This is a genomic window from Micromonospora sp. WMMD735, from assembly GCF_049178995.1.
In the GTDB taxonomy this organism is placed as follows: Bacteria; Actinomycetota; Actinomycetes; order Mycobacteriales; family Micromonosporaceae; genus Micromonospora; species Micromonospora wenchangensis.
In genome coordinates this window covers 4,800,291-4,857,961 of record NZ_JBMHMJ010000002.1, presented here as the reverse complement: position 1 = coordinate 4,857,961, position 57,671 = coordinate 4,800,291, and the positions used below count along the sequence as shown (strand labels likewise).

General features: G+C 72.1%; 38 protein-coding genes (2 of these 38 cut by a window edge). 23 read left to right on the top strand and 15 right to left on the bottom strand.

Annotation, left to right across the window (positions count from 1 at the left end):
* The 14 genes from ACN268_RS20865 to ACN268_RS20800 all read left to right on the top strand — a co-directional run.
* A protein-coding gene (locus ACN268_RS20865; RefSeq protein WP_421484644.1) for a beta-ketoacyl synthase N-terminal-like domain-containing protein crosses the window boundary here: on the top strand, nucleotides 1-3,654 show its 3' portion. 2,067 nt of this gene lie to the left of the window's left edge; the window shows 3,654 of its 5,721 coding nt (coding positions 2,068-5,721); its start codon lies beyond the left edge, outside the window; it ends in the stop codon at nucleotides 3,652-3,654.
* A gap of 88 nt (nucleotides 3,655-3,742) precedes the next feature.
* Nucleotides 3,743-8,947 carry a beta-ketoacyl synthase N-terminal-like domain-containing protein gene (locus ACN268_RS20860; protein WP_421484643.1) on the top strand — a complete coding sequence of 1,735 codons (5,205 nt, stop codon included), beginning with the start codon at nucleotides 3,743-3,745 and terminating at the stop codon, nucleotides 8,945-8,947.
* A 58-nt stretch (nucleotides 8,948-9,005) separates the two neighbouring features.
* Entirely contained in the window at nucleotides 9,006-10,622 is a 1,617-nt protein-coding gene (locus tag ACN268_RS20855; protein WP_421484642.1) for an NAD(P)/FAD-dependent oxidoreductase, read from the top strand.
* A 52-nt stretch (nucleotides 10,623-10,674) separates the two neighbouring features.
* On the top strand, nucleotides 10,675-12,342 hold the full coding sequence (locus ACN268_RS20850) for an NAD(P)/FAD-dependent oxidoreductase (protein WP_421484641.1): 1,668 nt from the start codon (nucleotides 10,675-10,677) through the stop codon (nucleotides 12,340-12,342).
* A gap of 58 nt (nucleotides 12,343-12,400) precedes the next feature.
* Nucleotides 12,401-14,029, top strand: coding sequence for an NAD(P)/FAD-dependent oxidoreductase (locus ACN268_RS20845; protein WP_421484640.1), 1,629 nt, complete (start codon nucleotides 12,401-12,403; stop codon nucleotides 14,027-14,029).
* 223 nt (nucleotides 14,030-14,252) lie between these two features.
* Entirely contained in the window at nucleotides 14,253-15,095 is an 843-nt protein-coding gene (locus ACN268_RS20840) for an SAM-dependent methyltransferase (RefSeq protein ID WP_421484639.1), read from the top strand.
* Entirely contained in the window at nucleotides 15,088-16,401 is a 1,314-nt protein-coding gene (locus ACN268_RS20835) for a cation:proton antiporter (protein WP_421484638.1), read from the top strand. The genes ACN268_RS20840 and ACN268_RS20835 overlap by 8 nt, the downstream gene beginning before the upstream one ends.
* A 13-nt stretch (nucleotides 16,402-16,414) precedes the next feature.
* Nucleotides 16,415-17,554: an acyl-CoA dehydrogenase family protein gene (locus ACN268_RS20830; RefSeq protein WP_421484637.1), complete on the top strand. Its 1,140-nt coding sequence runs from the start codon at nucleotides 16,415-16,417 to the stop codon at nucleotides 17,552-17,554.
* Complete coding sequence (locus tag ACN268_RS20825) at nucleotides 17,551-19,020, top strand: amino acid adenylation domain-containing protein (RefSeq protein ID WP_421484636.1); 1,470 nt, start codon at nucleotides 17,551-17,553, stop codon at nucleotides 19,018-19,020. Before ACN268_RS20830 ends, ACN268_RS20825 begins: the two co-directional genes overlap by 4 nt.
* Nucleotides 19,017-19,550 (top strand): flavin reductase family protein, encoded by a 534-nt coding sequence (locus ACN268_RS20820; RefSeq protein WP_421484635.1) that lies wholly within the window; start codon nucleotides 19,017-19,019, stop codon nucleotides 19,548-19,550. The genes ACN268_RS20825 and ACN268_RS20820 overlap by 4 nt, the downstream gene beginning before the upstream one ends.
* A 297-nt stretch (nucleotides 19,551-19,847) precedes the next feature.
* Complete coding sequence (locus ACN268_RS20815) at nucleotides 19,848-21,056, top strand: serine hydrolase domain-containing protein (protein WP_421484634.1); 1,209 nt, start codon at nucleotides 19,848-19,850, stop codon at nucleotides 21,054-21,056.
* On the top strand, nucleotides 21,057-21,776 hold the full coding sequence (locus tag ACN268_RS20810; RefSeq protein WP_421484633.1) for a VanZ family protein: 720 nt from the start codon (nucleotides 21,057-21,059) through the stop codon (nucleotides 21,774-21,776).
* Nucleotides 21,777-21,785: 9 nt separating this feature from the next.
* A complete protein-coding gene (locus tag ACN268_RS20805; RefSeq protein WP_204925374.1) occupies nucleotides 21,786-22,469 on the top strand; it encodes a response regulator transcription factor in 684 nt (227 codons plus the stop codon).
* Nucleotides 22,462-23,598, top strand: coding sequence for a sensor histidine kinase (locus ACN268_RS20800; RefSeq protein ID WP_421484632.1), 1,137 nt, complete (start codon nucleotides 22,462-22,464; stop codon nucleotides 23,596-23,598). Before ACN268_RS20805 ends, ACN268_RS20800 begins: the two co-directional genes overlap by 8 nt.
* Before the next feature lie 18 nt (nucleotides 23,599-23,616).
* On the opposite strand, the gene ACN268_RS20795 is transcribed toward ACN268_RS20800, so the two are convergent.
* Nucleotides 23,617-26,487 (bottom strand): CHAT domain-containing protein, encoded by a 2,871-nt coding sequence (locus ACN268_RS20795; RefSeq protein WP_421484631.1) that lies wholly within the window; start codon nucleotides 26,485-26,487, stop codon nucleotides 23,617-23,619.
* Between the two features lie 53 nt (nucleotides 26,488-26,540).
* Here ACN268_RS20795 and ACN268_RS20790 point away from each other — a divergent pair, with 53 nt between their 5' ends.
* Nucleotides 26,541-26,909 (top strand): hypothetical protein, encoded by a 369-nt coding sequence (locus ACN268_RS20790; RefSeq protein WP_421484630.1) that lies wholly within the window; start codon nucleotides 26,541-26,543, stop codon nucleotides 26,907-26,909.
* An 832-nt stretch (nucleotides 26,910-27,741) separates the two neighbouring features.
* Here ACN268_RS20790 and ACN268_RS20785 read toward each other — a convergent pair.
* The 9 genes from ACN268_RS20785 to ACN268_RS20745 all read right to left on the bottom strand — a co-directional run bounded on the left by ACN268_RS20785 (nucleotide 27,742) and on the right by ACN268_RS20745 (nucleotide 37,526).
* Entirely contained in the window at nucleotides 27,742-29,361 is a 1,620-nt protein-coding gene (locus ACN268_RS20785; RefSeq protein ID WP_421484629.1) for a hypothetical protein, read from the bottom strand.
* Complete coding sequence (locus ACN268_RS20780; protein ID WP_421484628.1) at nucleotides 29,358-30,212, bottom strand: protein phosphatase 2C domain-containing protein; 855 nt, start codon at nucleotides 30,210-30,212, stop codon at nucleotides 29,358-29,360. The genes ACN268_RS20785 and ACN268_RS20780 overlap by 4 nt, the downstream gene beginning before the upstream one ends.
* Nucleotides 30,209-30,886 (bottom strand): vWA domain-containing protein, encoded by a 678-nt coding sequence (locus tag ACN268_RS20775; protein ID WP_088642295.1) that lies wholly within the window; start codon nucleotides 30,884-30,886, stop codon nucleotides 30,209-30,211. Before ACN268_RS20775 ends, ACN268_RS20780 begins: the two co-directional genes overlap by 4 nt.
* A gap of 127 nt (nucleotides 30,887-31,013) precedes the next feature.
* Nucleotides 31,014-32,135 (bottom strand): polyprenyl synthetase family protein, encoded by a 1,122-nt coding sequence (locus tag ACN268_RS20770; RefSeq protein WP_421484627.1) that lies wholly within the window; start codon nucleotides 32,133-32,135, stop codon nucleotides 31,014-31,016.
* Nucleotides 32,132-33,274, bottom strand: coding sequence for a DegT/DnrJ/EryC1/StrS family aminotransferase (locus tag ACN268_RS20765; protein ID WP_421484626.1), 1,143 nt, complete (start codon nucleotides 33,272-33,274; stop codon nucleotides 32,132-32,134). The genes ACN268_RS20770 and ACN268_RS20765 overlap by 4 nt, the downstream gene beginning before the upstream one ends.
* A gap of 13 nt (nucleotides 33,275-33,287) precedes the next feature.
* Nucleotides 33,288-33,836: a cupin domain-containing protein gene (locus tag ACN268_RS20760; protein ID WP_421484625.1), complete on the bottom strand. Its 549-nt coding sequence runs from the start codon at nucleotides 33,834-33,836 to the stop codon at nucleotides 33,288-33,290.
* A 17-nt stretch (nucleotides 33,837-33,853) separates the two neighbouring features.
* Nucleotides 33,854-34,966, bottom strand: coding sequence for a type III polyketide synthase (locus ACN268_RS20755; RefSeq protein ID WP_421484624.1), 1,113 nt, complete (start codon nucleotides 34,964-34,966; stop codon nucleotides 33,854-33,856).
* 112 nt (nucleotides 34,967-35,078) lie between these two features.
* Nucleotides 35,079-35,837, bottom strand: coding sequence for a DUF3050 domain-containing protein (locus tag ACN268_RS20750; protein WP_421484623.1), 759 nt, complete (start codon nucleotides 35,835-35,837; stop codon nucleotides 35,079-35,081).
* A gap of 105 nt (nucleotides 35,838-35,942) precedes the next feature.
* On the bottom strand, nucleotides 35,943-37,526 hold the full coding sequence (locus ACN268_RS20745; RefSeq protein ID WP_421484622.1) for an AMP-binding protein: 1,584 nt from the start codon (nucleotides 37,524-37,526) through the stop codon (nucleotides 35,943-35,945).
* 1,543 nt (nucleotides 37,527-39,069) lie between these two features.
* On the opposite strand from ACN268_RS20745, the gene ACN268_RS20740 reads away from it, so the two are divergent.
* From ACN268_RS20740 to ACN268_RS20720, 5 genes are all read left to right on the top strand, one after another.
* Nucleotides 39,070-41,805, top strand: coding sequence for a BTAD domain-containing putative transcriptional regulator (locus ACN268_RS20740; protein ID WP_421484621.1), 2,736 nt, complete (start codon nucleotides 39,070-39,072; stop codon nucleotides 41,803-41,805).
* Nucleotides 41,806-41,891: 86 nt separating this feature from the next.
* Nucleotides 41,892-42,962 carry a methyltransferase gene (locus tag ACN268_RS20735; RefSeq protein ID WP_421484620.1) on the top strand — a complete coding sequence of 357 codons (1,071 nt, stop codon included), beginning with the start codon at nucleotides 41,892-41,894 and terminating at the stop codon, nucleotides 42,960-42,962.
* Between the two features lie 82 nt (nucleotides 42,963-43,044).
* Nucleotides 43,045-44,043 (top strand): methyltransferase, encoded by a 999-nt coding sequence (locus ACN268_RS20730; RefSeq protein ID WP_421484619.1) that lies wholly within the window; start codon nucleotides 43,045-43,047, stop codon nucleotides 44,041-44,043.
* Nucleotides 44,044-44,121: 78 nt separating this feature from the next.
* The gene (locus ACN268_RS20725; protein WP_421484618.1) at nucleotides 44,122-45,036 is read left to right on the top strand and encodes an aromatic prenyltransferase; all 915 of its coding nucleotides are present in this window, start codon (nucleotides 44,122-44,124) and stop codon (nucleotides 45,034-45,036) included.
* 57 nt (nucleotides 45,037-45,093) lie between these two features.
* Nucleotides 45,094-46,284, top strand: coding sequence for a cytochrome P450 family protein (locus tag ACN268_RS20720; protein ID WP_421484617.1), 1,191 nt, complete (start codon nucleotides 45,094-45,096; stop codon nucleotides 46,282-46,284).
* Nucleotides 46,285-46,456: 172 nt separating this feature from the next.
* Here the strand turns inward: ACN268_RS20720 and wrbA are convergent, their stop codons facing one another.
* Nucleotides 46,457-47,065: an NAD(P)H:quinone oxidoreductase gene (gene wrbA, locus ACN268_RS20715; RefSeq protein ID WP_204925357.1), complete on the bottom strand. Its 609-nt coding sequence runs from the start codon at nucleotides 47,063-47,065 to the stop codon at nucleotides 46,457-46,459.
* Between the two features lie 307 nt (nucleotides 47,066-47,372).
* Between wrbA and sigJ the strand changes: the two genes are divergently transcribed.
* Nucleotides 47,373-48,296 (top strand): RNA polymerase sigma factor SigJ, encoded by a 924-nt coding sequence (gene sigJ / locus ACN268_RS20710; RefSeq protein WP_421484616.1) that lies wholly within the window; start codon nucleotides 47,373-47,375, stop codon nucleotides 48,294-48,296.
* A gap of 110 nt (nucleotides 48,297-48,406) precedes the next feature.
* A complete protein-coding gene (locus ACN268_RS20705; protein WP_421484615.1) occupies nucleotides 48,407-49,660 on the top strand; it encodes a cellulose binding domain-containing protein in 1,254 nt (417 codons plus the stop codon).
* A 26-nt stretch (nucleotides 49,661-49,686) separates the two neighbouring features.
* On the opposite strand, the gene ACN268_RS20700 is transcribed toward ACN268_RS20705, so the two are convergent.
* From ACN268_RS20700 to ACN268_RS20690, 3 genes are all read right to left on the bottom strand, one after another.
* On the bottom strand, nucleotides 49,687-52,074 hold the full coding sequence (locus tag ACN268_RS20700; protein ID WP_421484614.1) for a low temperature requirement protein A: 2,388 nt from the start codon (nucleotides 52,072-52,074) through the stop codon (nucleotides 49,687-49,689).
* Between the two features lie 233 nt (nucleotides 52,075-52,307).
* Complete coding sequence (locus ACN268_RS20695; protein ID WP_421484613.1) at nucleotides 52,308-53,792, bottom strand: ricin-type beta-trefoil lectin domain protein; 1,485 nt, start codon at nucleotides 53,790-53,792, stop codon at nucleotides 52,308-52,310.
* A gap of 190 nt (nucleotides 53,793-53,982) precedes the next feature.
* The gene (locus tag ACN268_RS20690) at nucleotides 53,983-55,041 is read right to left on the bottom strand and encodes a polysaccharide deacetylase family protein (protein WP_421484612.1); all 1,059 of its coding nucleotides are present in this window, start codon (nucleotides 55,039-55,041) and stop codon (nucleotides 53,983-53,985) included.
* A gap of 242 nt (nucleotides 55,042-55,283) precedes the next feature.
* Here ACN268_RS20690 and ACN268_RS20685 point away from each other — a divergent pair, with 242 nt between their 5' ends.
* Entirely contained in the window at nucleotides 55,284-55,976 is a 693-nt protein-coding gene (locus tag ACN268_RS20685) for a histidine phosphatase family protein (RefSeq protein WP_421484611.1), read from the top strand.
* 5 nt (nucleotides 55,977-55,981) lie between these two features.
* Here the strand turns inward: ACN268_RS20685 and ACN268_RS20680 are convergent, their stop codons facing one another.
* Nucleotides 55,982-57,671: the 3' portion of a peptidase domain-containing ABC transporter gene (locus ACN268_RS20680; protein ID WP_421484610.1), read on the bottom strand. The gene runs 464 nt beyond the window's last position; only the last 1,690 of its 2,154 coding nucleotides appear in the window; the start codon falls outside the window, past its right edge; the stop codon is at nucleotides 55,982-55,984.

Here is a 57,671-nt window from a genome sequence, read left to right as displayed (position 1 = left end):
CCCGACCTGGTGGTCGCCGCAGTCAACGGCCCCGACGCCGTCGTGGTCAGCGGACCGGCGGAACCGCTGCGCGCCATGGTCGCCGAACTCGTCGAGCGGGACGTCTCGGCGGTGGAACTGTCGGTGGAGTACCCGTCGCACGGACCGCTGATGCAGCCCTACAGCGAACGGCTGCGCGCCCTCCTGGACGACCTGACGGTGACCACACCGGCCGTACCTCTGCTGTCCAGCACCGATGCCGAGGACACCGGCGGCCGGCCGGACGCCGACTACTGGGCGCGCAACCTGCGGCAGCCCGTCCTGTTCTGGCCCGCCGTCGACCGGCTCCTCAAGGAGCGGGAACCCGCCTTCGTGGAGATCGGCGCGCACCCCGTGCTCGGTCGTGCGGTGCGGTCGGCGCTGGCCCACCGCGACCGGGTCGGACCGGTCGTACCGTCCCTCGTACGGGGTGAGGACGCCGCCACCGTCCTGGCGACGTCCCGGGCCGAACTGCACGTCGCCGGAGTCCCGGTCGACTGGGCGGCGCGGTGGCCGGCGCCGGTCGCCGCAGTGGCGCTGCCCCCCGAGCGGTGGGCCGGCTCGACCTACTGGTTGCCGGGCGTGGCCCGGGGCGAACAGGGTGCCCGTACCGCCGAACCGACCGTCGCCGCGGCCCCGGTGCCGCCCGCAGGCCCACCGTCGTCCGTCCGGGTCGGCACCACCGGTCGACCGGAGCTGGTGGCTACCCTCCAGGCGGCGCTCGCCGAGATCCTCGGGCACCCGGCCGGCACCTCCGTCGGCATCCACCGGGGATTCTTCGAACTCGGCCTCGACTCCGTCTCCGCCCTGGAGTTCGCCAACCGGGTGCAGAGCGCCGTCGGTGCCGTCGTGGACGGTGCCGACGTGCTCCGGTGCGGCACCATCGACGAACTGGCCGGGCACCTGCTGTCGTCGCCGGTACCGGTCACCCCGGTCACTCCGGCACCCCCGTCGACCGTCGTGGACCCGCAGCGGGGCACCGAGCCGATCGCGATCATCGGCCTCGCCTGCCGGGTGCCCGGAGGAGCCGACGCGGACGGCTTCTGGGCGCTTCTCGACCAGCACCTGGACCCCAGCGGCGAGGTCCCCGCCGACCGGTGGGACGCCGGCCGGCTGCTCGCCGACGGTACGACGACGACCGCACGGGGGTCGTTCCTCCCCGCCGTGGACGGGTTCGACCACCGGTTCTTCCGCGTCTCTGCCCGTGAGGCGCGCAGCATGGACCCCCAACAACGACTCTTCCTCGAAGTGGCCTGGGAAGCGCTGGAGGACGCCGGGCTGCCCGCCGACGACCTGCGCGACAGCGCGACCGGGGTCTTCGTCGGGCTCAACACCACCGACTACCAGCAACTCGTGCTCGGCGCGGACACCGAACTCGACCTCTACTACGGCACCGGCACATGCTTCTCCGGTGCGGCGGGCCGGCTGTCGTACCTGCTGGGGCTGCGTGGACCGAGCATCGCCGTGGACACCGCCTGCTCGTCGTCGCTGACGGCCGTACACCTGGCCTGCCAGTCGCTGCGCACCGGGGAGTGCCGGGTCGCCGTCGCCGGCGGCGCGAACGTGATGGCGACGTCCACCGTGTTCCGGGCGATGTCCGCGGCCGGTGCCCTGTCCCGGGACGGGCGGTGCAAGTCGTTCGCCGAGGCCGCCGACGGTTACGGCCGTGGGGAGGGTGCGGGCGCCGTGATCCTCAAGCCCCTGTCGCTGGCGTTGGCGGACGGTGACCGGGTGCACGCCGTCATCCGCGCGAGCGCGGTCAACCAGGACGGGGCCAGCGGCGGGCTGACCGTGCCCAGCGGTGTGGCCCAGCAGGCGGTCATCACCGACGCCCTGCGCCGGGCCGACCTCGGAGCCGCCCAACTGTCCTACCTGGAGGCACACGGCACGGGAACCCCGCTGGGCGACGCCGTGGAGCTGCGCGCGATCGCCGACGTGCGACGGGCCGGCGGCGCGACCGACCAGCCGCTGCTGGTGGGCTCGGTGAAGAGCAACATCGGTCACCTGGAGGCGGCGGCCGGCGTGGTCGGCCTGATCAAGGTCGTGTTGTCGCTGCGGCACCAACGTATCCCGGCGCAGCTGCACCTGGACGAGCTCACCAGGGAGATCGACTGGGACGCCTCCGGTCTGGCCCCCGTCCGCCGTACGACGGCGTGGCGACGCGGCAACCGGCCGAGGATCGCCGGGGTGAGCGCCTTCGGGTTCACCGGCACCAACGCCCACCTGATCGTGCAGGAGGCACCGGAGCGCGCGTCGGCGACGGCGGCGACCTCCGGCCCGTACCTGCTGGCGGTCTCGGCGGCCAGCGCGGCGGCGCTCGACGACGCCAGGGCCCGCCACGCGGAGCACCTCGCCGACAGCGAGGAGATGGACACGGCCGACCTCGCGTGGACGTCACTGGCCCGGCGTAGCCACCACGAACACCGGGTCGCGGTGGTGGCCGGATCGGTGCGGGAGCTGGCCCGGGCGCTACGGTCACCACGGCACGCCGGGATCGTCCCCGCGGGCGGGTCCCGTCGGGTGCTCTTCGCCTTCGGTGACGACGCGCCGCCGTGGTCGGAGCTGCTGGACGCGGCGGCGCGGCTGCCCGGGTGGGGAGACCGGCAGATCGCCGCGCTACGGGCGCAGGTCACCGACCTCCGTACGGCGATCCGGCCGGTGGCGTCGCCCGGGGGAGCGGTCGACGGCGAACCGGCGGCCGCCGTCGCCGCGTTCGTCGACCAGCTCTCGGCGGCGCTGGTCTGGCAGTCGGTGGGGCTCGTGCCCCAGGCGGTGGCCGGCACCGGTGCCGGCGCGTACGTCGCCGCGTGTGTGGCCGGTGAGCTGTCACCGGAGGAGGCCCTGCACCGCCTCACCACCGACCGCGCACCGGCCGACGCGGCGCAACCGGGACAGCTGCGCCGACTGGCGGCACCGGCGGATGCGGACGACGACGACCTCGTCCTGGACCTCGGGGCCCGGACGCCCCGGGTCCGGCTCGCCGGCACGGTGGTCCATCGTCCACCGACCGACGCCGTCACCGTCGAGTCCCTGCTAGGTGTCGTCGCCGCCCTGCACGTGCAGGGGGCCCCGATCCGCTGGGACCGGCTGCTACCCGGCGGCGGACGGGTGACGTCGCTGCCCGCCTACCCGTGGCAGCGCACCCGGCACTGGGTGCACGGCGTCACGGACGGCAGCGCCCCGGCCGGACGGTCCGGGCCGGCTCACGTGGACGCCCCGACCGACGGGCCGTCGACCGCGATGTCCACCGTCGGTGCGTTGCCCGCGTCGGAGCGGGAGCCCTGGCTGGTCGACCTGCTGCTACCGGTGGTGGCGGAGGTGCTCGGCGAGACCGACGACATCGATCCCGACCGGGGCTTCTTCGACCTGGGATTCGACTCCGTCCTGTCGATGAAACTCAAGCGTCGGGCCGAGGTGGTGCTCGGTGTCGAGCTACCCCACACCGTTCTCTTCGAATGCCCCAACACGCGGGCGCTGGCCCGGTTCGTGGTCCGGGAGGTCATACCCGGTGAGCCTGCGGAACCGGACGACGGTGACCCGCTCGCCGAACTCAGCGACGAGGCGCTCGCCGCGCGGCTCGCGGCGGCGGTCTCGGCCTCAGCGGTCGTCGGCGGCGACCAGGGTCCCGCCCGGTGAGCCGGGGCGACCTTGAGCCGCCTACGAGCGGTGGTAAAGGGCCGGGCGCTGCACTGAGGTCACCGGGGCCGCAGCGGATGGAGATGAGATGACCCAGAGCGAGCTTCGTGCGCAGCTTATCGACGCGTTGCGACTGATCGAACGGCTACAGGACGAGTCGGCGCGACCGCGTACGGAGGACGGACCCGTCGCCGTGGTGGGCGTGGGCTGCCGGCTCCCGGGCGGCGTGCGGGGGCCGGACGACTACTGGCGGCTGCTCACCGGAGGTGTCGACGCCGTCGGTCCGTTCCCCGCCGAACGTGCTGACATCACCCCCTGGTACGACCCCGACCCGGACGTCCCCGGCCGGACCTACGTCGACCGGGGAGCGTTCCTCGACGACGTCACCCGCTTCGACGCGGGGGTCTTCGGCATCTCACCGCGCGAGGCGGTGGGCATGGACCCGCAGCAGCGCATGGTGATGGAGGTGGCCTGGGAGGCGATCGAGCACGCCGGGTACGCCCCCGACTCGCTGGAGGGCTCGGCGACCGGCGTGTACCTCGGCGTGAGCACCACGGACTACGTCCGGCTGCGACAGCAGTCGGGGGACACCGCCGAGGTCGACGCCTACCAGCTGATGGGCGAGCCCAGCTTCACCGCGGGGCGGTTGTCGTTCGCGCTCGGGCTGACGGGGCCCAGCCAGGTCGTCGACACCGCGTGCTCGTCCTCCCTCGTCGCGGTGCACGACGCCTGCCGGGCCCTGCGGCTGGGCGAGTGCGACACGGCACTGGCCGGTGGCGTCAACGCCATGCTCAGCCCCTACTCGTTCGTCCTGCTGAGCAAGTTCCGGGCGCTGGCACCGGACGGTCGGTGCAAGACCTTCGACGCGTCCGCCGACGGCTACGGGCGGGGCGAGGGCGTCGGCATCGTGGTGCTGAAGCGGCTGGCCGACGCGCACCGCGACGGGGACACCGTGCTGGCGGTGATCCGGGGTTCGGCGGTGAAGCACGACGGTCGCAGCAGCGGGTTGACCGTGCCCAACCCCGCCTCGCAACAGGCGACGATCCGGGACGCGCTCGGGATGGCCGGGCTGGCCCCCGCAGAGATCGACTACGTCGAGGCGCACGGGACCGGGACGGCCCTGGGCGATCCCATCGAGCTGCGCGCCCTCGACGCCGTGCTGGGCGGTGCCCACCGGCCCGGACCGCCGCTGCTGGTGGGGTCGGTGAAGACCAACATCGGCCATCTGGAGGCTGCCGCCGGCATCGCGGGCCTACTGAAGCTCGTCCTGTCGGTGCACCACCGCACGATCCCGCCGCAGTTGCACTTCCACGAGCCCAATCCGTACCTGGACTGGACGCGCCTGAGGGTCCGGGTGGTCGACGAGACGCAACCCTGGCCGCGTCGCGGCGAGGTGCGTGCGGGTGGGGTCAGCAGCTTCGGCGCGAGCGGGACGAACGCCCACGTCGTCGTCGCGGAGGCCCCGGCCGCACCCGCCGCCGATCCGCCGACCCGGCGACGCCACACCGACGTGCTCACCATCTCCGCCCGCAGCCAGACCGCGCTGCGTCGGCTCGCCACGGCCTACCGGGACCACCTTCGCACACAGGCGGGCACGCCCGTCCGTGACCTCTGCGCCACCAGCCGGGTCGGGCGCACCCGGATGACCCACGGCCTGGCCGTCGTGGGGGGATCGACCGACGCGCTCGCCGACGCGCTCGACAACCACCTGGCGGGCAGGCGCACCGACGTGGTCACGCCGGTCGCCCTGGCGGGGCACCGGAACCGCCGGGTCGCCTGGCTGTTCACCGGGCAGGGTGCCCAGTACGGCGGGATGGGGCAGGACCTGCGCGGTGAGCCGGCCTACCGGAAGGCGCTGGACGACGTCGCCGCGTTGATGGACCCGCTGCTCGACCGGCCGCTCGGTGAACTGCTGGACCTCGCGGACGCGCCCGACTCCCCGATCGACCAGACCGGCTACACGCAGCCGTGCCTGTTCGCCGTCGAGTACGCGCTGGCCCAGCTTTGGTTGTCATGGGGGCTGCGACCGGTGGCCGTGCTGGGGCACAGCGTCGGCGAGATCACCGCCGCCTGCGTCGCGGGTGTGCTGTCCCTGCCGGACGCGGTGCGTCTGGTCACCGCACGGGGCCGGCTCATGCAGTCGCTGCCGCCCGGTGGGGTCATGGCGACGCTGGTCTGCGACGGGGAACGGGCCCGCCGCGCGATCGCCGGCCACGAGGCGACCGTCGCCGTCGCCGCGCTGAACGGACCCACCGACACCGTGATCGCCGGACCGGCCGTCGCGGTGGAGAAGATCACCTCCGCCCTGCTGGCCGACGGCGTCAAGTCGCGGCTGCTGCGGGTGTCCCACGCCTTCCACTCCCCGCTGATGGCGCCGATCCTGAGCCGGTTGCGGGCGGTGACCGAGGAGTTGGAACACCACGAGCCCCGGTTCCGGATGATCTCCAATGTCAGTGGTCGCGACTGGGCGGGGCAGGGCCCCGAGTACTGGGTGCGACACGCCGAGGCACCGGTCCGCTTCGCCGACGGCATCCGCACGCTGCACGACAGCGGCGTCACCACGTACCTGGAACTGGGTCCGGCCCCCGTCCTGCTCGGCCTGGCGGCCCGCAACATCGACGATCCGGGCAGCGCCTGGATCCCCTCGCTACGCCGGGGCCGGGACGACGTCGCCCAGATGGCGAGTGCGGCGGGCACCCTGCACCTGCGCGGGCTGGACCTGGACTGGGGCGCGTTCGACGGTGGGCACCGGCACCGGCGCGTACCCCTGCCGACCTATGCCTGGGAGGGCGACTCGTACTGGTTCCGTGCGGTCGGGCCGGAGCAGGCCGGCACCCCCGCCGGGCGGGACCGGGCCGCCCCCGGTGCCGTCGAGCGGGTACCCGGCCCGATCCCCACGTACCGGCTGCCGGACGACACCGACCTGGCCGGCACGGTGGCAGCGGCGCTCCTGGCCGCCGAGGACGCGTGGGGTGGCGTCTGGTCGACGGTAGGGTCCGCCGAGACGGTCGCTGCCGTCCCCGACGGGGAAACGCGCACCTGGTACCTGACGCTCGAACCCGCCGGGACGGACGGGGCGGCCTTCACCTGCCACGGCCGTAGCGCCGGGGAGGAAGCCGCCGAGGCACCCTGGCAGGTGTACGCCCGGGGCACCCTGCACCGCCGGTGCCGGCCCGCGCCGGTGCCACCGGCCGACGGGTCGACGATCGCCACGCCGACGGGTGACGCCACCTCGCTGTCGCAGTTGATCAGGCACGCCGCCGCCCTGGGGGCGCCGCCGCAGCAGACCCTCTGCGGCCTCGACGGGCTGACCTGGCAGGCCGGCCAGCCCGTCTCCTCGGTCGTCCGCACCCCGGGCACCGGGCAGGTGATCTTCCGGGCCGGGGACGGGTCGATCGTCGGCGGGATCGATCGTCTCCACTATCGGGAGCCGTCGATCGATGTCGACGAAGCGCCCTGGCGCGATCCCGACGAGCTCCTGTTCGACCTGCAATGGCACCCGGTGCGGCTGCCGGACGACCCGCCGGAACCCGACGACCGGTGCTGGCTGCTGCTGCCCGACCGCGCCGGGATCGCGGCGCGGTTGGCCGGTGAACTGCGCGGGCGAGGGGCGCGGTGCGTCGTCCTGGACACCCCGGCCGACGGGACGACGACGGCCGGTGCGGTGGCGGACGCCCTCGACCGTGACCCGGGCATCGGACACGTGGTGGCACTCACCGGAGTGGACGCCCCGGACGTCGACACCGCCGATCCGGTGGACCTGCTGGCGTTCCGGGACCGCGGGGAACTCGACGTGGTCCGTGTCGTGCAGGCGGCCCACCGGCGCGGCGGTGACCGACCGGTCACGGTGCACGTGGTCACCCGTGGTGCGGTGGCCACCGGCCCGGCACAGCGCACCCATGCGCCTGCCGCGACCCCGCTGTGGGGTCTGGGGCGGGTCGTGGCGCTCGAACACCCGGAGCTGTGGGGCGGTGCGGTCGATCTCGACCCCGACGACCCGGCCCCGCCCGCCGACGTCGCCGAACGGCTGGCCGTCGCGCTCCTGGCCGGCACGGTCGAGGACCAGCTCGCGCTGCGCCGCGAGGACGTGCTCGCGGCCCGGCTGGTGCGCCGTCCGCTCGCCTACCGCGCGGACCCGCCCCGGGTGCCGGTGCGCGCCGACGGCTCATACCTGATCACCGGCGGCTTCGGCGGCATCGGCACGGCCGTGGCGGACTGGCTGGCGGAGCAGGGGGCGGGCGCGCTGGTCCTGGCCGGTCGTAGCCCGCTGCCCGACCCCGCGTCGTGGGACGATCCGCACCTGGACGCCGCGGACAGGGCCCGGATCGACACCGTGCGCCGGCTGAGGTCACGCGGGGTGGCGGTCGAGACCGTCACGGTGGACGTCGCCGACACCGGCGACGTCGCCCGCCTGGTCGACCGGCTCGCCACCGGTTCGCCGCCGCTGCGTGGTGTGGTGCACGCCGCCGGGGTGTCCGGGCCGCAGGTGCTACGGGACGTCGACGTGGACCACTACGACCGGGTGTGGCGACCGAAGGTGCTCGGTGGTCTCGCCCTGCACCGGGCGACCGTCGATCGGCCACTCGACTTCCTGCTCGGGTTCTCGTCGATCGCGGCCACCTGGGGATCGCAGTTCCTGGCCAGCTACTCCGCGGCGAACGCGTTCCTCGACGGCCTCGCCCAGCACCGCCGTAGCCGTGGACTGGCGGCGCTGAGCGTCAGCTGGGGGCAGTGGGCCCTGCGGTCGAAGCTGTTCGGCGACGACGTGCGCGACTTCCTCTCGGCGACCGGGCTGCGCCCGCTGGCCGCCCCGCAGTGCCTGCGTCTGCTCGGTGCGCTGCTGGCCGGCGACGACGTCCACCGGGTCGTCTGTGCGGCGGACTGGGCGAGGTACAAGCCCGTGCTGGAGGCGCGTGCGGTGCGGCCGATGCTCGCGCTGATCGACGCCCCGCCGCCACGGGCCGCCGTCGACGGTGACGCCCCCCTGCTGCGACGGGTGCGGTCCACCGATCCGGCACAGCGACGCGAGGTGGTGGCCGCCTACCTCCGCGACGAACTCGCGCAGATCATGCAGCTCGACCGGCAGGTGCTGGACGGTCAGCTCCAGCTCCTGGAACTGGGCATCGACTCGTTGATGGTCATGGAACTGATCACCCGGATCCGGCAGGACTCGGGAGTCGAGATCACCAGCCGCGACTTCTTCGCCACGGACGCGGGCCGCTGGGACGAGTTCGTCCTGCGCGCCGTCACCGATCAGCACGAGCTGGACGCCGCGACCACCGGCACCGGTTGACCCGGACCACCGACCCGGTCCCCATCCCCCATCCGACGGAGGTAAGACCTTGCATGACGTGGCGATTCTCGGCAGCGGCATGGCCGGCTCCCTGCTGGCGGCGGTGCTCGCCCGCAACGGGGTGAAGGTGGTGCTGCTGGATGCCGGCACCCACCCGCGCTTCGCGGTGGGTGAATCCACCATCCCGTACACCTCGGCGATGACCAGGGTCATCGCCGACCGGTACGACGTACCGGAGATCAAACCACTGGCGAGCTTCCGGGGTATCCAGCGGGCGATCTCGCACAACTCCGGCAAGAAGCAGAACTTCGGATTCGTGTACCACCGTGAAGGGCAGCTCCAGAACCCGGAGGAGATCAACCAGTTGGTCGTCCCGACGGCGCTGCGGACGGAGTCGCACCTGTTCCGCCAGGACGTCGACGCCTACCTCTACGCGGTCGCGGTCCGGCACGGTGCCCGTCCCCTGTCGGGCACGCGGGTGGCGGAGATCGACATCGACCCCGACCGGGGCGTGCTGCTGCGTACCCACGACGGTGACCGGATCCGCGCCAGCTACGTCGTCGACGCCAGCGGACACCGGTCGCCGTTGGTCGAGCAGTTCGGACTGCGTGAGGAGCCGACGCGGGCCCGGCACCACTCCCGCAGCCTGTTCACCCACATGCTCGGTGTCCGGCCGTTCGACCGGTCCCCGACGGCGACGCTGCACCGGCAGCCGAGCCCCTGGCACGAGGGGACGCTGCACCACGTCTTCGACGGTGGCTGGCTGTGGGTCATCCCGTTCGACAACCACCGGGAGTCCACGAATCCGCTGTGCAGCGTCGGGCTGACCCTCGACCCCCGGCGTTTCCCCGCCGACGACCGGTCGCCACAGCAGGAGTTCGACGACTTCCTGCACCGCTTCCCCGAGATCGCCTGGCAGTTCACCGACGCGGTGGCCGTGCGCCCGTGGGTCTCGACGGGCCGGCTCCAGTACTCCACCAAACAGGTGGTCGGCGAGCGGTTCTGCCTGACCTCCCACGCGGCGGGTTTCATCGACGCGCTCTACTCCCGGGGCCTCACCAACACCCTCGACGTCGTCAACGCGCTGGCCTGGCGGCTGATCCAGTCGTCACGGGACGGGATCTGGTCGACCGAGCGGTTCGATTACGTCGAGTCGCTCCAGCAGGGCCTGTTCGACGTCCACGACGACCTGGTCTACAGCTCGTTCGTCGCCTTCCGCGACTACCACCTGTGGAACGCGATGTACCGCACCTGGCTGATCGGCACGGTGCTGGGCACCATGGTGCTCGAGGACGCGTACTTCTCGTTCCTGCGTACCCGCGACGACGGCCGGCTCCGGGCCCTGGAACAGACCGACCACCCGGGTTCGCCGTTCCCGGTCAGCGAACAGTTCAACCAGCTCGGCCCCTTCACCCGCGATCTCTGCGTGGCCGTCGAGGACGGCACCCTGGCGGCGGAGACGGCGAGTTCCCGCCTGTTCGACAGGATCAGGGACGCGGACTTCATCCCGCCGTCGTTCGGTCTGGCGAACCCGTCGAACCACTGGTTCCACGCCACCCCGCCCAAGATGCTGCAGGCCGTGTGGTGGAGCCGGACCCAGGCGCCCCCGCACATCGGCCGGCCGATCCGGGGTGCCATCGGTGGCTTCGCCCGCTCCCGCGTCCGGCCGCACTGACCGGCCGCCACCAGTCACCCACGACCACTCAGCTCGCCAAGGAAGGACTGTCATGAGGCAGAGCCAGCTGGAGAAGACGACCTACGACGTGGCCATCCTCGGTTCCGGGGTGGCCGGGAGCCTGCTCGGCGCGATCCTCGCCCGACACGGCGCGAAGGTCATACTGCTCGACGCGGCCTCCCACCCACGCTTCGCGGTCGGCGAGTCCACCATCCCGTACACCCTGCTGTATCTGCGGACGCTGGCCGAACGTTACGACGTCCCCGAGATCAAGGCGTTGGCGACGTTCACCGAGACCCGCAAGACGCTGGGTGAGCGGTTCGGGGTCAAACGACACTTCGGTTTCCTGCTGCACCACCCGGGCCAACCGCAGAATCCCCGGGAGAGCAACGAATTCAACACCCCCAAGAACCTCCTCAACGAGGCGGCGCACCTGTTCCGTCAGGACACCGACTCGTACCTCTTCCACGTCGCCATCAAGTACGGGTGCAAGGCACGGCAGAACTTCCTCGTCTCGGAGATCGACTTCGACGACGCCGGGGTCACGGTGACCGGACGGGACGCCCAGTACCGGGCGCGGTACCTCGTCGACGCCAGTGGCTTCCGGTCGCCCGTCGCCGAGAAGTTCGGGCTCCGGGAGAACCCGTGCCGGCTCAAGCACCACTCGCGGTCGGTGTGGAACCACATGCTCGACGTCACCCCAACCGACGCCCTGTTCGACCACTCCCCCGACAACCGGCCGCCCTTCCCCTGGTACGAGGGGACCGTGCACCACATGTTCGAGCGGGGATGGGCCTGGGTCATCGCGTTCGACAACAACAAGTGGTCGACGAACCCGCTGTGCAGTGTGGGTATCACCGTCGACCCGCGGCGTTACCCCAAGCCGGACGACCTGACCCCGGAGGAGGACTTCTACCGCCTCGCCGCGCCGTATCCGGACATCGCCCGGCAGTTCGAGGGGGCCAAGCCGGTACGGGAGTGGGTCTCCACGCCGCGCCTGCAGTACTCGTCCAGCCGCTGCGCCGGTGACCGCTGGTTCCTGCTGTCGCACGCCGCCGGCTTCATCGACCCGCTCTTCTCCCGTGGCCTCTCGAACACGGCCGAGGCGATCAACGCGCTGGCCTGGCGGTTGCTACGGGCGGTGCGCGACAACGACTTCTCGGCGGAGCGGTTCGAGTTCGTGGAGCGGCTCCAGCAGCGGCTGTTCGACTACAACGACTCGCTGGTGAACGCGGCGTTCATCTCGTGGCAGCACTACGACCTCTGGACGGCGGTGTTCCGGTTCTGGGCCTGGGGCGCGAACGCCGGGTGCTACCAGATCCAACGTGCGCTCACCCGGTTCGCCCAGGACGGCGACGACCGGCACTTCAAGGAACTGGAGGACGTGCCGCACCTGGGGCACTACTGGGGTTTCAACGACGGCTTCGCCAAGGCGTACGACAGCATGGTCGAGCAGGTCGACGCCGTGGAGGCCGGCCGGGCCGATGCGGCCGACGTCGCCGACGACCTCTACGCGCAGATCGAGGCGGCCGACTTCTGGCCCAAGGGCTTCGGATTCGCTGAGAGGGACATGCGTTTCATCAGCCCCGGCCCCAAGACGTTCCTGCGGATGGCCCGTTGGGCGCGCACCGAGGCCGACCCGGAGCTGGGCAAGTTGATGATCGAGACGGGTCGGGAGGCCCTGAAGTCCCGCCTCATCAAGGGACGGAAGTTGTTCTGACCGCTCAGCGGCACCGTGCGCGCCGCCCCGGCGTCGCGGGATGAACCGGGAGGACATCGTGACGACACCACATTCCACCGAGAAGTTCGACGTGGCGATCCTCGGCACCCACCTGGCGTGCAGCGTGCTCGCCACCGTACTCGCCCGGCACGGCCTACGGGTCGTGCTGGTGGACGCGCCGGGCCCGGACGAGATCGCCGGCGAGACGACCGTCCCCTACACCGCGGAGGTGTACTTCACCCTGGCCCGCCGGTTCGACGTCCCGGAGATCGCCGGGTTCGGGCTGACCAGCCTGTTGCCGGAACACATCAGGCAGACCAGCGGGATCAAACGCAGCCTGGGCTTCCTGCACCACACCGCCGGGCGGGAGCACGATCCCCGGCAGGCCGTCCAGTTCAACGTCCCCGGGGAACACGCCGAGTGGCATCCGTACCGGCCGCACGTCGACCAGCACGGCCTCGCCCTGGCCCGCCGGTACGGCGCCGTGCTGCTGCCCCACCGTCCGTCGGTCGCCGACGTCACCCTCGGCACCGACGGCGTGACCCTGCTGCTGGCGGACGGGACGCACTGCCGGGCGCGGTGCGTCGTCGACGGCAGCGGGTCGGCGTCGCCACTCGTACGCCGGCTGGAGCTGGACGACCCGGAGCCACGACTCACGATGCGCTCCCGGGTGCTGGCGGCCCACCTCACCGGTGTGACGCCGTTCGAGGACTGCGTCGACCTGACCCGCTACGACACCGCGACCGCCTTCTCGAAGGGCACCGTCAGCCACGTCTTCGCCGGCGGGTGGATCCAGGTCGCCCACTTCGACAACGGGACGCCGCACAACCCGTTGGCCGGTGTGGTGGCCAGCGTGGACCCGGTGCGCTTCGCCGAGCTGCCCAACGACCCGGAACGGGCGTTCCGTACCCTCGTCGCGCGGTTCCCCGCCATCGAGCGGTGCTTCACCGGGGCCACCGTCAGCGAAGGCTGGCAGACCGGACGACCCTGGCAGCGGACCGTCTCCCGGACGGTGGGCGACCGCTGGCTGTTGTTCGACCGGACCGCGAGCCGCAACGACCTGTTCCTGTCCCGGGACCTGACCATGGGCGGGGAGATGGTGCACGCGCTGGCACCGGTGCTCATCCGGGCCGCCCGGCACGACGACTGGTCGGCCGACAGCCTTCGTCCCGTCGCGGACTTCCAGGAACGCCTGATCCGGTTCAACGACCGCCTGCTCTCGGCGGCGCGGGTGGCGACCACGGACTTCGGGCTCTGGAACGCCTACTCGCGGGTGTGGCTGTTGTGGTCGATGCTGTCGGCGCTCTCGCTCAAGGGCACCCGCAACGAGTGTCTCACCGGCGGCTCCTGGGAGGCGTTGGAGCGCGCGGACACCGGCCCCCGCTCGTTCGCGGTGCCCCGGGGACTGCCCGAACTGCTGGATTCGGTCTTCGACCTGATGGACGACGTGCGTCGGGGGGACCTCGCGGCGGTGACCGCGACCGAACGGATCTTCGGCCTGCTGCGTCGCGCGCCGATCGTGCCACCGGTGTACCGGTTCGCCGACCCGAAGGCCCGGTACTACCACTTCAGTCTGGACAAGCGCATCAGGATGCTGGTGTGGTCGAAGACGATCGCCCCGGCCGAGTTCCGACGGGTGATCACGAAGGAGAACCTGACCAACGTCCCGCCCGCCGCCGTGCGCTGACCGGCCGCACCGGGCGCGCATCCCCGACCGGCTCCGGCCGGTCGGGGCGGGGCGTCGCGGAGCACCCCTGACCCCCACCGGCGGTCGGCTCGGTGTGCCCGGCGAGGGCACCGCCGAGCCTGCCGGACCTCCACCTTGGATAGACCGACGCTCAAGGGTCCGCTGCCTACGCTGTGCCGCGAATCGTCCGGTCCGTGTGAACAACGTCGCGAGATGAGGTTCGATGTCTACCACCGAGACCATCCAACGTTTCTACGACTCGATCAGTGATCCGTACGCCCGCGCCTGGGACCACAACTTCCACCTCGGCTACTGGGACGACCCGGACGAGCCGGTCACCGTCGAGGCGGCGACCGAGCGGCTCACCGACGAAGTGCTGCGCCGGCTCGTGACGGCACCCGGCGACGCGGTGCTCGACGTGGGTTGCGGCATCGGCAAGCCCGCGATCCGCCTCGCCGCCACGCGGGACCTCACGGTCACCGGAGTGTCGATCAGCGAGGAGCAGATCGACGCCGCCCAGCGGGTGTCCACCGCGTACGGGCTGGCCGACCGGGCCCGCTTCGTCGCGGCGGACGCCGCCGACCTGCCCTTCCCCGCCGCGAGCTACGACGCGGTCTTCGCGTTGGAGTCCCTGCACCACATGGCGGACCGGGGCCGGGTGCTCGCCGAGATCGCCCGCGTGCTGAAGGCGGACGGTTCCTTCGTCATCGCCGACTACGCGCTGCGCCACCCGCCGACGCCCGGACAGGAGCAGATCGTGACGGAGTTCCGCAGCGCCTGCCATCTCGCCACCCTGAGCACCATCGACGAGTACGTGGCGGACGTGACGGCGGCGGGATTCGTGCCGATCGAGGTGGTCGACGTCAGCGAACACGTACAGCCGTCGTTGTTCCAGCACGTCCAGGCCATGCGGGACGCGCGCGCCGAGCTCGTCGGCAACCTGCCGCCCGGGGCCTTCGACCGGATGATCGAGTCGAGCGAGCGTTACGGACAGTTGTCGGCCGCGGGCTACGTGGTCATCGCGTGCCGGCGGGGCCGCCAGGGAAGCAACCGGAACGATGGCTGACGCCAACCCCACGGAATGGCACGTCGTCGTGGCGATCGGTGGCGCAGGGCTGCTCCTGCTCGTCATCACCGTCTTCGTCGGGCTCGCCCGGCGGCTACGCCAGCCGGCGGTCATCGGTGAGATGGCCGCCGGCATCGTTCTCGGGCCGAGTGTCCTGGGGTTGGTCGGCGGGGACCTGCCCGACGTGTTGTTCCCACCGGCCGTCCGGCCCTACCTGACGGTCGTGGCGCAGATCGGTGTGCTGCTGTTCATGTTCGTCATCGGGTGGGAGTTCGACCGTTCGATGGTCGCGGCGCACCGCAACCGGGCCGTCCTGATCTGGGTCGGATCGCTGGCGCTCCCGATGACGCTCGGCATGGGGCTGGCTCTCCTGCTCTACCGGCACACCGACCTCGTCGGCCGGGACGGCGTACCGGCCGTCGGCTTCGCGCTCTATCTGGGCGTCGCCATGTCGGTCACGGCGTTCCCCGTCCTGGCCCGGATCATCGTCGACCACGGGTTGCAGTCCAGGAGCCTGGGCGTGCTCGCGCTCGCGCTCGCGGCGGCCGACGACGTCTTCGCGTGGTGCGTGCTCGCCGTCTCCGTGGCGCTGGTGACGGTGTCGGGCCTCGGCGGATATCTCTCCGTCGTCGCCTGGTCGGCGGTCTATCTCGCCTGCATGGTGTGGGTGGTCCGGCCGGTGGCGGCGATCGCCGCCCGGCGGCTGTCCGCGTCGGCGGCCCCCTACCTGACGGTTGCCCTGGCCGGCGGGGTGTTCGCCTCGGCGTTCGCCACCTCCGCCATCGGTATCCACGCGATCTTCGGCGCGTTCTGCTTCGGCCTCGTCATGCCGCGTGGCTCCGACGGTGCGGTCCTGCGGCAGGCGGTCGAGCCGATCCGCCAGGTCGGGCTCGTGCTCATGCCGGTGTTCTTCGTCGTCACCGGACTCTCCGTCGACCTGACCACGTTCACCGGTTCGACGCTGCTGCTCACCGGCGTCATCATCGCCGTGGCGTGCCTGGGCAAGCTCGGTGGGGTCGCGCTACCCGCCCGGCTGAGCGGAATGAGCGCGCGGGACGCCACGGCGCTCGGCCTGCTCATGAACACCCGCGGTCTCACCGAGTTGGTGATCCTGAGCGTGGGCTTCTCCCTCGGTCTGCTGTCGGTGCAGCTCTACAGCGCAATGGTGGTGATGGCGCTGTTCACCACCGCGATGGCGGCCCCGCTGCTGGCCCTGACCCTGCGGGAAGGCGCGGCGCGGTCGGTGTCGCCCCCGCCGGAACCGGCCGACACCGACCTCGCCGGGCTGTCCGCCCGAACCGAGTAGCCCTGGAGGAATCGTGGATTTTCGATGGTCCCCAGCTCAGTCCGAGCGGTACGACAGGGTGCTGGGGCAGGCCCGGGAGCGTTTCCCGTCGGCGTCCGGGATCGGCACCGACGCGCACCGGGCCGACGGTTGGAAGCACCTCGCCGACATGGGTGTGCACGGCTGGTGCGTACCGACGGAGTACGGCGGTGAGGCACTCGGCGCCCTCGACACGGCGCGGCTGGTGGAGGCACTCGGGCGCGGTTGTGCCGACACCGGCCTGGTCTTCGGCGCCAGCGCCCAGCTGTTCTCCTGCACGGTGCCGATCCTGCACTTCGGCGACGCCGCGCTGCGGGCACGGCTGCTGCCCGCGATCTGCGCCGGTGAACTGGTCGTGGGCAACGCCATGACCGAGAACGAAGCCGGCTCGGACGTCTCCCGGCTGTCCGTGACGGCCCGGCGGGTGCCGGACGGATGGATCCTCGACGGGGAGAAGAGCTTCGTCAGCAACGGGCCGGTGGCCGACGCCTTCGTCACCTATGCGACCACCGATCCGGGCGCGGGTCACCTCGGTCTGAGCGCCTTCGTCATCGAGCGGCAGAGCGCGGGCGTCGGCGTCGGCCCGCGACACGACAAGATGGGACTGGCCGGGTGCCCCGCCGGCCCGCTCCGCCTGACCGGGTGCTTCGTACCCGACGCCCAGGTGCTCGGCACGCCGGGCCAGGGTGCCGCGATCTTCCAGACCGGGATGGCGTGGGAACGCACCTGCCTGTTCGCCGGCTATCTGGGACTCGCCGACCGCATCCTCGACCGGGTCACCGACCACGTGACGCACCGTCGCCAGTTCGGTCGGCCGTTGTCACGCTTCCAGGCCGTCTCCCACCGCCTGGCCGACATGGCGGTTCAGGTGGAGAGCGCCCGACTGCTGCTCTACCGGGCGTGTGACGAGATCGACCGGGGGCAGCCGGCGGCACTGTCGATCGCGATGGCGAAACTCGCGGTCTCCGAACACGTCCTGGCGGCTGCGCTGGACGCCGTCCGGCTCTTCGGCGCACGTGGCTACCTGCGGGACGAGGGGATCGAGGCGACGCTGCGCGACACCGTGCCGTCGGTGATCTTCTCCGGCACCTCCGACATCCAACGCGAGATCATCGCCAGGGAGCTCAAGCTATGAGACTGCACGACCTACTGGGTGTGGCGGCGCAGCGTCGGCCCGACGCGGTGGCGGTCGTCGACGACGGCGGGCCCACCTCGTACGGGGAGCTCGCCGGCCTCGCCGACCGGTACGCCGCCGGCCTGCGGGAGCGTGGCACGGGACCCGGCGACCGGGTCGTCATCTGGGCGGGCAAGACCGTGGAGACGGTCGCGCTCATGCAGGCCGTCCTGCGGGTGGGGGGGATCTACGTACCGGTGAGCCCCACCAACCCGGCATCGCGGGTGTCGCTCATCGCGAAGGACGCGGATGCGGCGCTCGTCGTCACCGGACCGCACCAGGCGGCGGACGCCGGTGAGATCACGCTCGCCGGTCGGGCTGTCGCCGAAGGACCGGAGCTGCTGCGCGATGCTGCCGACGGCACGCCGCCGCACGACTCCGCCGCTGACGACCCGGCGTACATCCTCTACACCTCAGGGTCGACCGGCACCCCGAAGGGCGTGTGCATCAGCCACCGCAACGCTCTGGCGTTCGTGGGGTGGGCCACCCGCACGGTCGGGGTGGGCCCGGGGGACCGGCTGTCCAACCACGCCCCCTTCAACTTCGACCTGTCGGTGTTCGACCTGTACGCGGCGTTCGCCGCCGGTGCTTCGGTGCACCTCGTGCCCGCCGGGTCGGCGTACTCGCCGGAGCAGCTGACGGCGTTCCTGCGCGAGCGGCGGATCACCGTCTGGTACTCGGTGCCGTCCGCCCTGACGCTCATGATGCGCGACGGTGACCTGCTGCGTGGCGGTCCACCCCCGGACCTGCGCGCGTGCATCTTCGCCGGGGAGGTGTTCCCGCTGCCCGATCTGGCCCGGCTGAGGCGGGCCTGGCCGACGGTACGGTTCTGGAACTGGTACGGGCCGACCGAGACCAACGTGTGCACCTCGTACGAGGTCACCGAACTCGACGTCGACGTCGAGCGACCACTGCCGATAGGTACGGCGAGCGCCGGCAACGAGGTGCGCATCGTCGACCCGGCGGGGGACGGCACCGGTGAGATCGTCGTAACCGGTCCGACGGTGATGCTCGGTTACTGGGGGCGGCCTCCCCAACAGGGCGCCTACCACACCGGTGACCTCGGCCGGCAGGACGCCGACGGCCTGCTGCACTACGTCGGCCGGCGGGACCAGCAGGTCAAGGTGCGGGGCCACCGGATCGAACTCGGAGAGATCGAGAACGCGATCGCCACCCTTCCGGGCGTCGAGGAGGTCGCGGTGGTGGCCTGTGGTGACGGACTCGACCGGGCACTGCACGCCTTCGTCGTCCCCGCCTCCGGTGTGCGGCTGTCGTCCCTCGACGTGCGCCGTTGGTGCGCCGAACGGCTTCCGTCATACATGATCATCGATCGGTTGCACGCGGTGGAGGCACTGCCGAGGACCGCGAACGGAAAGGTGGATCGGCGCAGCCTCGGCTCGCGCCCGGACCTGGGAGGGAAATCATGACGAGTTCCGCACCGGACACGCCCCGGCCGTCGGTGTGCCCCGCGACGTTCCGGGTCATCATGGCGTCCTTCGCCAGCGGGGTCTGCGTCGTCACGACCCTCGACGAGTACGCGCGTCCGCGTGGCTTCACCTGTTCCGCGTTCTGCAGCGTCTCGGTCGACCCTCCGCTGCTGCTCTCCAGCGTCAGCAGCCAGAGCTCCACCCTGACCGCCGTGCGGGACTGCGGACGCTTCGCGGTCAACATGCTCGGTCGGCACGCCCGTGACGTGTCGGCGTTGTTCGCCTCGGCCGTGGACGACCGGTTCGACCGTGTCGCCTGGGCCCCGGGCCCGGCCGCCGGGATGCCGCTGCTCGCCGACACGGTCGCCGACGCGGAGTGCGAGTTGACCGACCTCGTGTCGGTCGGCGACCACACGCTGATGATCGGCCGGGTCGTCGGTGGTGGCGTGCGGTCCGAGCGTTCCCCGCTGGCGTACTGGCGCGGTGGCTACGCCGAGGTGCTGCCGGCGGGCCCGGCCGGACGCCGGTGACGATCCCGCCGCCTCCGGGCTGCCGCGACCGCAGGCGGGACGGCGACTCCACCGGATCCGACTGAAGCCGGTCACACATCGTCCCGGGGTGACGGGCCCTGCCGGAACGGCAGGGCCGTTATCGCGGGCGTATCGGAAAACCCATACGCCACCGCAACGTCCGTGCGCCTTGAATCCGGGGATGGACCGGACCGCAGCACTCTCAGCGCACGATTCGTCGACGGAACAAGGGGCGTGACCATGCATTCGGATACCGCACGGGGTATCGACCGGCGGCGGTTGGTCACCTGGGGTGCAATGGCCGCCGCAGGCCTGGTGGCGGCGGGCGGGCCGTTGGCGGCTGCCGGCACCGGCCACGCCCGACCGGCCCGCACCGGCCCGTCCGGGCGCGACCGGGCCCTGCCGGACACCCGGCCCGGCGGGGCCTACGACCGGTACGTGGCCCAGCTGGCCGCCGAGGGCAGGTTCTCGGGCGTGGTGCTGCTGTCCCACCGGGGCCGGACGGTGCTGTCCCGCAGCTACGGCATGGCCGACCGGGAGCGGCAGGTCCGCAACCACGAGGGCACCGCCTTCAACCTCTCCTCGGGCAGCCAGCCCTTCCTGTCGGTGGCCATCCTCCAACTGGTGCAGCAGGGCAGGGTGGGGCTGGCCGACCCGGTGGGCAGCTACCTGACCGGGCTCGCCGCTCCGATCGCCGAGCAGGTGACCATCCACCACCTGCTCACCAACACCTCCGGCCTGGACGCCCCGATGCCGGACTGGCAACGCGTCTTCCACAGCCGGGAGGAGGTGCACGGGTACCACGAGCAGTGGGTCCGGCAGGCGACGCTGACGGGGGTGCCCGGCACCGGGTCCAACGGCCACCTTCCCGGTGGGGGCGTCGGCCTGGCCATGGCCGCGCAGGTCGTGGAGGCCGTGTCCGGCACGACGTTCTGGGACTACGTGCACGAGCACGTGTTCGGGCGCTGCCGGATGACCGGCTCGGCGTTCTACACCAGGGACCAGTGGCTCACCGACGAGCACATCGCACACCCCTACCTGCGGCAGGCCGATGGCAGCCTGGTCGACGCCGTCCGCAACCTGGACAGGGGCAGCCTCGACCCGAACATCCTGGGCCGCAACCCGGGCCGGGCCTTCATCGGGTACGCCTCGGGCGACGGCTTCGCCACCGCACCGGACCTGGTCCGGTTCGCCGAGGCGCTGCGCGACGGCACGCTGCTCGACCGGCCGTACGCCGACCTGTTCGCCGGGGCCAAGCTCCCGGGCCCGGTGCCCACGGCGTACGAGGGGTACACGATGCCGGTGAGCATCGTCAACGGCCAGTGGGTGATCGGCCGGGGCGGCGGGGCCGGCGGCATCGGCGCGAACTGGAGCATCTACCCGGACACCGGGTGGGTCGGCGTCATCCTCGGCAACACCGACGGCATACCCATGCTGGACATCTGCCTGCGGGAGGCCGAGGCCGTCACCGGAGCGCCGGTCGGCCCGCCCGGCGGCGGTGGCTGAGTGATCCGGTTGGATTTCCCGACCCGGACCGTCGTGCCCGCCGGCCTGGCTGTCCTCGGGCTGGCGGGCGCGGCGTTCACCGTACGGCGGCCACTGCTGATGTCCGCCCCGACGTGTCTGGCCGGACGGTGGCACGGCTGCTACGACACGTTCAACGGGGTGGTGCTCATGACCCTGGTGGGCCTGCCGGTGGCGGCCCTGGTGGGGTGGGCGCTGGCACGGCTGCGGCGGGCCGCCGGCGTCACCTCGGCGTGGCGCAGGTCGCTGGCCGAGGTGGGAATGGTCTACGGGACGGTGCCGTTCGTGTGGATGACCCTGATGCCGGGAGCCGCGCCGGGCGTCGCCCCCGGCCGGGTGAGTCTGGTCCCGCTGCGGGACCTGGTCACGATGGGGCCGATCGGGATCGGCGGCAACCTGCTGGTCCTCGCGGCGCTGGGATTCTTCGCCCCGGTTCGGTTCCCGGCGCTGGCGTCGGTGCCGCGGGTCCTGGCGCTCGGTGCCGGCTGCTCGGTCCTGATCGAGACCGCACAGTACGCGCTGTGGCTGGACCGGGTGTCGTCGGTGGACGACGTGCTGGTCAACACCGTCGGCGCCGGGCTGGCCGCGCTCGCCTCACGCCGCTGGTGGCGTACCCCGGGCAGGGTGCCGCCCCGTCCCGCGCCGGCACCGGCGACCCGGGGCCGGCACGAGCGCGGCGGTGCCGCCGCCCGCCGGCCATAGGCTGCCGCCGTGCGCGTACTGATCGTGGAGGACGAGCCGTTCCTGGCCGAGGCCGTCCGGGACGGCCTGCGGCTGGAGGCGATCGCCGCCGACATCGCCCCCGACGGCGACACGGCCCTGGAACTGCTCGCCCTCAACCACTACGACCTGGCGATCCTCGACCGCGACATCCCCGGCCCCTCCGGCGACGAGGTCGCCCGACAGGTCGTCGCCTCCGGCAGCGGCATGCCGATCCTCATGCTCACCGCCGCCGACCGGATCGACGACAAGGCGTCCGGCTTCCAGCTCGGCGCCGACGACTACCTGACCAAACCGTTCGACCTGCGGGAACTCGTGCTCCGGATCAGGGCGCTCGACCGCAGGCGCGGGCACGCCCGGCCCCCGGTCCGCGAGACCGCCGGCCTGCGGGTCGACCCGTTCCGCCGGGAGGTCTTCCGCGACGGACGCCACGTCGCGCTGACCCGCAAGCAGTTCGCCGTGCTGGAGGTCCTCGTCGCCGCCGAGGGCGGGGTCGTCAGCGCCGAGGAACTGCTGGAACGGGCCTGGGACGTCAACGCCAACCCGTTCACCAACGCCGTCCGGATCACCGTCTCCACCCTGCGCAAACGGCTCGGCGAGCCGTGGATCATCGCCACCGTGCCCGGCGTCGGCTACCGCATCGACACCGGACACCCGGGAGACGGCCGTGGCTAGGGCGCCCGGTCTGAGCGTCCGGCTCAAACTGACCCTCAGCTACGCCGGGTTCGTCATGCTGGCCGGTGGCCTGCTCCTGGTCACCGTGTGGGTGTTCCTGCTGCGGTACGTGCCCGAGGTGATCGACGCCCCGCCCGCGCCGGCACCCGACGGGTCCCTTCCCCCCACCCCCGTCATGTTCGTGCCGGACCGCTTCGACCTGCTGCGCGCGTTCGCCCCGCGAGCGGTCCAGGTGCTGGCGATCCTGCTGGTCTTCGGCCTGCTGGGCGGCTGGGTCCTGGCCGGCCGGATGCTCGCGCCGCTGACCCGCATCACCCACGCCACCCGGGTGGCGGCGGCCGGGTCGCTGTCCCACCGGGTCCGGCTGGAGGGCCGTCGGGACGAGTTCCGGGAACTTTCCGACGCGTTCGACTCGATGCTCGCACGACTCGAATCCCACGTCGCCGAGCAGCAGCGGTTCGCCGCGAACGCCTCGCACGAACTGCGTACCCCGCTGGCGATCTCCCGTACCCTGCTCGACGTCGCCCGCCGGGACCCCGACGCCGGGCCGGCCGAACTCCTCGACCGGCTGCACGCCGTCAACCAGCGGGCGATCGACCTCACCGAGGCGCTGCTGCTGCTCGGCCACGGCGACCGGGGCACCTTCGCCCGTACCGACGTCGACCTGTCCCTGCTCGCCGAGGAGGCCGCCGAGACGCTGCTCCAGCTCGCCGAGCGACGTCGGACCACCCTGGAGGTCACCGGCGGGGCGGCCCGGACCAGCGGCTCCGCCGAACTCCTGCTGCGGATGGTGACTAACCTCGTGCAGAACGCCGTCGTCCACAACCTGCCCACCGGCGGCACCGTGACGGTCCACACCGGGGCGTCCGGCGACAACTGCCTGCTACGGATCGAGAACACCGGTCGCCGGCTCCCGCCCGAGCTGGTACCGACCTTCACCGAGCCGTTCCAACGCGGCACGGAACGGGTCCGCACCGACGAACACGCCGGCTTCGGACTCGGCCTGGCCATCGTGCACAGCATCGTCCGCGCCCACGCCGGAACCCTCGACCTCGTCGCCCGCCCCGACGGAGGTCTCACGGTCACGGTCCGGCTCCCCGGCATCGGCCATCCCGGCCGGACGGGGTGACCGGCCGGCCCGGGACTGCTACGGACCGGTGTGGATCAGCGCCGCCCACACCTCCGGACGGTCCGGGTGCGCACGCCGTACCCGGTCGATGGCCCGGTCCAGCGCGACGGCCGCACCGTCGGCGTCCAGGCGGCCCCCCGCCTTCAGTCCGGCGTAGACGTCGTCGGCGACCTGGGCCGCCACCCGGTCGGAGACCGCCCACTGGCTGCCGATGACGTGCCGGAAGCCGGCCATCTGCAACGCCGCGGTGAGGTGGATGCCCTCGTCGGGCAGGTCCCGACCACCGGCCGCGGTGCGGCACGCGGACAGGTAGGCCAGGTCGCAACCGCCGGCCGACCTGCTGCGCATGGCGAGCCGGCCGGCCAGGTCCAGGACGCTGAGCTTGCCGTCGACCAGGCGGAGGGCGGCGGCGCTGGGCCGCTTGAAGTCCTGGTCGCCGTGGCAGGCGAAATGCGCCCAACTGTGCTGTTCGAGCGCGGTCAGCACGCCCTCGACGGTGGCGCTGCGGCCGGAGAGCACCCGCAGGCCGGGCACGTGCGAGCTGACCGCGCGCAGCTCGTCGCTGACCGCGGGCAGCGGCGCCTGGCCGGGCAGGGTGCCGAGCCCCACCGCGAACGCCTGCGGCGCCCCGTCCGGCGTCGGGGTGGCGCGGGCGCGCAGCAGCGCTGACAGGCTCGGGGTGTACGACGACACGCAGCGGGCGGCGACCGAGATCCGGCGTCTCGCGGCGAGCGGGGCGCTCGCGCCGAACCGGCCGGCGGCGTGCAGCGGCAGCATCGTCAACGGCCCGGTCGGGCACCACCACACCCGGTGCCGCCGGTCCGGACCGCCACCGAGGATGTCGTCGAGGGCCGCGCAGACGGACTCGCCGACGGTGTCCCAGAGCCACCGCTGCAGGTACACCAGCGTCTGGCGCAGCGCGGCCCGCTCGACCGGCCCGCCGCCCTTCTCCACCGCCCGCTGCACATCGAGGAACGCCACGGCCCGACGCTGCGCGGTGTCGTGGGACAGCCACGGCAACGGCACGGCGCGTACCCCGTCGGCGGTGACGATGATCGCGTCGCTGCGCCAACGGGACGTGTTGACCAGCACCGCCGCCCCGCCCGCGCAGGCCGGCTGGAGGGCGGCGAACGACGGCGGGTGCAGGAAGTTCTCGAAGCCCGGCAGGCGGCGGGCCTCGGCCGCGAGCTGCTCCCAGCGTTCCGCCAACCGGCGACGGTGACCGGCGTCCTCGGTCCCGGCGTGGTGCGGTCCACCCAGCGCGCCGGCAAGCAGGTCGCGGCCCAGCTCCCAGCCGGGACGGACCGGCAGCTCGACGACCGGGGACGCCCCGGTTCCGTCCAGCTCCCGACGGGTCCGGTCGAGTTCCCCGGCGAGCGCGGGTGCGACCGCGGCCAGCTCGGACAGGTCGCTGCGGTTCTGCAGGGCCTGCGACCACAGCACCTGACGGCCCTGCTCCAGCAGCTCCACCGCGCGGTGCGGCTGCCCGGCGGCGATGGCCCAGGCAGCCGCGTCACCGGCCAGGCCGGACACCGCGGCCAGCCGTTTCTCCTGCACGGTACGGTCCAGACCCCGCCAGGCGAGCAGCGGCAGCAGACCCACGGCGGTGCCGTACGCCTCCAGGGCCAGCTCGGCGTCACCGGCCTCGGCGGCGGTCTGCGCCCAGGTGCGGGCCGCGGTCATCCGGATTCCGACGGCACCTGCCCGGGAGGCCGCCGCCGACCGCCACATGCCGACCGCGGCGTCGAGATCGGCCGGGTCCCGACCGATCAGGTAGCGCGTCCGCAGTGCCGTGCCGAGCACGTTGAGGGCCCGCGCCCGGTCCGGATGGCCGGGGGAGAATCCGGCCAGCGCGGCCATGCCGGTGTCGACGGCGTCGCTGACCCCGGCCGGGTCGCTGCTCATCCGCGCCCGGACGAGCAGCGAGTGGGCCAGGCTGACCAGGTGACCGGCCCGTTGGGTGCCGGCCGTCGGCGCGTCGGCGGCCTCCCGGGAGCTGCGGATCGCCTCGTCCAGGTGCACCGACGAGTTGCTGCTGAGGCCGTGCATGACCAGCAGGACGCCGTGGGTGGCCAGCAGTTGCGCACGGACCGTGCCGATGCTCGGCAGGTCGGCGACGACCTGCCGGCTGACCCGGACCGCCTCGCGCAGGTCGGCGTCGTCGTCGCCGTCCAGGCTCACCCAGCGTTGCATCAGCGCGATGGCCAGCACACCGTTGAGGGCGGCCCGGTCGATGTGCCGTGCGGGAATGGTGGCCAGGCCGCGGCGGCAGTGCGCGATCGCCTCGTCGACGTCCCCCGGGCTACCGGTCCGGGCGAACCGGGTGACCAGGCAGAGCGCCAGCAGCTGGTGGGCGGTGAGCACGTGGTCCGGGTCGGTCGAGCGGTGCACCTCCCGGCCGAGCCGGACGGCCGTGTCGATGTCCGCCAGCTGGCCCAACCTCTCGAAACTGAGCCGGTACACGTTCACGCAGCGGAGCAGCACGTCGATCCGCAGCGGGTCGTCGGCGTCGACGGCGGCCACCGCGACGTCCGCGTGCCGCTTCGCCATGGACAGGTCCGACACCTCGCGCCGCTGTTCGAACCGGAAGCCGACGACCATGGCGAGCTGGGCGTTGACGTACGCCCACCACGGATCGTCGGAGGGGGTCAACGCCGTGGCCCTCCCGGCGGCGGCCACCGCGGCGTCGAGCTGCTTCGGGTCCGAGGCGCGGCCCCGCAGCATCAGGACGGTGGAGAGCGCGGCGAGCGCGTCCACCCGGGACGGGTCCGCCGCGAGCAGGTCCCGCGCCACGCCCTCGGCCCGGACCAGCAGCGACTCGTCACCACTGTCGTTGTAGGCGGCGATGAGCGCGTCCACCGCATCGATGGACCGCTCGGGCGATGGCACCGGCTCAGTAGATTCGACGGCAGCTCGGGCGTCAACCGACGGGAGTGTCGTACATGGAGCAGAGCCGCCTGCTGGCCGAGTTGTGCGCCGCCGTGCCGACCCTGCGTGAACGCGCGGAGGCGGGGGCGTGGAGCGACCTGCTCGACGAGCTCCTCGACGAGCTGGCCGCCGGCAGGCCGGTGGTGGAGGTCTGCCGGCAGCTCGGCTGGGCGACCGGGACCGAGACCGAGCGCAGCATCGGCGTCGGCCCGCCGGACCACGCCGAGGGCGCCCGGCTGGAGGGTCTCGCGCCGGTGGTGCTCGACGGCGACTACCGCTGCCCGCTGCGCCGCTGCTCGCGTCGGGCCCACCGCGACGACCGGGGGCGGGTGCCCCACTGCGCGCTCGCCGACACGGCGATGACGTACCGGTCCGAGCCATGATCGAGGTGCTGCTGGGCGAGGTCGGACGGCGGATCAACGACCGCTGGCTGACCCGGGCGCTCGGCCCGGCCCTGCTGTGGCTCGCGGTGGCCGCCTTCGCCGTGCTACCGGGGCGTGATGCCGTCTTCGACGTGCGCGGGGCGGCGCTCGCCGCCGCCGACGCGGTCGACCACCTGCGGGAGCGGGTCGGCCTGGCCCTGGTGGTCGGGGCGCTCGTCGTCGCGGCCGCGGCGGTGGCCGCCGGCTGCGCCCAGGCGGCCGCCGGGGCCGTCCGCCTCGTCTGGCTGGGCACCTGGGCCGGCCCGGCCCGCCGGCTGGCGACCGCGTTGACCGCCCGTCGGCGGGCCGCCGCCGAGCGCCGGTTCACCGCACGGGCACGGGTCGTTCCGGCGGTGTACCTGCCGGCCCGACCCACCTGGATCGGCGACCGGATCCGGCTCGCCGACGACCGGGTGGCCGCGCAGTACGGCCTGCGCCTGGGCCTGATCTGGCCGCGCCTGTGGCTGCTGCTCACCCCCGAGGGACGCACCGACGTGCTGCAGGCGCGGGACCGGCTCGACCGGGCCGTCGCCTGGGCCGGCTGGGCGGTGCTCTGTCTCGCGCTGACCCCGTGGTGGTGGCCGGCGGCGGTGCTCGGCGTGACCGTCGGTGTCGTCTCCTGGCGGCGGGCCCGGTCGGCGGCGGGCCTGTTCGCCGACCTCGTGGAGGCGACCGTCGACCTGCGGCACCGTGGCCTGGTCGCCGAGCTGGGCTTCCCGGTCGAGCAGGGGCGTCCGCTACCGCCGTCCACCGCTGCCGCCGTCAACGACCTGCTGCACAAGGGTGCCAGCGGTCACGGGCAGTACGACCGGGTCGGCGCGGAGAGCGAGCCGACACCGTACCCGTCGTCGTCGGTGACGAGCGACAGCCGGGAGCGCCAGCAGCCGGACGACGAGCCGGCACCGTCCGGGTCGAACACCACGTTGACCTGAGGGTTGCCGTCGGTCGCGGTACGGATGCCGATGATCGTCGCGACGGGGAACGGGCCGTTCTTCGTCAGGGTGGCGGCCCGGGCGAGCTGGGTCCGGCTGCGGTCGTCCAGGCGTGGTGAGTCGGTGTTGATCCCGCACAGGAAGCCACGGACGGCGGTGACCGAGGACTTCGTCCGGGTGGACGTCCGGTTCAGACCACTGCCCACCCTGACGTCGGTGAAGAGACAGGGCCTGGCCAGCGGAAGGAGCTTCTCCAGGTCGAGCCCGGTCCGCAGGGGCAGGCCGGGATACCGGGTCGCCCCGGCCGCACCGCCGGTGGGCCGGGTCAGACCCGGGATCCCCGTCGGCAACGGGGGATAGGACGGCTGCCCGAGAAGTCCCGTCGGGAGAACCGGCCTGGTCGGGTATGGCCTGCCCGGGGAGTCGTCGTTGCCACTGAGCAGGCCGGCCAGCACCGCGACCGCGGCCAGTGCCGCGACGGCCAGACCCCAACCCCGGCCGGCCGGTCGGGCAACGGCCATCGCGGACGCGGGGACGACGCGGCGGACCGGGTCGGGGCGGACGGCGGCAGGGCGGGTCGGCTCCGGGCCGGTCGGGGCGGTGGCGGCCCGTTGCGGCGGTGGCGTCGGCGGGGTGCGGCGGATGCTCCGCTCCAGGGCGTCCGACCACTGCTGCGGGGCGGGTCGCAGGTGCGGGGCGGGGTCCAGGCTCCGGCCGGCGAGGGTGACCAGGTGCCGGTCGAGCCGGGGCCGGGCCGCCTGCGGGTCACGGGTCTGCTGGTCACCGGCGAACAGGCGTACCGCGAGCAGCCCGAACTTGTACGCGTCGGTGGCGGGCGTGGCCAGTTCCTCGGCGTCCGCGTCCGGCACGTGCCACTCGGGGGTTTCGGCCTGCGCCAGCACCGAGTCCCCGTCGAGCCGCATCGCGTCGCAGTCGATGAAGTAGCACCGGGGCCGGGAGTCGAGGCTGAACAGCAGGTTGTTAGGTGACAGGTCGCCGACGCAGACGCCGAGCCGGTGCAGCAGGGTCAGCGCCTCGCCGGTGTCCCGCAGCAGTTCCAGGCGCATCCGGTCGTCGACGTGCAGCCCCCGGTCGAGCAGGTAGTCGTCACTGTTCAACAGGTACTGCACCTGGGCCAGGACGGTGTCCGGCCCGCGCGGCAGTTGGATGCGGACCCGGAACCGGTCGGGTACCCGTGGCATCAGGAACCCCCGGACCACGCCCTCCTTGCGGACGATCGCGGTGGGCCAGGCGGCGAGACCGAGCAGCGTCTCCGCATCCGGGCCGGCCCCGGCGGCGAGCCGGACGAAGCGGTTCAACGTGGTGACGTCGACGTCGTCGACGAACCGGGTCGCGTACTCCTTGTAGACCCAGCGGGGGTCCTCGGTGAGGGCGTAGACGGTGCCCTGGCCGCCGGTGCCGATGCGGGTACGCGGGCCGAGAGCCGACAGGCTCACCTCGGGCGGCAGCGGGCCGGTCATGACGGCTCGGGCGGCACCGGCCAGACGGCCAGCACGGTGCGGTCGTCGTCCCACGACCCGCCGGTGAAGTCGAGCATCCAGGCGAGTCGGGTCATCGCGGGCGGCGTGGTCAGCGCGTCGCCGAACAGCCGCCCGAGGTCCCCGGTGCCGGGGCCGAGCGGCTCGGCGAAGCCGTCGGTGGCCAGCACCAGCACGTCGTCGGCGTCGAGCGTCACCGCCACCGGGTCGACCTCGGCGGGCACCCGGGGCAGGGCGGCGACGCCGTCCGGGAGCAGTTCGTCCTGCGGGTCGGCGGGGTCGGTGAACAGCGGCTCCCACCCGCCGTCGCGCAGCCGCCAGGCGGCCGAGTCGCCGACCCGGACCAGATGGGCGACCGCCCGTCCGGGGCCGTCCGGGCGGACCAGGGCGACGACCACGGTGCTGGCCAGCAGCGTCTCGGCCCGCTGCGGATCGGTCTCGCCCAGTTGCCGCCCGGCGTACTCGACGAGCGCCCAGCCCGCGCAGCGCAGCAGGTCGTGCCAGTCGACGGGGTCGTCGGCGCGTTGCAGGTAGTCGACGACCGTCCGGCACACCATGGTCGCGCCCAGGTGGGACAGCGGGGCGTTGGAGACCCCGTCGGCGACCACGGCGATCACCGAACCGGCCGCCGTGGCCAGCGCGAAGTCGTCCTGCCGGGGTACGCCGGACGCCCGGTGGCCGGGTCCGCGCACCGAGGCCGCCCGTACCTCGAAACCGGCAGCCGCCCAGCCGTCGGCCACGGTGTCCGGCCGGTACGGCTGCGTCTGCGGGGCGCGGGACGGCACCTGCGGACCCGGCACCCCGATCAGCGGCGGCACCCAGTCGAAGCTCACACCACGTCCACGGCCATCCGGAAGCTGTCCGGCCGCTCCACGACCAGCTCTGCGGTGTCGCCCCCGACCGCCTGCCCCGACCTGATGACGCTGCGGGTCAGCGCGGTGCAGAACTCGGCGATCGCGAAGCCCACCTCCACCCCCGGCGTGGCCACGAACGCGAACTCCGGCCGGGTCGCCACGTGCAGGATCGTCTCGGCCCGCGCCTCACCGATGCCGCACGCGATGATGTTCGGTGCGGTCGGGGTGCGCTCCCGGTCGGTCAACTCGGCGTAGACCGGCTCCCACTGGCCCGGGTCGGTCGGCTGCCCGTCGCTGAGGAAGAACACCGCAGGCCGGTGCACCGCGAAGCCCTCCCGCTTGAGGGCCCGTACGTCGGCCGGGATCCGGTCGACCAGCAGACTGAACGCGACGCCGTAGGCGGTCCCGGCGCGCACCGACAACTGCGGCAGCGCCGTCTCGTTGCGCAGGTCGGACAGGGCCGAGTGGACGATCACGTCGTCGGAGAAGCCGATGATCGAAAACCTGACCTTGGCTGCGGCGAGGGGCTCGCGCAGCAGGGCGTCGTGCAGCGACTGGAGCCCGGCGTTCAGCTCACCCACCACCGGTGTCATGGAGACGGACTCGTCCGCCACCAGGTAGACCGGTAGCACCCGCCCGGCAGTCTCCGCCATGCGTACCCCCAACCGTCGTCAGTGGACGGCTTCAACGTAACACCGTGCGTCTATGTGGCGGTGGCGGTGCGCGACGTGCCGCCCCGCCTGGTCGCCGGGCGGCGGCGTCGAGCGGTGTCGAACCCGCTCACCAGCGTCGTTGCGTCGCGCTGACCGCCATCGCGGCGAGCCCACGACGACCGTGGGACGTGGCGTCGCTGGCCTCCAGCACGGCGAGGGCCCGCCCGGTGCGGCGGGTGATGTCCCGCTCGACGTGGTCGACCGCGCCGATGTCGGTGAAGATGCCCCGTATGCTGCGCAGTTCGTCGGCCGTGAGACTGGTGCCGATCCTGGCCCGGAGGTAGGCCGCAGCGGCCGGATCGCGGTCGTCGGCGTACCGCAGGGCCGTCGCGAGGAGCACCGTCCGCTTGCCCTCGCGCAGATCGTCGCCGGACGGCTTACCGGTCAACTTCGGGTCGCCGAAGACCCCCAGCAGGTCGTCACGCAACTGGAAGGCGATGCCGATGTCGACGCCGAAGGCGCGGTACGCGGCGACGAGACCGGCGCCCGCGCCGGCGACAGCCGCGCCGATGTGCAGCGGGCGCTCCACCGTGTAGGCGGCCGTCTTGTACCTGTCGATCCGTAACGCCGAGTCGACCTCCTCGTCGTTGCCGGCCTCGGCCCACAGGTCGAGCAGTTGGCCGGCCAGGACCTCGGTGCGCATGGCCGACCAGACGGGGCCGACCCGTTCGTACGCGTCGGCCGGGAGGCCGGCGTCGCGGATCATGTCGTCGGCCCAGCCCTGGGCCAGGTCCCCGGCGAGGATGGCGCTGCCGGTGCCGAACGACTCCGCGTCACCCGGCCAGCCGTGGTGGCGGTGGTGTTCGGCGAAGGCCACGTGCGCGGCGGGGTGACCGCGGCGGGTCGGTGAGGCGTCGATGATGTCGTCGTGAATCAGCGCCGACGCGTGGAGCAGTTCGAGCGCGGCACAGGTGTGACGTACCGCCTCCGCGGTGGGGCCGGCCTCGTCGCCGCCGGCACCGATCCACCCCAGCCAGGCGAAGGTCGGCCGTACGCGTTTGCCGCCGCGCAACACGTGACCCTCCAGCTCGGCGACGGCGGTGGCGAAGCCCGGCCCGATCGCGTCGGCCTCCGCCCGGCGGTCGACGAAGAACCGCCGCAGCACGGCGTCGATCGCCTCGGTGCCCACGGTCGTCCCGACTGCCGGACCGGCGGCCCGGTGCTCCACGACGGGTGGACGGGTGTTCACGCCGCTCCCGCCCGGGTCCGGGTGTGCAGCGCGGTGCGCAGGGTCGCCACGACCCGTTCCACCTGGTCGGGGGTGAGTTCGGCGTGCATCGGGATGGCCAGGTTGCGCCGGGCGAGGTCGGCGGAGACGGGGCAGTGCTGGCTGCTGGCGTAGACGGGTTGTCGGTGGCTGGCCCAGGTGCCGTGACCACAGCCGATGCCGTGCGTGCGCAGGGCGGTGGCGACGGTGGCGCGGTCGACGTCCGGATGCAGGGTGACCAGGTAGGACTGCCAGGCATGGCTGCGGTCGTCGGGTACGTGCGGCAGGGTGACGAGGTCCTCGTCGGCGAGCCGGTGGGCGTAGTGCGCGGCGACGGCACGGCGGCGGTCGAGGAGTTCCTCGACGCGGGTGAGCTGCACCTGGAGGATCGCCGCCGCGATGTCGGAGAGTTTGTAGTTGTAGCCGATCTCGGTGAACTCGGGAATGGGGAGGCCGACGACCTGGGCCTGGTCGAAGATGCTGCCGATGCCGAACGAGGAGCGCAGGCGCGCGTCGACGGCGAGGGCGGGATCGGTGGTGAGCAGGGCGCCGCCCTCACCGCTGGTGATGCCCTTGCGTCCGTGGAAGGACAGGCACGCCACGGGGGCCAGGGCACCGGCGGGTCGACCGCGGTAGGTGGCGCCGATGGCGCAGGCGGCGTCCTCGACGAGGAACAGCCCGTGACGTCGGGTGAGGTCGTTCAGCTCGTCGTAGTCCGCCGGCAGGCCGAGGGTGTCCACGGCGATGACGCCTACGGTACGGGGGCCGATCAGAGCGGCGACGGCCTCCGGGTCGACGGTGCCGGTGTCGGGGCGTACGTCGGCGAAGACCGGGGTGGCGCCGACGTAGCGGGCGGCGTGGGCGGGCGCGGGGAAGGTGTAGTCGGCGACGATCACCTCGTCCCCCTCGGTGACGCCGAGGGCGAGCAGTGCCAGGTGCAGGGCGGCACCGCAGTTGCTGACCGCGACCGCGTCGGCCACGCCGTACCGGCGGGTGAGGTCGGCTTCCAGTGCCTTGCCGCTCGGCCCCTGGCCGGCCGGCCAGCCCGAGGAGAACACCTGCGCGACCGCGGCCAGTTCCCGCTCGCCCAGACTCGGTCGGACCAGAGGAATCGCGTCCACTCTCATCTCCCCACTACGCCGGATTGCCGTTGGTGCCGGTCAGGGCCGGGAGGCCGTAGCGCAGGGGGGTGATCTGGTCGACGTCGTACCTGTCGCGCAGTCGCTGCACGGCGTCGGGGTCCACCGATCTCCCTGCGGAGAAGATCTCCACGATCTCCTCGAAGTAGTGCTCGTGGTCGGGCGACGGATGACTCTGGAACAGCATCCGCGCCGGCTCGTCGGTGGAGTTGCGGAACGCGTGCGGGCAGCCGGCCGGGACGAACATGCAGCTACCCGGACCCGCCGTCACCACCCGGTCCCCGTCGGCGGACGCCCAGTCCTGCCACCCGTCCGGGGTGCGGGTGGTGGGTTCGAACGCCAGCAGGTCGAGTCGGCCGTCGAGGACGTAGAAGAACTCCTGCGCGTGGTGATGGGTGTGCGCCCCGACGTCGAAGCCGGGTGGCACCACCACCTCGAAGATCGACGTGGCCGAGCCGTGTGCCCCGGTCACCTTGAAGGTGACCTCCTGTGCCTTGGTGATCAGCTTGCGTCCCTCGCCGGGTGGGACGATGAGGCCGGTCATGCGATGGTCCCCTCTCCCTAGACCAGTTCCGGGTCGCGGTGCGGAACCGCGGCGGGGGGCGCCAGGTCCAGGGCCGCGTGGGTGTCGGTGCTCCAGCTGCCCACCGCCATCTCGGCGGTGATGCCGGGGCCGAAGGCCGCGATGATCCCGTGGTCGCCCGGGGACGGCGGGTCCTCGTCGAAGAGCCGGCGGGCGGCGTCGAGGACGACCGCGCTGGCGATGTTGCCGTACTCGGTCAGGGTCGCCCAGCTGTGCCGGAACATCTCCCGGTCGACGTCGAGGAACTTGGCGAGGTCGTCCAGGATACGCGGACCGCCGGCGTGGATGAGGTAGAAGTCGAGGTTGCCGACGTCCCAGCCGTGGCCGTCGGTGAAGCGGCGCAGCACCGGGGCGAGGGGTTCCATCGTGCCGGGCACCCGGCGATCCAGCTGGAAGTGGAATCCGGTGGACCGGACGGCGTAGGAGATCCAGTCCTCGGTGTCCGGGATCAGGTAGGAGGCGTTGCGTTCCAGCGTGATGCCGGTGCCACCGTGGCCCCGCACCACGGCGGCCGCCACGGCGTCGCCGAACAGCCCGTCGGACAGCAGCGAACCGACCCCGTCGTCGGTGGGTTGGTAGCAGAGCGAGCAGAGCTCACAGGAGACGATCAGCACGTTGCCCTCGGGGTACGCGGTGCAGAAGTCGTGCGCCCGGTTGATCGCCGTCCCACCGGCCGCGCAGCCCAGCTGCGCGATCGGGAGCTGCCGGGTGTCCGGTCGGAAGCCCATCGTGTTGATCAACCAGGCGGTCAGCGACGGCATCATGAAGCCGGTGCACGACACGTAGATGATCGCGTCGATGTCCCGCGCGGTCACCCCGGCGTGTGCCAGGGCCTGCTCGATGACGCCCGGACAGCGTTTCTTGGACTCGATCTCGTAGATCCGGTTGCGCTCCTCGAAACCCGGGTGGCGCAGCGCCTGCTCGATCGGCTGCACGATGTGCCGCTTGCGTACCCCGGTGTTCCCGATCAGTCGGAGCGCGAGCGGAAGCTGCGGGTTGCCGGCGTGGACCGTCCTGGCGAATTCCAGGGTCTCTTCCATCGTGACGACGTGTTCCGGTACACCCACCGACGGCTTGCACAACGTAGGCATCTCGGGAATCCACTCTCTCTCGGCATTCGGGGGTCACCGGCCGCTGGTCTGGTCGAGGCGTCCGGGCACCCAGGTCCCGACCCTGACCGGCGGTCCGGCGGGACGTGATCGATCAACGAACTGCGTCGAACTCCGCGAGCACCCCGTCCCAGAGGCCGATGCGTGCCCTGATCGCCGCGATGCTGACGGCGGTGGCCTCGGCCTCACGCTGCGGGTCCCCGTCGCAGAGCGCGGCGAGCAGCCGCAGTGCGAGCGGCCCGTGTTCGTCGTGGTCGAGGGCGATGTGGCGGTCGAGGTAGTGACGGAACACCGGCGCGTTGGCGAGTACGTCGTCGACGTTGGCGCGGACCGCCGAGAAGACGTCGGGCAGCAGGTTCTCCCGGCCGTGGCAGAACGACGACGCCACCTCGTGCGGTGCGCCGTCCAGCGCCACGGTGAGGGTGTGGCCGACGAAGTCGCGGACACTCGGCGGGATCCGCTCGTCCTTGAGCGCCGCCATCGGGCTGACACCGTCGTCGAGTGCGGCGAGGAACCCGTCGATCGGCGCGGTGTCGGCGCCGACCTCGTCCATGGCCCGTCGGTACAGCTCGAAGTGGCTGACGTGACCCCCGCCGATGTCCTCGTCGGTCTCCTCGGCCAGGACGATCTCCAGGATGAACCGGCCGTGCTCGGCGTGCCTCCGGGGTCGCCAGGGCAGGGTCACCGAGGTCACCTCGGTCTGTAGGCGCTTGAGCAGGGTGAAGAAGTCCCAGACGGCGAAGACGTGGTGCTTCATGAAGATCCGCAGCCGCTCCTCGGTGGAGATCTGCGCATAGAGGGGGTGGTCGATCAGCCTGGCCCGTGCCGTGTCGAACTCAGCAAGCGCGGTCAACTTCTTCTCCCGGTCAATCGATGGGACGTCGTGGGCGTTCGCCGACGCGACGGGGACGGCCGGCACCGTGGGTCGGGCCCGCGACCGCCGCCGTGGCGGTGCCCGTCAGCTCCGCTTCTCCAGCTCACCCTGGAGCCGGTGTGACAACGCGATCCGCTGGACCTTCAGGGTGCCGGTACGGGGCAGGTCGGCCTGTGGGATCTGGATCGGGGCGGCCAGTTGGGGGAACCTGGCGGCGGCGGCACGCCATCGGTCGGGGTCGAGCGGCTTGTCGTCCCGGGTGCAGATGACCGGGATCGGCTCGGAGTTCGGGCCGGGCACCACGACCAATTCGGTCAGTTCCTCCAGTTCGCCGAGCATGACGTCCTCGACCTCCAGCGCGCTGCGCAGCCCGGGGATCATGTCGACCTCCCGGTCGAACATGTGCAGGCAGCCGAACCTGGTCCGGTAGCCGACGTCCCCGGTGCGCCACCACTCGTCGTCCCGGTTGGTGTCGTACCGCTCCTGCTCGGCGAAGTAGGTCTTGGCCAGGCCGGGCCAGGCGACCTCGATGAATCCGGGATTCGTCTCCGAGGGCCGCCTGCCGTTGCGGCTGACCACCCGGATCCGCGCGCATCCCGGCATCGCCCAGCCGACACAGCGGCCGTTCGCCCGGTGGGCGGAGTGGCGGAAGTACGGTCGGCCGACGGCCGGACCGACCTCGCTCTGGCCGTAGATCTGGAAGAACAGCGCCCCCCGCCGCTCGGACGACCTGAGCAGCCGGCTCATCGTCCGGGGGTGGATCGCGTCGAACGTCGTGCTGAAGTACTTGATCGACGCGAACGGCTTGCGCCGGTCCTCGGTGAGGCGCTCCCACTCCATCAGCGAGTTGGGGAGCACCTCGATGAATCCCGGCCGGTTGGCGAGGAACAGGTCGGCGACGCGGTCCGGATCGGACTCCCGCATGAGCAGCACGGGCATCGCGAAGAACAACGCCAGTGCCATCGCTGCGAACATCCGTGAGTGCACGAAGGAGATGTGGATCGCGACCGTCTCCCGGCGGCGCATCAGCGACAGCAGCCGCCACTGCGGCGTGAGCCGGGCACCCATGGTCTGCGGCGTGTGCACGACGAGTTTGGGTAGACCGGTGGTGCCCGAGGTGTGGGTGATCATCGCCGGCTCGTCGAACTTCCGGCACACCGGTGTGATCCGCGGGGAGCCGGCGAGGTCGGCGAGCGACGCCGTACCGGGGCGGTGTCCCGTCACGGTGACCACCCGCCTGGTGAGTTCGGCGAGGGGCACGTCGGCCAGGTCGTCGAGCTTACGGTCATCGGTGAGCAGGTTCGGCTGCTCCAGCCGGCCGAGGAGCGCGCCGACGGTGGCGGCGTCCAGGGCGGGCGAGAGCAGCACGGGCACCGCGCCGATGCGCGACGCGGCGCTCGCCAGCACCCAGACGTCGAAGTTGGCGCTCTTGTAGATCGCGATCCGTTCTCCCGGTCGGACCCCGGCCGCCCACAGCCGGGCCGCCAGGTCGTCCACGTGGCCGGCGATCTCGGCCACCGTCAGCCGCCGGCCCGCCTGCGGGAGGACGTCCAGGTCGTGGTCGAGGGTGAGCAGGGTGGACCTGTTCCGGGCCGCGGCCATCTGCGGTACGAGGCCGAGGTGCAGGCCGTCCTTCCGGATGGAGCGGTGGATCGCGGAGCCCTTCATCTGAACCGCCTCCTCGGGATCTCTGACGGCCGTTCGGGCCGTTGTTGCGTACCGGTGCGGGTGAGGGGTCCGCGCCCCTGCGGCGCGGGGTGCACCGGCCCGGCCGGGTCGATCGGCCCGGGACGCCGCGACCTCGATCTGGAGGAGTCGCCGGTGCGTGGACGGTGCCGGTGCGGTGACGCGCCGACCCTGCTCTGCTACGGCTGTGCCCATCTGCGCCGGTCGACATCGGTCCCGGCGTCCTGCTCCCGCTGCCGGGTGCGCTACCTCGCACAGCATCGGGTACGGGGCTTGACCCGGACTGTCCGGCGGCTTGGTGCCGGCTTGGCGCGGTCTTGGACCAGCTCGCCGGTCAGGCGATCCACCGGTGCGCCACACCTGTCGTCACGACCTCCCGTCCTCGCCGCCGGCCGGCCTCCGGGCGGTCCCGCGGGACGAACTGCCAGTGGCCCGGTGCGCCCCGCTTTTCTGTCCGGGGCCAGGTATCCGACATTCGTGCCCGCGGTACCGCCCTGATGTCGACCGGGACTGCGGTTGGTCGGAAACCGGAATCGGGGCGGTTTCGTCGACGCGCGCTCTCGTCGTTCCCGGTAGGGGAAACCGTACTCCGTCGCCGGTCGGCAGTAGTCCCGCGAGTTCGCGCATATGCGCCGGTGACGCGTATTGGTGAGGTCGACAGGTGAGGAAGCCTGGCGGCGGACCGTCCTCCGGGACCACGTGTCGAAAATTCGTTTGCAATAACAATGGATCACCACCGCCGGTGTCGTCGATTACCGACCACCGCGTCGGGTGGTCCGGTCGGCGGGTCGCCGTCAAGTCGGCTCCAAGTCGGCACCAAGCCGGTGGCAAGAGGGATGCCGGAAAATGGCGCCGCGCCGACTGGCCCGCTGTAGTTGCCGGCGACGTCACGCGTCGACGGGGGCGCCGATCGGCCCCGGTGTCGTACGGCCGGTCGGTTGCTCCCTGGCTGGCGTGTCCGCGCGGACCCGTGGCTCGGGCGCGGTTGGCTGGTCCGGCCCGGCGGTGCACGCGGGATGCCGGGTCGTGCGGGTCCGGGTGGATGGACTGCGGCCGCCACCCGGCTGGCCCTGGGCGGGCCCGGACCGCGCCCGCCGCAAATGCGCAGGGCAGCATGGACTCACCCCGGCCGGCAGCCGTGATCGCGCATAAGGGTACGCCGAAGTGGCACCGTGATCATCCATGCGGCGGAAACCCGACACCATCCACCCCGGCCAAACATCGTGACGCCTTTTCCGTGATGTCAACGGGTGCCCGAAGCGAGCGCGTCCGGACTCGATACCGTCAATGACCTGCATCGATTAGGCAAGGTTATGGCGCTTATTGCCACCACCTCCGGTCGGCGGTAGCGTTTTGCCCGGCAACTTGAGCGCAGCCTAGGTAGCCGCGGGGGAAGGGGCACCGTCATGCGGCCTGCGGTCCATGCTCACGTAACGGGCAAGCGGGACCACAAACCATTTGGTATCGTCGCACCGGACCTGTGTCGTTGCGCATCTTCCGCTGTTCACGCCGGAAGTGCCGACGCATGATCAATATCGCTGTCACGGGGTCCTCATTCCGTACCGCGTCGGGCCCCTCCCGAAGCGACGATCCGCGGGCCGCCTGCCGGGTCCTGGCGGAGTTCCGCGCGCTGGGGCCGCTGGAGGCGGTGGTCGCGGGCCGACTGGTCGATCTGGGCGCACCGAAGCAGCGCGCGCTGTTGGCGTTGCTGGTGAGCCGGGCCGGTCAGCCGGTGGCGGTCGAGGTGATCCTGGAAGCGCTGTGGGCGGAGCACCCGCCGCCGTCGGCGATGACCTCGTTGCAGGCGTACGTGGCCAATCTGCGCCGGGTGCTGGAGCCGGACCGGGCACCACGGACCCCCGCCACGGTGTTGCGCACCTGCCCGCCCGGCTACCTGCTGGACAGGCGGGTGGTGGACGTCGACGTCCACCGGTTCAGCGGACATGCCACGGCCGGCTGGCAGGCGTGGGACCGGGGCGACGCGCAGCGGGCGTTACGCGAGTTCGAGACCGCCCTGTCGCTCTGGCGTGGGCAGGCCTACGCGGAGGTGGCGTACGCGAGCTGCATCGTGCCGGAGGTGGCGCGACTGGAGGAGTTGCGGCTGTCGGTTGTCGAGGCGCGCTGTGCGGCGCTCCTGGCGGTCGGCGCGCACGAGGTGGCCGTCGCCGAACTCGACGCGTTCGTCCACGCCTATCCGTTGCGCGAGTACGGCTGCGAGCTGTTGAGCCTGGCGTTGTACCGGGCAGGCCGGCAGGCCGACGCGCTGGGTGTGCTGCGGGCGACCCAGCGGCGGCTGTCCGAGGAACTGGGCATCGACCCCCGACCGTCACTGCAGCACCTGGAACGCGAGATCCTCAACCAGGTGCCGGCGCTGGAGTGGCGACCCGCCCCGCCGCTCGCGGTGCCGACCGGGCCCGACCGGCCCGCCGCCACGGGGCGGGCCCGGACGACCGGCCCGCTGGCACCGGTGGCACCGTCGCCGCTGGTGGACGGCGAGGTCTTCGTCGGCCGCGAGGACGCCCTGCGGCAACTGCTCGACGCGTTGAACGGGGCGACCGGTCGGGGCCGGGTGGTGACCGTCTCCGGTGAGCCCGGCATCGGCAAGACCAGCCTGCTGCGCCGGTTCGCCATGCTGGCCGGTGCGCCGGTGCTCTGGGGCAGCTGCCCGGAACACGTCGTCGCACCGCCCCTCTGGTTGTGGGAGCAGATCCTGCGGGCGGCCGGCACCTGCTTCCCGCACCATCCCGTACCCGCGCCGGTGGCCGAACTCCTCAACGGCGACCACCAGCAGATGGCGGACGGCACCGAGGTGGCCACGGCCACGCTGCGCCGGTTCGAGGCGATCCTGCACTACCTGACCGACGCTTCCCAGGCCGCACCCCTGGTGATCGTCTTCGATCACCTGCACCGGGCCGACGCGAGTTCCCTGAGGTTGCTGGCCCACCTGGCCGAGTCGGTGCCGGAGAACCGCCTCCTGCTGGCGGTGTCCTACCGGTCGGGGGAGGCGGCGTCCCTGACCGAGACGCTTGCCGCACTCGCCCGCTCGGAGCTGACGCGGATAGAGCTCGCCGGTCTGGACGTCCGGGAAACCAGGTGCCTGGCGAGCGACCTGCTGCACCGTGAGGTCGGTAGGCCGACCGCGGAGGGGCTCTGGGAACGCACCGAGGGCAACCCGTTCTTCCTGCGGGAACTCATCAAGCTGTTGACCACCGACGAGCATCTCGCGCATCCGCACACGGTGCCGGTGCCCGTGCCGGTACGCGAGGTGGTGCTTCGGCGGATGGGCTGTCTCCCGCAGTCCGCCCTCGACGTGGTGTCGGTGGCCGCCGTCGCCGGCCGACACTTCGCCATCGAGATCGTCGCCGAGGCGGCCGGTATCGGGATCGAGTCGGCGTTGGAGATCATGGACGCCGCCGGTGCGGTGGGCCTGATCGTCGAGGACGAGCAGCGACTGGGATGGTTCCGTTTCACCCACGCCCTGGCCGCCGAGGCGCTCTACGAGTCGATCGGACGACTGCGCCGGGTCAGGCTGCACCGACGGATCGGGGTGGCTGCGGCCCGGGCCTGGGCGGGTGTTCCGGAACGGGCCGCCGAGATCGCCCGGCACTGGCTGCTGGCCGCCGAACTCGATCCCGCAGCCGCCGCCCGCGCCTGTACCTACGCGGCTGTCGCGGCACGGGCGGCCGACACCCGAATGGCGTTCGGGGAGGCCGCCACACTCTGGCGGCAGGCCCTGACCGCCGCGGAGCTGGCCCAGCGGGAGGACTTCGACAGGTATCCGCTGCTGCTCGGTCTGGGCACCAGCCTGTACCGCGCCGGGAACCCGCGCGACGGGTTGCCCGTGTTCATCCAGGCCATCGAGGAGGCACTGGTCATGGGGGAGTCCCGTGGCAAACCGGCCACCTCCCGGCTGGTAGCCGTGGCGGCGGCGGCGGTCGGCGAGCCGCTCTGGCGTCAGTCAGGCGACGGTGAGGTCGGCCGTCGGCTCGTCGACGCCCTGGAGCGCGCACTGGCACAGGTGACCGACCCGGTGTCCCATGCCCTGCTGCTGTCCTGCCTGGGCGTGGCCCGCATGCGTGACGACGACCGGGGTCGCCGGGTCGCCCTTCCGGAGGAGGCGCTGCCGCTGACCCGGCTCGCGAACGGCCGCCTGGCCCTGACCGACCTCCCCCAAGTCGATGCCAACCGGTCGAACAGTCCCGGCCAAGCCCGGTGGTCGATGCTCGACGGCAGATCCGATCAGGGACCGAGCCCTAACTGACCAGCAGCCGGTCCCGGGACGTTCCGTGGTGGGTGCCGGTGTCGACTGCCGTGCCGCGGCAGCAAACAATTCGGAGGGATCAGTACATGACGCCAGAAGCCACGCTCGCCCGGTTCCGTGAGTACATGGTGGGGCCGACGCGATTCATGAATCTGCTGTCCTGTTTCGAGCTCGGGCTGATCGATCGGTTGCGGGAGAACCCGGGGCTGACGGCGGTGAAGCTCGGTGACGCGGTGGGGGTGAAGCCGGATGCGGTGGAGCAGCTCCTGCAGTTGATGGTCAAGGAGGGCTTCGTCGCGTACGACGAGGGTTCACGCGCCTACTCGCTGGACGCCCTCGGCGGCGTGGCGGAGGCCGACCTCGACCGCGCGCTCGCCTTCATGAAGATGATCAAAGTGGCCATGCTCCGGCAGATGTTCTATCTCACCGAGAGTGTGCAGACCGGAACGCTCGTGGGGCTCAAGGAGTTCTACGGCTTCGACGGCACGCTCTTCGACGCTGCGGCCGAGCACCAGGACATCCTCGAGTCGTGGGGCCGGCTGGCGCAGTTGGAGACCGGCCACGTCTACGGCTGGTTCTTCGAGAACCTCGACATTCCGCCCGGCGCCCGGGTGCTCGACCTGCTCGGCGGCAACGGTCTCGGATCGATCATGACCTACCGGTCGAAGGCGTCACCGGGCCTGCACGTGACGAACTTCGACGCGCCCGGCAAGGAGGAGGAGTCGCTGCGCAACTTCCGGGAGCACGGCGTCGAGGAACACTGCTCGTTCGTCGGCGGCGACATCTTCACGGATGTCCCGACCGGGTTCGACGTGGTGCTGATCAAGCACTACCTCGACATGTACGACAGGGGTGACGTGCTCAGGATCCTCAGGAGCGCCAACGGAGCCCTGGAGGTCGGCGGTCAGCTCGTGATCCTGGCGCCGGTCTATCCCGAGGACATCACCGATCGCGACGACTCCCAGGTCGACTTCTTCCCGACGTTCCTGCTCGGCTGCGCCACCGCTCAGGGCGGGTTGCAGAAGGTGTCGACGTACCGCGACTGGCTTGCCGAGTGCGGCTTCGAGCTGACCCGGGTGGTCGGCAAGGACCCCGCCGACATCCCACCGGACGCCATCCCGAGGCGGTTCATCCTCTTCGCGACGAAGACCGCATGACCAGTCGGGACCGGAGCGTTCCACCGACCCCCGTCGCCGGCACCGGGTGCGCACTGCACCCCCACACCCGAGCAGGAGCAGCATGACCAGCGACCAGCCCACCCCGGACCGCATCATGCACCTCGTCAACGGCTACTGGGCCACCGGCATCCTCGGCGCGGCGGCGAGCCACTCGCTCTTCACCCACCTGGAGGCCGGCGCGGACACCGCCGGCGGGTTGGCCCACCGGTCCGGCATCTCCGAGCGCGGCGCGCAGACCCTCCTGGACGGGCTCGTCGGTATCGGCCTGGTCGAGCTGCACGACGGTCGCTACCGCAACACCGCCGAGGCGAGCACCTTCCTGGTCGAGGGGAAACCCACCAGCCTGAGCGAGTTCGCCACGCTCAAGATGACCCACATGGCTGCGCTGGCGGACCTGCCGGAGGTGGTCCGTGCCGGCGGACCGATCAGGGCCGCGACCGTGGAGGTCGCCGACAACCCCCACTGGAAGAAGGTGGTGACGGCCATCGCCCCGCAGTCCGTCCCGGTCACGGCGATCGTCGCCGAACTGCTGGGACTGGCGCACGCCGGCGAGATCTCGATCCTGGATCTCGGCGGCGGATCGGGGATCTTCTCGGCCGCGTGGCTCGGGCTGAACCCGGCGGCCCGGGCCACCCAGCTCGACTGGGCGCCGATCAACGCGATCGCCCGCCGGCTGGTCGCCGAGCAGGGGGTCGCCGACCGTTTCACCTGCATCGACGGGGACTTCCACAGCACCGGGTTGGCGGCTGGCGCCTACGACGTCGTGGTCTACTCCCACGTGGCCCACCAGGAGGGGCCGGAGGACAACACGGCCCTCTTCGCGAAGGTGCGCGGCGCCCTCCGGCCCGGCGGCACCCTGGTCATCTGTGACTACGTGGTCGACGACGACCGGAGCGGCCCCTCCTTCTCGTTGATCTTCGCGGCGGAGATGCTGCTCAAGAGCAGGCGGGGCGGCACCTGGCGGCGGGCCGACTACCAGGCCTGGCTCGCCAAGGCCGGTTTCGACGACGTCACCTTCCACCCCACTCCGTCGCCGACCACGGTGATCCTCGCCCGCTAGCCGGGCCAACCCATGCTTCTGCCGCTGCCGACGGGTCGGCCCGTGCTCCGCGCGCCGGCCCGGACACCTGGAGGATGAATGTCCGAGCACGCCGAGTCAGCAGACCTGTATTCGGCCATCGAGGAATCGGCCCGGTTGCTGGAGGTGCCCTGCTCGCGTGAGCGGGTCCAGGCCATCCTGGACGCGTACGCGGATTCGCTGCCGAGTGCCGTCATCGCACTCCGGGTGGCGACCGGGGCGCGGTACCAGGGGGATCTCGACTGGCGCTTCACCGTCGGCAGGGAGACCGACCCGTACGCCGTGGCGCTGTCGAACGGGCTCACCGGGCGGACTGACCACCCGATCGGTGCCCTGCTCGCCGAGGTCCGCGAGGACTGCCCGATCGCCGGTTACGGCATCGACTTCGGCGTGGCGGGCGGGTTCAAGAAGATATACGTCTTCTTCCCGCCGGACGGCATGCAGTCGCTGGCCACGCTCGCCGGATGTCCCTCGATGCCCCGCAGTCTGGCCGACAACATGGAGTTCTTCGCCCGTCGCGGCCTCGACGACAGGGTGAACACCTTCGGCATCGACTACCGGCACCGGACGGTGAACGTGTACTTCGGTGCGCTGCCCGACGCATGCCTCACCCCCGAGGGCGTCCTGTCGATGACCCGTGAACTCGGTCTGCCCGATCCGGGCGAGCGAATGCTCCGGCTCGCCCGGCATTCCTTCGGCATCTACGCCAGCCTGGGCTGGGAATCCTCGGCGGTCGAGCGATTCTGCTTCGCCGTGATGACGCCGGATTCGGCATCCCTCCCGGTCCCGTTGGAACCGAAGATCGAGCAGTTTCTCCAGGGACTGCCCAACAACGCCGCCGACAGCAGGTTCGTCTACTACGCAGGGGTGTCGTCGACCGGTGAGGAGAACTACAAGGTCCAGTCGTACTACAACTGGCAGCCCCGGATGCTGGACCAGATGCTGCTGTCCGACTCCGGCACGGCGAGCGGGTGACGCCGCGCGTGTCGTCCCGGTCCGTAACCGTCGCCGTGTGAGAGAGCAGTGGTGCTGATGAGCGACTCCCCGGACGTCCTCGACCTGACCGGTACGGTGCAGGACTTCCTCACCTCGATGCACGCCGCCGGACCGGTCCGGCAGGTGCGGCTACCCAACGGCGTGCCGGTCTGGATGGTCACCCGGCACGCCGAGGTGCGCGAGGCGCTGAACGATCCCCGCCTGTCCAACCGGGACCAGCACGACTGGTTCGACCAGGGCGCGTTGAGTCCACAGGTGCGGTCCGCGATGAACACGTCGATGCTGCGTATCGACCCGCCCGACCACACGCGGCTGCGCAGGCTGGTCGCCAAGGCCTTCGTGCCCCGGCGGATCGAGGCGCTGCGGCCCCGGGTCGAACACCTCTCCGGTGATCTGCTGGATCGGCTCGCGGCCGGGGCCGACGAGGCGGATCTCATCGCCGGGTACGCGTCCCCGTTGCCCGTCCAGGTGATCTCCGAACTGCTCGGGGTGCCGGTCGAGGACCGGGCCAACTTCCGGAGGTGGGCCGACGCGTTCAGCGCCGGGCTGGGAGCGCCGGTCTTTCCGGTCCGCGAGGTCACCGACTTCGTGGCGCACCTGCAGGGGTTGGTCGCCCGGCGTCGGGTGGACCCGGACGACGCGCTGCTGTCGGCGTTGATCGCCGCCCGGGACCAGGCCGACCGGCTCACCGAGGACGAGCTGATCTCGACGGCCTTCCTGTTCGTCGTCGCCGGCCACGAGACCACGACGAACCTGATCGGCAACGGTCTCTACCTGCTGTTGCGGACCCCGGAACTGGCCGACCACATCCGGGCCCACCCCGAGGACCTGCCCCAGGCCATCGAGGAGTTCCTCCGGTACGAGAGCCCGGTGACGGGTGCCGCGTTGCGCACCGTCACCACGGCGATGAACCTCTTCGGTACGGAGGTGGCGGCGGGGGATCTGGTCATGGTGTCCCTGCACGCGGCCAACCGGGACGGCGCCGCGTTCGCCGACGCCGACCGGTTCCTGATGAACCGTGAGCGCAACCCGCACCTCTCGTTCGGCTACGGCATCCACTTCTGCATGGGGGCGCCGCTGGCCCGGATGGAGGCACAGGTCGCCATCGGGGACTTCCTGGCCCGGTTCCCGCAGGCCCGCCTGGCGGTGGACGCCGACGCCATCGAGTGGCACCCGGGCCTGCTCACCCGAGGGTTGTCCGCCCTGCCGGTCCGGCTCGCCGGTTGACGGCGTACGCCACCGGCGGCGTATGACGACCTGTCGCCGGCAGGGCGGCCCGGGTGGGTCCGGTCGGGCCGGACGACCACCATCCCGTCCCCGCTTCGTGGGCCACGTCGAGGGGTGACCCGCCGGCCCGGCCGGCGGGTCACCCCTCCCACGGTTGTCGCCGGAGGTCGGATCAGGCGGGGCGGCCCGCCTTCAGCGCGGCCATGGTGTCGACCACGCGGCGGGCCTGGTAGCGGGCCGCCTGGAGGGTGACGTCACTGGGCGGGCCACCGCCGGCCACGTGGGAGGTGCCGTAGGGGTTGCCCGACTGGAACTGGATCGGGTCGGTGTAGCCGGGAGGAACGATGATCCCGCCCCAGTGGTAGAAGATGTTGGACAGCGACAGGAGGGTCGACTCCTGCCCGCCGTGCGCGCTGTTGGAGGCGGTGAAGGCCGAGTAGACCTTGTTCGAGAGCTTGCCGTGGAACCACAGTGGACCGAGGGTGTCGATGAAGGCCTTGAGCTGGCTCGACACGAGACCGAAGCGGGTGGGCGTGCCGAACATGACCGCGTCGGCCCATTCCAGGTCGTCGCCACTGGCCACCTCGACGTCGGCGGTGTCCTGGACGTGCTGGGCCCACTCCTCCCGCGCGTTGACAGCCTCGGCCGGAGCCGTCTCGGCCACCCTGCGCAGGCGTACGTTCGCGCCGGCCTTCTCCGCCCCCTCGACCGCGGCCTTGGCCAGCGTGTGCACGGTGCCGGTGGCACTGTAGTAGATGATCGCGAGGTTCACTGGTTCCATGATCGTTTTCTCCCGGTCGGCGGTGCCGTGACGATGGCCGTGGATCAACTGCTGACGGAGCACGGGCCGAAGTGACCCCGGACGAGACCGGCCGGCACCGGCGGCGCGAGGTCCGCCACGACGGTTCCGGTGTCGCCCGGGGCGAGGTTCATGTCAGGTTCTCCCCGCGGTTTGCTGGGATAGTGTTCGGCCTACCGATACGACGAAACAGCCCTGCCGAATGTCAGGCGGCGCTTCGACTCCGTAGCTGCGGGTGCCGTCGGTCGAACCGGTGGGGAAGCGGACGATCAAGGGAGTCGGCGTCAGCATGACCAACCCCAGCGGGCCCGGACTGGACTGGCCCGAGGCGGCCCCGAGCGGACCCGTGAGCGAGCGGCCCCAGCTCATCGGTCTCGCGTACCGGCTGCTCGGGTCCCTGGCCGACGCCGAGGACGTCGTGCAGGAGGCGTACGCCCGCTGGTATGCCCTCTCCCCCGACCAGCGTGGAGCCATCGAGACCCCGGGTGCCTGGCTGACCAGGGTCGCCGGCCGGATCTGCCTCGACGTGCTCGGCTCGGCCCGCGTCCGGCGGGAACGTTACGTGGGGGAGTGGCTTCCGGAGCCCCTGCCCGACAGTGCCGGGTGGACCGGCGACGGTACGGGTGACCCGGTCGACCGGGTCACCCTGGACGAGTCGATCAGCATGGCCTTCCTGGTGGTGCTCGAATCGACGACACCGGCCGAGCGCGTCGCGTTCATCCTGCACGACGTCTTCCGGTACTCCTTCGCCGAGGTGGCCGAGGTCGTCGGCCGTACGCCCGCCGCGTGCCGCCAGTTGGCCTCGTCCGCCCGTCGCCGGGTGCGCGGGTCGTCGGCGCCCAGGGTGCCGGCAGCCCGGCAGGCCGGTGTCGTGCGGGCCTTCAAGCAGGCGTGGGAGGACACGGACATCGACGCGCTCGTCGGTCTGCTGACGCCCGACGCCACCGCGACCGGCGACGGCGGCGGACTGGTCAGCGCCGTACTCCACCCGATCGAGGGTGCAGAGCAGATCGCGCGTTTCTTCGCCGGTCGGGGCGGTGCGGCCTCCGGCGTCCGGCTCCTGGAGCGCACGGTCAACGGGCAGCCCGGTCTGGTGGCGCAGGTGGCGGGCGTCGTCGGGGCGGTGCTGGCGTTCGACGTCGAGGGTGACCGGATCAGGCGCATCTGGACGGTCCTCAACCCCGACAAGCTCCGCGCCTGGACGGCCGGCTGAGCGGTGCGGGGGCCGGTGTCAAACCCGAACGGGTCGAGGTGGCTCGGGAACCGCGCACCGGTTGGTGTAAGTCGTTGACAGTCGTCGATGTATTGCCGCACGGTGGACGTATGCCAGGGGTCCGTTCGTCCGCGCCGCGCCGCCGCGTGCGGCCCGGCCTGCTCGCCGCCGTCGTCTCGTCGATCGCCGTGTTCGGCGTGGGAGTGGTCGCCGTACCGGCCGCCGGTGCCGGCACCACGACGCTCCCCGGACCGGCCGCCGGTGGGCTCCCCGGGGTCGCGCCCGCACCCGCCGCGGCGCCCCTGAGGGGAGCGGCCGCGCCGCCGCCCACGGCGCCCACCACCCCGCCGGGGACACCGAACACCTCGCCCTTCCCGCCGGGCGTGCCCACGAACGTCACCGCCAGCGAGGTCAGGACGAGGTCGGTCACCCTCACCTGGACGGCCGCGACCCGCGGCTGCTGCGCCATCGCCGGCTACGACATCACGTACTACAGCCCCTTCGACGACGTCGTCATGTCGGCAAGCGTCGGCGACGTCACCACCACCACGATCAGCAACTACATCACGCCGGGCCGGCAGTACCTGTTCCGGATCTCCGCCCGGGACGTCGTCGGGCACCGCTCCCTGGCGTCGGAGCCGGTCACCGTGGTCACCCCGGTCACCGACACCGGGCCGGACACCACCCCGCCGAGCGCGCCGCAGAACCTGACCCTCGGCGACGTGACCGACTCGACCGCCACGCTCTCCTGGTCACCGTCGACCGACGACGTCGGGGTGAGCGGCTACAACGTCTACCGCTTCGACGGCTGGTACAGCTCGTTCCTGGTCGCCACCGTGCCCACGACGACGTACACGATCGCGCTCCCGCCGCCGCCACCGCCGTCGACGCCGCTGCGGTACCAGTTCTACGTACGGGCCCGGGACGCGGTCGGCAACGTCTCGATCGCCTCCAACGCGGTGTTCGCGCCGACGCCGCCCACCCCGCCGACCACCACGCCACCGCCGACCACCACGCCACCGCCGACCTCCCCGCCACCGCCGTCCACCTGTCGGGTGACCTACCAGAACCAGTCCGAGTGGCAGGGCGGGTTCGTCACCGTCGTGACGGTCCAGAACACCGCGACCGCGCCGGTGGACGGCTGGACGCTCACCTTCAGCTTCCGGGGGGACCAGCAGATCACCTCCGGCTGGAACGCGACGACCGGCCAGAGCGGGGCCACGGTGACGGCCCGCAACGTCGACTGGAACCGCGTCGTCCCGGCGAACGGCTCGGTGAGCTTCGGCATCCAGGGCAGCTGGAGCACCAGCAACGCGCCACCGACCAGCTTCGGGCTCAACGGCAACCCCTGCACCGCCGGCTGAGCCCCGGGGCGGGCCGCCGGAACCGGTCACGTCCGGGCGGGCCGCCGGGTCCGTGGGTCACCCTCCTGCACCCCCTCGACCACGGCGAAGACGACGCCGAGCACGGTCAGCAGCAGCAACGAGGCCACGGACGGCAGCGGGACGGTCACCGGTGCCAGGACGGTGACCACGCCCGCGCCGATGAGCCGGTGGCGGCTGACCGTCCGGAAGATCCGCAGCCAGAACATCTGGTTGCCGAACAGGTACAACGCCACCCCGAAGAACAGCATGTAGTGGCCCAGCAGGGCGCTGTGCCGCTCCTGGGACGCGGCCAGCGTCTGGTGCAGGCCGTAGGCGACCAGGACGATCCCGGCCATCATCGGCAGGTGCAGATAGGTGTACGCGTCCCGCGCGGCGCGGACCCGACGGTCCCCCTCGTAGGCCCCGAGGGCGATCCGGGCCGCGTCGATGCCGGTGAAGTAGCTCCACCAGATCGTGCCGAGGGCCACCACCGACGCGACGACGACGACGAGCGTGGGGGCGGAGATCGGCACGTTGTTGATGGAGATGCCGACGGAGAGCACCGCCTCGCCGACGGCGATCAGGATGACCAGGGCGTGCCGGTCGGCCCAGTGCCGGACCAGCCTGATCCGCCACAGCCGCCCACCGGCCCAGTACCCGGCGACGTACTGCACGAGCAGCGCGGCCACCCAGAGCAGCGTGATGGCCGGGTGCCGGGCGACCGCGTCGGGGGCGACCACCTCGATGACGGCGATCACCAGCAGGATGACGATGGTGACCGCCGTGGCGACGAACCGGGTACGGGTGCCCCGCAGGTCGGGGTTCTCCCGGACGATCTGCCGGAAGATCAAACCCTGTAGGAGCTGGACGCCGATGTAACACCCGACGACCAGCAGGGGGCCCGGAAGGCTGCCGGGCAGGGGGACGAAGGCCTGCGGGATCGCCAGCCCGATCAGCAGCACCGCCGTCATGATGCCCGCCGTGCACAGCCGCACCAACGTGCTGTCGTGCCGCACGGCGTTGGCGAGCCAGGTGTACGACGTCCAGGCCCACCACAGCAGCGCAAGCAGGATCATGCCCTGGGCCAGGCCGAGCGGGGTCGGAAACCGGTTCATCACTGCGGTGACCTCGATGAAGGCGTACACGAACACGAGGTCGACGAAGAGTTCCCGAGGGTCGATCGTCCCGACGTGGAGGCTCTCCTGCTCGACCGACTCGTGGAGTTGCCGGTGTTTTCGCCGGAAGAGGGTGTTGTCCAGCACCAGCATCGTGCAGACGGCGGCGATGAGCACCACCAGCGCCTGCACCTCGGAGATCCGGCCGACCACCGTCAGCAGCGCCGTCAGCAGCGCCACCCCCACCAGCGGACCCCGGCCCAGCAGCCGGACCGCCCGCCACTCCACCGCGACGAGGGCGCTCAGATAGAGCAGCACACCGCCGTACAGGACGGCGACGCCGGCCGACGGCCACGGCCTGGCGCTCCTCGGGGTGGCGTGCGTGTTGAGGTACTTCAGCCCCAGGGCGAGGAAGATCAACCCGCCGATCATGGGCAGGTGAAACCCGCTGTAGACGTCCCGGCCGACCCGGGCGCGCTCCCGCCCGGAGCTGGCCCGCAGGGCCCGTTCGATGATCACCTTGGCCAGGTCGAAGTAGCTCCACCACAGCGCGAAGACCACGGTGATGCCCAGCACCGCCCCGACGGCCAGCTGGACGGTCACCGGGCGGTCCACGCCGAGCCCCTCGCTGGCACCGATCGAGATGATCGTCTCGCCGAGCGCGATGAGCACGATCAGGGCGTGCCGTTCGGCGAAGTGCCACGGCGAGACGACCCGCCAGCCGCCCTTGCTGGCCACCACGAGGATGAGCGAGTCGATCACGAGAGCGCTCGCGAACAGCACAGCCTGCACCAGGGCGGCGTCGACGGTCGTCGGCAGCAGCGGCGGCACCAGGTAGGAGGCGAGCAGCACCAGCCCGCCGGCGATGAAGATCAACCAGGCGGCGACCACCGACTGCCGTCCGCCCTCGCCCCGGTGGCTGACGAACGTGAGGACGCCCATGGCGGTCGCCCGGATCAGCAGATATCCGCAGATCAGCACCATCGGGCCGGGCAGCCCGCCGTCCCGGTCGGTGAACCCCTCGGGTATCGCGACCCCGATCGCCAACAGGGCGGCGGCGATGCCGAGCATGATCGGGGGCATGATCCCCCGGTCGAGGTGCACCACGTTGCCGAGCCAGACACACGGGGTCCAGCAGTGCCAGAGAAGGAGCATCACGAGCACGCCCTGGACCAACCCGAGGGGGCTGAAATGCTCGGCCATCAGCGTGGTGACGGCCAGGAACGCGAACACGAACAGCAGATCGACGAAGAGTTCGACCCAGCTCACATCGCCGATGGCCTCAGGGTCACGGGCCACCAGACGCCGACCCCCGGCCGTCGGGTGTGGCGCGGGATCATCCCTCCGCACCCGATAAGCCTCGCAAACCGGGCACGGCTTGTCCCGCCAACGTCGATTAGCGCAGCGAACGGTCGGAGCCGAGCGGACGTCACCTCCGCCGCGTACGCCACCGGGGGCGGGCCGGTGCCTCCCCGGGTGTGGGAGACACCGGCCCGGTCCGCGTGGTGCGGGAGCGGTCGCCGGTCGGGCCGTCAGGTCAGGGGCGTCAGGGTGAACCGCTGGTTGGTCTGCCCGTGACAGTCGTAGAGCTGGACCTGGGCCCCGTTGGCCGTGCTCCAGACGTCCAGGCAGCGCCCGGACTGCACGCTGCTGATGGTGCCGTTGGCGTTGATGTTCCACTGCTGGTTGGTCTGGCCGTGGCAGCCGTAGATCTGGACCGCCGCACCGTTGCCGGAGCCGGCCGCGTCCAGGCACATGTCGCCGTACACCCGGAGCTGTTTGCTCGTGGTGTACGTCCACGACTGGTTGGTCCCGCGGTTGCAGTCCCAGAGCTGCACCCGGGTGCCGTTGGCGCGGGAGGCGTTGGGCACGTCGAGGCACCGGTTGGACTGCGCGCCGACGATCAGGCTGGCGGCGCCGGGCGGGTTGCTCGGCGGCGGCGTGGTCGGCGGCGGGGTGGTCGGGATCGGGGGCGGGGTGTCCGACGGGATCGGCGGCGGGGTGGTCGCCGTCGGCGGCAGCAGCGGGCAGGTGCTGCGGTAGCTGACCACGCCGTTGTTGTCCGCCAGCGGGCAGAGGAACTGGCTGTACCGGGCGTCGTTGTCGACGAACATCTTGAGGAACGGCAACATGGTCCGGATCAGCACCGGGTTCGACCGGCCGACCATGAACCCGTGGTCGGCCCCCGCGACCTCCAGGTAGGCGCTCTCGGTCGTGGCCGGGAGGCTGTTGTAGAGCCCGGTGGCGTAGGACGGGGTGACCACCGTGTCCGCCTGCCCGGCGAAGACCATCGTGGGCACCCGGTCGTTGGCCAGGTTCGACGACGGTGAGTACGGCGCGATGCCGACCGCCGCCTTCAACGCCGGGCGGCGCAGCGCCGCGCTGAGCGCCCCGCCGCCACCCATCGAGTGACCGGAGACGGCCAGCCGGGTGGGGTCGATCCGGTCCCGCACCGGGCTCTGCTGCACCAGGTAGTCCAGCGCGGCGAGCAACTGGGTGCCCCGTGCGGTGTCGAAGTCGTTGCGGCTGTTGGTCTCGATGCCGATCACGACGAAGCCGTGCGAGGCCAGCCACGGCCCCATCCAGGCCAGCTCGACGGAGAACAGCGCGGTGTAGCCGGGTGAGATGGCGACCGCCCCGAAGGTGCCCTGGCTGGTGTCGGTCGGGTAGTAGATCCGGCCGCCGTTGAAGCCGTACCCGGTCGGGACGGCGACCGAGGTGTTGGCGAACGGACCGTTCACGGAGGCGACGCTGCTCCGGGTCGGGTCGGGGCCCCGCTGGTACGGGTTGTCGGCGGCCGAGGCCGTGCCGGTGGTCACCGTCATGGTGAACAACCCGACGACGGCGGCGGCGATCCCGGCTGCGGCGAGCGTGACCAGCCGGCGTCGCCGACGTGGGGAGACCCGGGCCGGGCGGTGCTGCGCCGGGGGCGGGGAGTGCGGTGCGTGTCCTCGCACTGTCGGTACCTCCTGGTGGTGGTGGGTGGCCCGTAGCGTGCTGTTAACGTTCACGTTCATCGATGGATTTCAGGTTGGCAGGTAATCCCGGGGTTTTCAACCGGTAGTTTCGAGCGAGTGACTGAAAAGTTTCGGGCCCACTCCGACGGGTGGTTGTGCGGCGGCCCTCCCCGGACGCCGTGGCGTCCGGGGAGGGCCGGTTGGTCGGGAGGTGCCTGCGGCCCCCCGGATCGGGGTGGCCGCCCACCGGTCAGCCGGTGGTGCAGGACCGGATCTGCGGCCGGGCGCCGCTGTTGCCGTTCATCATCGTGGTGAAGCCGAAGGTGTTGCCACTGCCGTTGGACCGCATCGTCATCACGTAACCGGTGCTGTCCCAGCTGGGGGTGCCGTTCCAGGTGGTGTTGACCTTCTGCGGCGCGGTCAGCGCCACCACCACCGTCCAGTTGCTGCCGCCCTGGACCGTCACCGAGGTGTTGTACCGGTCGCCCCACACGTTCGGGTACGTCGCCGTCGCGGTGCACGTCCCACCGGCCGGCGGGGTGGTCGGGGTGCCGGTGGGCGGGGTGGTCGGGGGGTTGGTCGGCGGGGTGCCGTCCGGGGCCACCGCCCGGCCGGTGCTCGGCGAGATCATGCCCGGGCAGAGGCCACGGCTGTTCAGGTTCGCCATGATCTGCCCGATCGCGTCACGGGTGTTCTGGATGCCGTCGTGCATCAGGATCACCTGGCCGTTCTGGAGCCGGCTGGCGTTGGAGACGATCTGGCTGACGCTCGCGCCGTTCCAGTCCTGGGAGTCGACGTCCCAGATCACCTGGCGCATGCCGAGTGACGAGGCGACCGACTGGAGGGTCGAGTTGGTCTCGCCGTAGGGCGGGCGGAACAGCTGCGGCCGTACGCCGGTGGCCGACTGGATCGCCGAGTTGGTCTGGGAGAGGTCGGACTGCATCTGGCTCTGACCCATCGAGGTCATGTGCGCGTGGTTCCAGCTGTGGTTGCCGATCCACATGCCGGCGTCGACCTGGGCCCGGGCGGCGGACGGGTTGCCCTGCACGTTCTGTCCGACGTTGAACATGGTCGCCCGGACGTTGTTGGCGCGCAGCACGTTCAGCAGCGCGCCGGTGCTGCCGGTCGGTCCGTCGTCGAAGGTGAGACCGACGTAGCCGTTGCAGGCGGCGGCGCTGGACGGGGTGGCGGAGACCGCGACGCCGACGGCGCCCAGCGCCACGGTGGTGGCGAGCACCGCCAGCCGGACGGTCAGGCGGGAGGCTCGGGAGCGGGACGGGTGACCGGAGCCACCGGTGCTGGAGATCATGCGCAGGTCCTCCTGGGGGCGGTGCTGCCTGGGGATGCGGGGTTCTATCGAGATACGTTGATGTCGCTGTGAATCGGAGTATTGCAGCGGCATTTCGAACGCGTCAACGACTTTCGGAAACTTTCGGAAACGTGTTCGGTCGGGGGTGTCGAGGCCGGCGAGCTGCCGGGTACCGCCGTCGTTGCGGCGGCGTCCCGCCGCCCGGGGTCGCCCCGCACCGACTGCTGCCGGACAGTGGAACGGTGGACACCGTCGCGGAGTTGACCATCGTCCGGCACGGGCAGAGCGTCGCCAACGTCGCGTTCGCCGAGGCCCACGCGCGGGGTGTCGCCGCGCACGGGCTCACCGGACGCGACGCCGACGTCCCGCTGTCGCCGCTGGGCCGGCAGCAGGCCACCCGGCTCGGCCGCTGGCTCGCGGCGCAAGCCGCCGACCGGCGACCCGACCACGTCGTCTGCTCGCCGTACCGGCGGGCCCGGCAGACCTGGGCCCGAGTCGCGGACACCGCCGCCCTCGGCGTCACCCCGGCGTCGGTCGACCTCGACGGGCGGCTGGTCGACCGGCTCATGGGCGACCTGGAACTGCTGACCCCGCTCATGATCGCCGAACGGTTCCCCGCCGAGGCGGCCCGGCTCGCCGCCGACGGCCTCTACGCCTACCGACCACCCGGCGGCGAGACGTTCGACGACGTCGCCGCCCGCGTCCGCGCCGCCCTGACCGACCTGCACCGCCGGCACGCCGGCCGCCGGGTGTGGGTGGTGGCCCACGACGCCGTGGTCGTCGCCGCCCGGCACGTCCTGGAGGGGCTGTCGTTCGCCGACCTCGACGCGATCCTCGCCACCACCCCGGTCGCCAACACCTCACTCACCCGCTATGCGTCCACCCACGGCCGCCTCGACCTCGTCGAGTTCGCCGCCGTTCCGCATGCGCCGTGACCGGCTCAGCGGACCGGATCGGGCCACGACCGGACGGCACCGGGCACCCCGGCCAGCCGGGCGAACGGTCCCCCGGCGGCCAGCAGCACCCCCGGCGGTCCGCACTCCACCAGCCGCCCCCGGTCGAGCACCAGCACCAGGTCGGCGTCCGCGACCGTCGACAGCCGGTGCGCGATCACCAGCCGGGTCACCGGCAGCGCCCGCAGGTTCGCCTCGACGGCCGCCTCGGTCACCGTGTCCAGCGCGCTGGTCGCCTCGTCCAGGATGAGCAGGGCCGGGTCGGCCAGCAGCGCGCGGGCCAGCGCGACCCGCTGCCGCTGCCCGCCGGACAGTCCGACGCCACCGTCGCCGAGGTGGGTGTGCAGCCCCATCGGCAGGGCCGCCACGTCGTCGTGCAGCACGGCCAGCCGGACCGCCCGGTCGACGGCCGCGTCGCAGGCATCCGGACGGGACAGCGTCAACGCCTCGCGCAGGGTGCCCGCGCCGAGGTACGTCTCCTGCAGGACCACCCCGATCTGCCGGCGCACCGAGGACAGGTCCAGCGTGGCGAGGTCGTGGCCGTCGACGTGGATGCGCCCCTCGGCCGGGGCGTACAGCCCGGTCAGCAGGCCGACCAGGGTGCTCTTGCCGCTGCCGGAGCCGCCCACCACCGCCACCTTGCTGCCGGGCCGGATCACGGCGGTGACGTCGCGCAGCGCCCACGGCGACCGCCTGTCGTACCGGAAACCCACCCCGGTGAGGGTGACCAGCCCGGTCAGCCGGGGCGCCGGCGCGCCCGGGGTGGGCTGCTCGACAGGCGCGTCCACGATGTCGGCCAGCCGGTCCATGGTGGGGGCGAGCAGGGTGAACGACGGCAGCCGCTGGGCCAGCGCGACCGCCGGGGTGACCGCGGCGACCGCGAGCGCGGCCAGGCCGGCGGCCCGGCCCGGCGAGTCGGCCTGCCGGACCGCGACCAGCAGCATCAGCACCGGGCACGCCATCGACCAGGCGGCGAGCAGCGCGTCCGCGACCGCCGTCAGCCGGGCCAGCCGGTGCGCCGCCGACACGCCCCGGTCGAACGACTCCTGCCAGCGCTCCCGCACCCGCTGCTGGGCCCCGGCGACCCGGACCGCCGCCATGCCCTGCACCGCCTCGGAGAGCCGGGCCGCCTCCTCACCGGAGGCGAGCAGCTCCTCCCGTTGCAGCGCGCCGGAGCGGCGGCCGACCCACAGCGCCGTGCCCGCCTGCACGGCGATCACGGCGGCGGCCACCAGCCCCAGCACCGGCGCCAGCACGGTCACCACGGTCAGGTAGCCGACCACCAGCAGCCCGTCCAGGGCGGTGGCGACCAGCGCCGAGGCCAGCAGGTCCCGGACCCCGGCCACCGCCCGGACCCGGTCGACCAGATCGCCGGCCGACCGGCGGTGGAAGTACCGGTAGACCACCTCGAACAGCCGGTGCACCGTCTCGGTGCCGAGCCGGCTGCCGATGCGCCGTTGCAGGCTGGTCACGGTCAGCCCCCGGGGCAGGGACAACGCCCCGGTGAGCAGGGCCAGCGCGGCGACGGCGGCGAGCCAGGTCGCCGCCGGCGGCGCGGCGGCGTCGATGAGCGCGGCGGTCGCCCACGGCACGGCCAGGCCGGTCGCGGTGAGCAGCACCGAGGTCGCCGCCAGCAGCGCGAGCAGCCCGGTGTGCCGGCGCAGCACCGGCAGCAGC

What these genes read in the sequence shown, in the direction of transcription:
- ACN268_RS20725 (WP_421484618.1), top strand. Translation starts at nt 44,122, where the DNA reads ATGTCCGAGCACGCCGAGTCAGCAGACCTGTATTCGGCCATCGAGGAA.
- ACN268_RS20775 (WP_088642295.1), bottom strand. Translation starts at nt 30,886, where the DNA reads ATGGCGGAGACTGCCGGGCGGGTGCTACCGGTCTACCTGGTGGCGGAC.
- ACN268_RS20705 (WP_421484615.1), top strand. Translation starts at nt 48,407, where the DNA reads ATGCCAGGGGTCCGTTCGTCCGCGCCGCGCCGCCGCGTGCGGCCCGGC.
- ACN268_RS20835 (WP_421484638.1), top strand. Translation starts at nt 15,088, where the DNA reads ATGGCTGACGCCAACCCCACGGAATGGCACGTCGTCGTGGCGATCGGT.
- ACN268_RS20690 (WP_421484612.1), bottom strand. Translation starts at nt 55,041, where the DNA reads ATGATCTCCAGCACCGGTGGCTCCGGTCACCCGTCCCGCTCCCGAGCC.
- ACN268_RS20730 (WP_421484619.1), top strand. Translation starts at nt 43,045, where the DNA reads ATGACCAGCGACCAGCCCACCCCGGACCGCATCATGCACCTCGTCAAC.
- ACN268_RS20815 (WP_421484634.1), top strand. Translation starts at nt 19,848, where the DNA reads ATGGCCGCCGCAGGCCTGGTGGCGGCGGGCGGGCCGTTGGCGGCTGCC.
- ACN268_RS20695 (WP_421484613.1), bottom strand. Translation starts at nt 53,792, where the DNA reads ATGAACGTGAACGTTAACAGCACGCTACGGGCCACCCACCACCACCAG.
- ACN268_RS20720 (WP_421484617.1), top strand. Translation starts at nt 45,094, where the DNA reads ATGAGCGACTCCCCGGACGTCCTCGACCTGACCGGTACGGTGCAGGAC.
- sigJ (WP_421484616.1), top strand. Translation starts at nt 47,373, where the DNA reads ATGACCAACCCCAGCGGGCCCGGACTGGACTGGCCCGAGGCGGCCCCG.
- ACN268_RS20790 (WP_421484630.1), top strand. Translation starts at nt 26,541, where the DNA reads ATGGAGCAGAGCCGCCTGCTGGCCGAGTTGTGCGCCGCCGTGCCGACC.
- ACN268_RS20850 (WP_421484641.1), top strand. Translation starts at nt 10,675, where the DNA reads ATGAGGCAGAGCCAGCTGGAGAAGACGACCTACGACGTGGCCATCCTC.
- ACN268_RS20745 (WP_421484622.1), bottom strand. Translation starts at nt 37,526, where the DNA reads ATGAAGGGCTCCGCGATCCACCGCTCCATCCGGAAGGACGGCCTGCAC.
- ACN268_RS20820 (WP_421484635.1), top strand. Translation starts at nt 19,017, where the DNA reads ATGACGAGTTCCGCACCGGACACGCCCCGGCCGTCGGTGTGCCCCGCG.
- ACN268_RS20740 (WP_421484621.1), top strand. Translation starts at nt 39,070, where the DNA reads ATGATCAATATCGCTGTCACGGGGTCCTCATTCCGTACCGCGTCGGGC.
- ACN268_RS20785 (WP_421484629.1), bottom strand. Translation starts at nt 29,361, where the DNA reads ATGACCGGCCCGCTGCCGCCCGAGGTGAGCCTGTCGGCTCTCGGCCCG.
- ACN268_RS20825 (WP_421484636.1), top strand. Translation starts at nt 17,551, where the DNA reads ATGAGACTGCACGACCTACTGGGTGTGGCGGCGCAGCGTCGGCCCGAC.
- ACN268_RS20760 (WP_421484625.1), bottom strand. Translation starts at nt 33,836, where the DNA reads ATGACCGGCCTCATCGTCCCACCCGGCGAGGGACGCAAGCTGATCACC.
- ACN268_RS20860 (WP_421484643.1), top strand. Translation starts at nt 3,743, where the DNA reads ATGACCCAGAGCGAGCTTCGTGCGCAGCTTATCGACGCGTTGCGACTG.
- ACN268_RS20735 (WP_421484620.1), top strand. Translation starts at nt 41,892, where the DNA reads ATGACGCCAGAAGCCACGCTCGCCCGGTTCCGTGAGTACATGGTGGGG.
- wrbA (WP_204925357.1), bottom strand. Translation starts at nt 47,065, where the DNA reads ATGGAACCAGTGAACCTCGCGATCATCTACTACAGTGCCACCGGCACC.
- ACN268_RS20840 (WP_421484639.1), top strand. Translation starts at nt 14,253, where the DNA reads ATGTCTACCACCGAGACCATCCAACGTTTCTACGACTCGATCAGTGAT.
- ACN268_RS20755 (WP_421484624.1), bottom strand. Translation starts at nt 34,966, where the DNA reads ATGCCTACGTTGTGCAAGCCGTCGGTGGGTGTACCGGAACACGTCGTC.